Here is a 55545-nt window from a genome sequence, read left to right as displayed (position 1 = left end):
TCGTCCATCTTCACGATCAGCGCGACCACGCCGTAGACGCCGGCGGTGATCGCCACCGCCACCAAGGCTAGCGCGATCGCCTCGTTGACCAGCGTCTGATCGGCGATCTCGCCGAGCGCGATCGCCATGATCTCGCCCGAGAGGATGAGGTCGGTGCGCACCGCGCCCGAGACCTGCCGATCCTCCAGCTCCTTGGGGTCGGTGACCGCGGCGGCTTCCTCGCCGCCATGGCTGCCGGTGAGAGCGCCGAGGATCTTCTCCGCCGCCTCGAAGCAGAGATAGCTGCCGCCGAGCATCAGGATCGGGGTGATCGCCCAGGGCGCGAGCGCGCTCAGCGCCAGCGCGGCGGGGAGCAGGAACACCAGCTTGTTGCGCAGCGATCCCTTGGCGATCTTCCAGATGATCGGCAGCTCGCGCGCCGGGCTGAGCCCGATCATGTAGCGCGGGGTGACCGCGGTATCGTCGATCACCACGCCGGCCGCCTTGGTGCCGGCCTTGCCCGCGGCGCCGGCGACATCGTCGAGGCTGGCGGCGGCGAGCTTGGCGATCGCGGCGATGTCGTCGAGCAGGGCGACCAATCCGCCTGGCATGTGTGTTTCCCCCGGTTGCGTGGCGGAAGTCATGCAGAGCGGGGCAGCGGGGTGCAACCGACGAAACGTTGCTGGAGCAACAGGAACCCTGGCTACCAGCCGTGGATGCTCAACGCCGTCACCCCAGCGCACGCTGGGGTCTCATGCGGCAGGCGGGCCTCTCCTCGGGAAGATACCAGCTCGCCCTGGGATGACGGGATTGGGTGGCGGCGGCAGCGGCCGGGTGACGGTTCGTTGCCGGACGCAACGCCGTGCATGACGGGTCGGCATTGCCTCCCTATATGCGGGGCATGAACGATGCCCTCCCCACGCCGCCCGTTGCCGATACCCGCCCCCATCGCTTCACCACCCACGGCGTCACCATCGACGATCCCTGGGCGTGGCTGAAGGACCCGAACTATCCCGAGATCGGCGACAAGGACGTGCTCGCCTATCTCGAGGCCGAGAACGCCTATTTCGAGACGGTGATGGCACCGCACCAGCCGCTGGTCGACCGGATCTACGAAGAGATGAAGGGGCGCATCAAGGAGGATGAATCCTCGGTGCCGCAGAAGGACGGCGACTGGGTCTACTGGACCGCGTTCGAGACCGGCGGCCAGTATCGCAAATGGTGGCGCAAGCCGGTTGACACCAAAGACGGGGGCGGCGACGACGAGCTGCTGCTCGACGAGCCGGCGCTCGCCGAGGGCAAGGAATATTTCCGGCTCGGTGCGTTCGCGGTCAGCAACAATGCGCGCTACCTCGCCTATGCGATCGACGACAGCGGCGCCGAGCGGTTCGAGGTGCGGATCAAGGACCTCACCACCGGCGAGCATCTGCCCGAGGTGATCCCGGGCATGCTGTCCGACATCGTCTGGACGAGCGACGATGCCGGCTTCCTCTATGGCGTCGCCAACGAGCAATGGCGCACCGACAATGCGCGCTTTCACCGGCTCGGCACCCCGGTCGCCGACGACGTCGAGCTCTACAAGGAGGCCGACGAAGGCTATCGCGTCGCGGTCGCCGAGCTGAGCTCGCGCGAGTGGATCGTGATCGGCACCGGCGACCATGTCACCAGCGAGGTGCGGCTGCTGCCCGCCGACAATCCGCTCGCCGAGCCGATCCTGGTCGCCGCCCGCAAGGAGGGCCGCGAATATGACGTCGACGAGCATGACGGCACCTTGTTCATCCACACCAACGACGTCGATCCGCAATTCCGGCTGTGCACCGCGAGCCTCGATGCGCCCGACGAGTGGCATGAGCTGATCGCTCCCTCGGCGGATTTCTACATGACCGGGGTGGAGTGTTTTCGCGACTTCTTCATCGTCGAAGGCCGGGAAGACGGGCTCGATCAGATCGCGATCCACCGCTATGACGCGCCGACCGTGCCGCAGCGGATCAGCTTCCCCGAAGCGAGCTATGCCGCGGGCATGGGCGACAACCCCGAATATGCGATGGACGTGCTGCGCGTCGGCTATGAATCGATGGTCACGCCGGGGACGGTCTATGACTATGACGTCGCCAGCGGTGCGCTGACGACGCTCAAGGTGCAGGAGATCCCGTCGGGCTATGACGCGGACAAGTATCGCACCGAGCGGATCAAGATCGCCGCGCGCGACGGCACGCAGGTGCCGGTGTCGATCGTCTATCCGGCGGGGTTCAAGAAGGACGGCTCGCAGCCGTTGTTTCTCTATGCCTATGGCGCCTACGGCTATGCAATCCCGCCGGGCTTCTCGACCGGGCGCTTGAGCCTGCTCGACCGCGGCTTTGCCTATGCGATCGCACATATCCGCGGCGGCGACGATCTCGGCCAGCAATGGTATCTCGATGGCAAGCTCGACAAGCGCGAGAACACCTTCAACGACTTCGTCGATGTCGCGCGCGGGCTGATCGCCGACGGCTGGACCAGCGCCGGGCGGATCGCCACCGCCGGGCGTTCGGCCGGCGGCGAGCTGATGGGCGCGATCGTCAATTCCGACCCCGATTTGTGGGGCGCGGTGATCGCCGACGTGCCGTTCGTCGACGTGCTCAACACCATGCTCGACGCCGCGCTGCCGCTGACGCCGGGCGAATGGCCCGAATGGGGCAATCCGATCGAGGACGAGAAGGCGTTTGCGCTGATCCGTTCGTACAGTCCATACGACAACGTCACGGCGCAGGACTACCCACCGCTGTTCATCTCGGGCGGGCTCAACGACCCGCGCGTGACCTATTGGGAGCCCGCCAAATGGGCCGCCAAGCTGCGCGCGACCAAGACCGACGGCAACGTGCTGCTGCTCAAGACCAACATGGGCGCCGGCCATGGCGGCAAGTCCGGCCGGTTCGAATCGCTGCGCGAGGCGGCGGAGGAACATGCCTTCGTGCTGTGGCAACTGGGCGTGGAGGGGTGAGCGGACGCGACGCGCTCGTCATCACCGGCGTTCCAGGTCGGGCCCGGCATGACACCGTAGACCCGACATGAGCATCGAAGGCCTGATCGCGCATTACGGGCTCGCCGCGCTGTTCGTCGGCGCCGGGCTCGAGGGCGAGGCGGTGGTGATCGCCGGGGGCGTGCTCGCGCACCAGGGGCTGGTGTCGCTGCCGGGCGCGATCATTGCCGGGATCGCGGGATCGTTCACCGCCGACCAATTGTGGTTTGCCGCCGGCCGCCGATTTCGCGACACCCGGTTCGTCCAGCGCATCACCCGCAAGGCGGCGTTCGCGCGCGCGCTCGGCATCCTCGAGCGCCACCCGACCGGGTTCATCATCGCGTTCCGTTTCATCTACGGGATCCGCACGGTGAGCCCGATCGCGATCGGTACCAGCAAGGTGCCGGCGCGTACCTTCCTGCCGCTCAACGCCTTTGCCGCGGCCGTCTGGGGTAGCGCCTTCACCACGCTCGGCTATCTGTTCGGCAGCGGCATCGAGCGGTTCCTGGGCAAATACAAGCCGCATGGCCATACCTTGATACTGATCCTGATCGGCGTGGTCGCGCTCGGCGCGGTGATCGGCGGGATCCACTGGTGGCGGCAGCGCGAGGCGGCGCCCGAGGAAGAGATGGGGGAGCACCCGGGGGAGACAACGAAATGACGCCGTTTGTGGTTCGCATCACCGCCGGGCCCGACGACATCGACGAGCTCGGCCATGTCAACAATGCCGTCTGGGTGCGCTGGATCCAGGACATTGCGGTGGCGCATTGGCAGGCGATCGCGCCGCCCGCGCACATCGAGGCCTATGTGTGGGTCGTGACCCGGCACGAAATCGACTATCGCGGCAATGTCGCCGCCGGCGAGACGGTGACCGGCGAGACCTGGATCCCCGAGCCGCCACGCGGTGCGCGGTTCGATCGCCATGTCCGCTTCACCGGTGCCGACGGGCGGGTCAAGGTGGAGGCGGTCACCACCTGGGCGCTGCTCGATCGCAGCAACGGCCGGCTGCTGCGGGTGACGCCCGAGATCGCCGCGCCGTTCCTGTGACGTGACGGTGCCGGTACCGGTACCGGTTTGACCGGGGCCTGCGCGCGCGGCACCATCGCGGCGATGATCCTCCGTCTCCTTGCCGCGCTGCTGCTCGCCCTGCTTGGGCTGCCGCTCGCCACCCTCCCCGCCGCCGCCTCCCCGCGCTGCATCCTCCCCGCCGCGGTGCATGCGCCGCCGGGCTGGGCGGGGGAGCGGCCGCTGCCGCTGGTGCTGCTGCTCCATGGCAGCGGCGGCACCGGCGCGGCGATGCTGCGCGATGCCGGGCTCGCCGCAACCGCCGACGCGCATGGCTTCCTCGTCGCCTATCCCGATGCCGGCATCGCGCTCAAGACCGGCGGCTTTGCCTGGAACATTCCGGGCGTCCCCACCGTCGCCGGCACCATCCCCGGCCCCGGCGAGCGCGACGACGTGGCTTATCTGACCGCGCTGGTCGACCGCCTTGTCGCCGGCGGCTGCGCCGATCCGGCGCGGGTCTATGTCACCGGCCTGTCGGGTGGCGGGCGGATGACCTCGCTGCTCGGCTGCGTCGCGCCGGGCCGGTTCGCGGCGATCGCGCCGGTGGTGGGGCTGCGCGCCGGCATCCCGCTCGCCGTCGATCCCACCCGCCCCGATCCGGCGAGCTGCCGTCCGGCGCAGCCGATCGCGGTGATCGCCTTCGCCGGCGACCGCGACACCACCAACCCCATCCAGGGCGGCGGCGCGCCTTATTGGCGCTACCCGATGCACGCCGCCGAGCAGCGCTGGGCCGCGCTCGACGGCTGCACCGCCGCGCCGGCGACGCGCTGGGTGAGCGCCGGCGTCTATGAGGAGCGCTATGGCGACTGCCGCGCCGGCACCGAAATGGTGGCGCGGGTCACGGTCGGCGCCGGGCACCGCTGGGTGGTCGACAATGAGGCGCTATGGACGCTGCTCAGCCGCCACCGGCGCGGCGGCTAGGCCCGTTCGCCCCCGGCCGCCAGGTCAGCCGCTGTTGCGCAGCGCGGTGGCGATGGCGTTGATCGAGAGCAGGATGCCCTCGCCGATGCGGGCGTCGCCTTCCCCGCTGCGATGGCGCTTCATCAGCTCGATCTGGAGCAGGTTGAGCGGCTCGATATACGGCAGGCGAAGCCGGATCGAGGCGTCGAGCGCGGGGTGCTTTTCGAGCAGGCGCGACTGGCGGGTGACCTCGAGCAGGCCATCGCGGGTCTGGTGCCAGCCGTCGCGGATGCGGCCGAAGATGTCCGCGCGCATCACCGGATCCTCGACCAGCTCGGCATAATAAGCGGCGATGCCGATATCGGATTTGGCGAGCACCATCTCCATGTTGGCGAGCGTCGAGGCGAACAGCGGCCAGCCCTCCGCCATCTCGGCGAGCAGGCCCTTGTCGGCAAAGCCGGCGATCGCCTGGCCGACGCCATACCAGCCCGGCAGCATCACCCGCGCCTGCGCCCAGCTGAACACCCAGGGGATGGCGCGCAGATCCTCGATCGCGTCCGATTTCTTGCGGCTCGCCGGGCGGCTGCCGATGTTGAGCCCGGCGATCTCGCCGATCGGGGTCATCTGGCGGAAGAAGGTGCGAAAGCCCTCCGTGTCATAGACCAGCCCGCGATAGGCGCGGAACGCGTCGGCCGAGAGCCGGTCCATCGCGCCGGCGAACTCGGCATTCTCGGCGTTGGAGAGGCGCTCGGGCTCGAGGCTGGCGAGCAGGGTCGCCGAGGCGATCGCCTCGAGGTTGGTCATGGCGCTGTCGCGGGTGCCATATTTGGCGGCGATCACCTCGCCCTGCTCGGTAATGCGGATCCGGCCCTGGACGGTGCCCGGCGGCTGGGCGCGGATTGCCGCAAACGCCGAGCCACCACCGCGCCCGACCGCGCCGCCGCGGCCATGGAACAGCTGCATGCCGACGCCCGCCGCCTCGAACACTGGCTTCAACGCGGTGGAGGCTTTCGACAATTGCCAGGTGGAGGTGAGATAGCCGCCGTCCTTGTTCGAATCGGAATAGCCGATCATCACTTCCTGGTGACCGCGCGCGGCAGCGATGTGCGCCACTTCCGGCAGCGCGAACCAGTCGGTCATGATCCCCGGCGCCGCCTCGAGATCGGCGACCGTCTCGAACAGGGGCACCGCCATGATCGCCGCGCTCGGGGTGTCGCCGGGCCGGTAGAGCCCGACCTCCTTGAGCAGGATGTTGATCTCGAGCAGATCGGACACCGACTGCGCCATCGAGACGATGTAGTTGGTGATGCAGGCCGGCCCGTAGCGGCCATGCGCCTCGGCCGCGGCGGCGACGATCGCGAGCTCGGAGGCGGTTTCCTCGGAATAGGCGGTGTAGCGGCTGGCGAGCGGGCGCGCGTTGGCGAGCTCGGCGCGCAGCAATGCGACCCGCGCCGCCTCGTCGAGCGCGAGATAATCCGCCTCGACGCCGGCGACGCTGAGCAGTTCGGCGACAACCCGCTCATGAACCGCGCTGTTCTGGCGCAGGTCGAGCGTCGCCAGATGGAAGCCGAAGGTCTCGACCGCGCGGATCAGCCGACCTAGCGCGCCGCTGCTCTTGAGCGCGCTGCCGCCCGACAGCGCGCGGGCCAGCGCGACGAGGTCGTGGCGCAGCGCCTGCGGATCGGGATAGGCCTCGCCGCCGAGCCGGCCGGGGCGCGGCGCCGGCTTGCCGACCAGCACCTGATGGGTGGCGGCGAGCCGCGCGTAAATGCCGGACAGCGCGCGGCGATAGGGCTCGTCGACGCGGCTCGGGGCGGTGTCGCCGCTCGCCTCGGCGAGCGCGGCGACCGCGGCATCGACCTCGGCATGTTCGGTGGAGATCGACAGTTCGGCGCCGAGCGCGTGGATCGCATCGAGATAGAAGACCAGCACCGCCTCGCTGGCGCGGCCGAGCGCGGTGCGCAGCGAGGCGGCGGTGACAAACGGATTGCCGTCGCGATCGCCGCCGATCCAGCTGCCGGGCCGGAGGAAGCTCGGCACCCGCTCGCCGAACGCGCGGTCCCAGCGCTGGTAGAGCGCGGGCAGCGCCGGCAGGAACACGTCGCGCAGGTAAGACAGCGCGGTCTCCACCTCGTCTGTGACGTAGAGCCGCTCGCGGCGCAGCACCCGCGTCTGCCACAACAAGGCGATCTGGCGGGTGATCGCATCCTCGACGCGGTCGCCGTCCGGCGTCTCGTCACGGCCGAGGTCCTTCAGCGCCATCAGCTCGGCGATCGCGTTGCGATGATCGATCATGCTCTTGCGCCGCACCTCGGTGGGGTGGGCGGTGAGCACGGGAGCGATCAGCGCGGATCCGAGCAGCGCGCGGACCGCGTCGTGATCGACGCCTTCGTCGGCGAGGATCTTGAGCGCCGAGGCGAGATCGGCGCCTTGCTCGGCGGCGATGCCCTGACGATCCTCGGCAAGGTTGGCGAGCATCGAGAACAGCATGAAGCCGCGGACGAAATCGAGCGTCTCATCGAGCCCGAGATCCTGCAGCTGGCCATGCACCGCGTCGACGTCGCCCTGCCCGCGATGCCGCTCCACCGACGCCTTGCGGATCGCCTCGGTGGCGGCGAACAGCGCCTCGCCGCCATAGCCGCGGATCACCTCGCCAAGCTTGGCGCCGAGAAAGCGGACATCGGGATTGTTGGCGATCGGGGGGAGGCTGGCCATGGCCGCAATGCTGCGACGCGGCGAGGCCCGGGTCAACCTGTGCGTTGGTCGCCGGGCATGGTTGGGGTGGGTTTAGCGCGAATGCCGGGCTGGGCCGACAACCGCTGACCCGTCACCCCAACGGAAGCTGGGGTCTCCCGGAGGCGCGTAGGACAGGAGCCGCAGGAGATGCCAGCTTTCGCTGGGATGACGGACATAGGGGCTGGTCGGATCCCTGCGCCCCCATTGCCGCCCCGGTTCGGCTATTTGGCGGCCGTGCCGCCGTTGGCGAGCGCCTCGCCGACCAGCGACGGCGTTGCCTGGCCGCCGTTGCTGGCGCCATGCTCGCGGCGCCATTCGCTTTCCTCCTCGGAGGTGACGGTGCCGTCGTGGTTGAGGTCCATCTGGTCAAAGCGGCGCAAGGTGCCCTCGCTCCATTCGATTGCGCTGATCGCGCCATCCTTGTTGCGATCGAATTCGAGCAGGCGGCTGTTGCGGCGCGGCAGCTCGGTGGAATCGATCCGATCGTCGCCGTTGCGATCGAGGGTGCGGAAGCGGCGCTCCATCGAGCTCGAGAAATCGACGCGGCTGGTCACCGCGGGCGGGACGAAGCCGGCGGCATGGGCATCCGCAGCCTGCTGTTTCTTCTCGTTGCTCGCGCCGCAGCCGGCGAGCGCCGTCGCCAGCGCCGCGACCAGCGCCGCCTTTGTCACCACCTGCCGCATGCCCGTTCCCTCGTTACGCTTCCAGCTCGACGTCCCAATAGAGCCAGTCATGCCATGTGTCGTGGAGATAGTTGGGCGGAAACGCGCGGCCATGTTCCTGGAGATGCCAGTTGGTCGGACGGATCGGCTCAATATGGAGCGGCATCGCCGCCTGGCGGGGGGTACGACCGCCCTTGCGCAGGTTGCACGGCGAACAGGCGGTGACGACATTTTCCCAGGTGGTGCGGCCGCCTTGGGCCCGCGGCACGACGTGATCGAAGGTGAGATCGCGGCCGACGCCGCAATATTGGCAGGCGAAGCGATCGCGCAGGAACAGGTTGAAGCGGGTGAAGGCGGGGAAGGCCGAGGGCCGGACATATTGCTTAAGCGCGATCACCGAGGGCAGCTTGATCGCCGCGGTGGGGCTGCGCACCTCGCGCTCGTAATGGGCGACGATATCCACCCGGTCGAGGAACACCGCCTTGATCGCGGTCTGCCAGGGCCAGACGCTCAACGGATAGTAAGAGAGCGGCGTATAATCGGCATTCAGAACCAGCGCGGGACATGAGTCCGGATGGCGCATCAGATCGGGATGAAACACGGCTCCTCCCACGGATTGCCCGCGAGCCCTGTCGCCCACGAGGATGACGCAGGCATGACAGCACGATCAATGATTCGCGGTCAAGCCTTCCGCGGCCAACGGATGGCGGTTTGCAGGTCTGGATCGGCCGGAGCCTTCGACGGGCACGGAACGCGCTGCTATGCATCGCCATGCCGATGGACGCCATGATCACCCGCTTCGCGCCGAGCCCGACCGGTCGGCTCCACCTCGGCCACGCCTTTTCCGCGATCCAGGCGCACGACGCGGCGCGCGCCGCCGGTGGCCGCTTCCTGCTGCGGATCGAGGATATCGACGGCACCCGCAGCCGTGCCGAGTTCATCGCGGGGATCGAGGAGGATCTCGCCTGGCTGGGACTGGCGTGGGACGGGCCGGTGGTGCGCCAGTCCGAACGGCTCGATCTCTATGCGGCGGCGCTGGCGCGGCTGCGCGACGATGGCCTGCTCTATCCGTGCTTCTGCACCCGCGCCGACATCGCCCGCGAGATCGCCGACAGCGCCGCCGCGCCACACCACGGGCCCGATGGCGCCCTCTATCCCGGGACCTGCCGGCACCTGCCTGGGGCCGAGGCCGAACGCCGGATCGCATCGGGCGAACCGCACGCCTGGCGGCTGGCGATGGATGCGGCAACAGCGCAGGCTGGGCCGCTCCGCTGGACTGACCTCGATGCCGGCGAACAGCGCGCGGACCCGCAGGCGTTCGGTGACGTCGTGCTGGCACGCAAGGATGCGCCGGCGAGCTATCATCTCGCGGTCACGGTGGACGATGCCGCACAGGGCGTGACGATGGTGATACGCGGCGTCGACCTGATGCACGCGACCGACATCCACCGCCTGCTCCAGGCGCTGCTCGGGCTGCCGACGCCGCTGTACCGGCACCACCGGCTGCTCACCGGGCGTGACGGCGAGCGGCTCGCCAAGCGCCATGGCGCGCCATCGCTGGCCGGGTTGCGCGCCGCGGGGCAGGACGGCGCGGCACTGGCGGCGCTGCTGCGCGCGGGGCGATTGCCGACGAGCGGCGACGCGACGTGACGCCGCTCGTCGGGCGGTGACGGCGCCCCAGGGCGAGCGGCAAATATGTCGCTGGGACATCATGGCTCAATGACAGCCGTGCCGGCGCGGTCTACCTGAAGCGGGTGACCGCCCTTCGGCACCTCCTGGCTCGACGCCATCTTGCGCTGCTGATCTGCGCCGCGGCGTTGCTGCTGAAGCTGCTGGTGCCGGCAGGCTATATGATCACCGCCGAGGGCGGCCGCATTGGCCTGACGGTGTGCACCGGGCTCGCGCCGGCAACGGCCGTGACCGCGATGCCGGGCATGCACCACGACATGCCGGCCAACGACCATGGCAAGCCCGAGCAGCCCTGCGCCTTTGCGGGCCTCGCGGCGCAGATGCTCGGTGCGGTCGATCCGACGCTGTTGGTCGCGGCCCTCGCCTTCATCATCGCCGCGGCGCTGGTGCGGGTGCTGCCGGCCGCGCCGACACGCGCCGCCTTCCTGCGGCCACCGTTGCGCGCGCCACCTGCCTACCGCTGATCGACGCGCCGCCCGCCCTCGCGCGGGTCCCAGCCTCTCATCTGTCAGGTAGATTCCCGTGCCCCGTCCTCCGCTCCTGCTCGGCGCCGCCGCGCCGTGCCTCCTGCTGGCCGCGCCCGTCGCGGCCCAGACGTCCTCCACCGCCACCGCCCGCAGCGACATCGTCGTCACCGGCCAGCTCGACCAGCCGAGTCTCGACGACCCCAGCGCCACCGCCAGCCGGCTCGGCCTCACCATCCGCGAGACCCCGGCCACCGTCGAGACGCTGACCCAGGCCGATCTCCAGGTGCAGGGCCTGCGCACCGCGCGCGAGGCATACAACCAGGTGGTCGGCGCGATCGCCGGCAACGTGCCCGGCAACCCCGCGGTGGTGACGCTGCGCGGCTTTTCCGGCAGCGCGGTCTCGGTGCTGCAGGATGGCGTGCGCGTCTCGACCTCGACGGTGGTCGGGCGCGACACCAACACCTGGCATTTCGACCGGATCGAGGTGATCAAGGGCCCTGCCTCGGTGCTCTATGGCGAGGGCGCGCTGGCGGGCGTGATCAACAAGGTGACGCGCAAGCCGACGCTCGACGGCGACCATATGGACAGCCTGCTGAGCTATGGCAGCTTCAACACGATGGAGGCCGCGGGCGGGGTCAACCTCACGCTGTCCGACACCGTCGCATTGCGCGCCGACGTCAGCTACCTCCATTCGGACAGCCTCTACGATGTCGACGACAACGCCACGCGCTCGGCGGGGCTGACCGCGAGCCTGCTCGCCAAGCCGTCCGACGCCCTGTCGATCCTGGTCGCGGTGGATCATTATGCCGATCGCTACGACAGCAGCTACCAGGGGCTGCCGTTCGTCTCGGCGGCGGTGGCGCGCGACCCCAGCGACGCGCTGCGCAGCGCCAACGGCATGGTGCTCGACAAGGCGTTGCGCCGCGCCAACTACAATCCCGCCGGCGCCTATTCGGGTGCGCGCGACACCACCGTGCGGGCGCGGATCGACTATCGGCTGGGCGGCGGCTGGAGCCTCGCCGACGATCTCAGCTGGTATCATGCCAAGCGGGATTTCGTGCTGAGCGGCGACCAGAATTTCGTCGCCCCCACCGCTGCCTTCCCCGATGGCAGCTTCGCGCGCTCGGTGCAGCGCATCCATCACGACCACCGTTTCTGGAACGAGCGGCTGGTGCTCGCCAACGACGGCCATGTCGCCGGGCTGCACAACCGCTTCAGCCTCGGCGGCGAATATAACCGGACCACCTTCATCAACCCGCGCCAGCAGAGCCCGGTCGGCGGCAATGCCGCGGTGCCGATCACGGCGGTCGATCCCTACGACCCGGTAGTCGGCGTGTTCCCGACCGCGATCGCGGCCTATTCGACCACGAACGTGGTCTATGATTCACGGCTCGAAACGTCCTCTGTGTTCGCCGAGGATGCGCTCAACCTCACGGCCAAATGGCTGCTCGTGGGCGGCGCGCGCTATGATCACATCGCGCTGACGCGGTTCATCACCAACCTCAACGCCAATGGCGCGGTGACGCGCGCCGATCCGCGCTACGATCCCTTCTCGTGGCGGGTGGGTACCACCTATGAGGTGACGCCGGGGATCACCCTCTACGGCCAATATACCACGGCGGTGGTGCCGGTGTCGTCGATCCTGCTCCAGTCAATCGCCAACACCGCCTACAAGCTGACCACCGGGCGCTCCTATGAGGCAGGATTCAAGGCGAGCCTGTTCGGCAGGGTGCTGACCGTGACGGGCGCAGCCTATCGGATCGAGCAGGAGAACATCCTCACCCGCGATCCCAACAACGCCCAGCTGGCGGTGCAGGGCGGGCGGCAGTCGTCGCAGGGGCTGGAGCTCTCCGCCACTGCCGCGGTGACGCCGCATCTGTCGCTGCAGGGCGGTGCCTCCTACACCGATGCGCGCTACGATGAATTGAGCGAGCTGGTCGGCACCACCCGGGTGGATCGATCGGGCAACCGGCCGATCAACACGCCCTCCACCACCGTCAACGGCGCGGCCTTGTACAGGCTGGCGGCGCTGCCGGTGACGCTCGGCGCGTTCGTCCGCCACGCGTCGGGGTTCTACACCGACACCGCCAATAGCTATTTCGTCCGCGGCCACACCACGCTGGATGCCTCGATCAGCTACCCGGTCGCGGCGAATGCGACGCTGACGCTGCGCGGCCGCAACCTGACCAACGCCTTCTACGGCGAATATTCGGGCTATCCGGTGACCAACGTCTACATCGGCGCGCAGCGCAGCGTCGATGTCGCCCTCACCACCCACTTTTGAGCCGGAGCGCATCGATGGCGACCACCAGCCCTGCCGCCGCCAAGGCCTATCGCGCGATCTGGCGCTGGCATTTCTACGCCGGGCTGATCGTCGCGCCCTTTCTGCTGATCCTCGCGGTGACCGGCTCGATCTATCTGTTCAACGACGAGATCGACGATGCGCTGAGCCCGGGGCTGCGCTTCGTCGCACCGCGGGTGGAACAGGTGCCGGTGTCAGCGATGATCGGCGCGGCGCTCGCGGCCCATCCGGGCGCGGCGACGCGGATCGACCTGCCCGCCACCGCGGACCGTGCCGCCGTCGTGTTCGTGACGCCATCCCGCGGCGACCCGCTGCGCGTGGCGGTCAATCCGCACGACGCCCGCGTGCTCGGCGCGTTCGTCTATACCCACACCCTGGTGGGGTTCGCCGACACGATGCACGGTTCGCTGACGCTCGGCACGGTCGGCGACCGGATCGTCGAGCTCGCCGCCTGCTGGGCGTTGGTGCTGATCGCGACCGGGCTTTACCTGTGGTGGCCGCGCGGGCGGCGTGGGTTGGGCGGGATCCTCTATCCCCGGCTCGGCGCCAGGGGCCGGTTGTGGTGGCGCGACCTGCATGCGGTGACCGGCAGCTGGGCGGTCGCCTTCATCGCCTTCATGCTGTTTACCGGGCTGCCCTGGGCGGGGATCGAGGGCGATCTCATCCAGCGCGGCACTGCGGCGCTCGGCATCGGCTACCCCGCGTCGCACGGCACCCACCATCCCCCGGCGAGCCTTCCCATGAAGCAGGCGCTCGGCGAGGCGCCCTGGACAATGGCGATGGCGCCGATGCCGATGTCCGAGCACGCCGGCCATGCCGGGCACGAGATGGGCGCGGCGGTGCGCGACGATGCCGCGGTCGCCGGCGCCGATCGCATCGCCGCGATGCTGGCGCGCGACCATGGCCTGCGTAGTGGCTATCGGCTGTTCCTGCCCGCCGGCCCGACCGGGGTCTATACCGCCTACACCTATCCCGACCGGCCGCAGGGGCAGCGCACCCTATATGTCGACCGCTGGAGCGCGCGACTGATCCGCGAGGTGGATTTCGCCGATTATGGCTGGGCCGCCAAGGGCATCGAGATGGGCGTGCAGCTCCACATGGGCAATTACTTCGGGCTCGCCAACCAGCTGGTGATGCTCGCGACGTGCCTCGCTATCGTCGTGCTGGTGATCAGCGGCATCGCGATGTGGTGGAAGCGACGGCCGCGCGGCCAAGTGGCGGCGCCGGCGCGGGTGGCCCAGGCGCCGATCGCCGGGGCAGTGGCGATCCTCGCAGCGGCATCGCTGCTGTTCCCGTTGCTCGGCGCCTCCGTGATACTGATCGTGCTGCTCGACCGGCTGATCCTGCTCGCGCGGCGGCGCACGACGAGGATGGACGCTGCCGACCGGTAAGGGGTAGCTGTCAGGCGATGCCGACAGCCGGCCGCGCCGAGGAACCATGACCGACAAGCCCCGCCCCGATCCCGCGTTCGAAGCGCTGCTCCATCATATCCAGGAAAGCCGCGGGCTCGATTTCCGCGGTTACAAGCGCACCAGCCTGCAGCGCCGCATCACGCTGCGGATGGAGGCGGTCGGCGCCGCCGACTTCGCGGCCTATCAGGCGCAGCTCGAGGCCGACCCAGGCGAGTTCGAAAGCCTGCTCAATACGGTGCTGATCAACGTCACCTCCTTCTTCCGCGACGAGGAAGCCTGGGAGCGGCTGAAGACGCAGGTGATACCCTCGATCATCGCTCGCGCCGAACCGACCCGGCCGATCCGGGTCTGGAGCGTCGGCTGCGCTTCTGGCGAGGAGCCCTTTTCAATCGCGATGCTGTTCGCCGAATACCTCGGCATCACCGAATTCTGCCAGCGGGTGAAGATCTACGCCACCGACCTCGACGAGGAGGCGCTGAAGACCGCACGGCTGGCGATCTACAGCTCGCGCGACGTGGAAAGCGTGCCAGCCGAGCTGCTCAACAAATATTTCGAGCGAACCAACAACCATTACGTATTCGACCGGACGTTGCGCAAATGCGTGATCTTCGGCCGCCACAACGTCGTCCATGACGCGCCGATCTCGCGGATCGACCTGCTGGTGTGCCGCAACCTGCTGATCTACCTCGAAGGGGAGACGCAGGCGGTTGTGCTGCCGCGGCTGCATTATGCGCTCAACCAGGAAGGTTTCCTGTTCCTCGGCAAGGCCGAGACGCAGCTGGCGCGCTCGCCCTTGTTCCGCCCGGTTGAGATGCGCCACCGCATCTTCAGCAAGGTCGCGCAGGAATGGCGGCGGCCGATGGCAGGCAGCCCGGTCGGCACCCGTCCGGCAGGCGACCTGCCGCCGTCCACCGCGCTGTTGCTCGAGGCGGTGATCAACGAGACCGGATCGGCGCTGCTGGTGGTCGACGAGACCGGCATGGTCGCGCTCGCCAACACCGCGGCGCGCGAGCTGCTCGGGATCGGCGAGGCCGATATCGGCCGCCCGTTCCAGGACCTGCCCGTGTCCTACCGGCCAATGGAGCTGCGCGGCCCGATCGACGACGTGTTCCGCCACGGCCGCAGCGTCAAACTGGAAGATCAGGAATATCGCCTCACCCAGATCGCGGTGATGCGGCTGACGATCGACATCCGCCCTCTCACCCGGCCCGACGGCAGCACCTATGCGGCGCTGCTGCTGTTCACCGATACTACCCGCCTCCATTCGCTCGAGCGCGAGCTGGAAACAGCGCAGGAGAGCCTGGAGAATTCAATCGAGGAACTGCAATCGGCCAATGAGGAGCTGGAGACCACCAACGAGGAACTGCAGTCCACCAACGAGGAGCTCGAGACCACCAACGAAGAGCTGCAATCCACCAACGAGGAACTCGAGACGCTGAACGAGGAGGCGCGATCGAGCAACGAGGAGATGGAGGCGGTCAACGAGGAGCTGCGAATCCAGGCCGAGCAGGCGGCCAGCTCGCGATTGCACCTGGAGTCAGTGCTGCGCAGCATGAACGGCGGGATCATCGTCATCAACCGGCGACGCCAGATCGAGGTGTGGAACCGCTGGAACGAGAACACCTGGGGGCTACGCGCCGAGGAAGTGATCGGCACCGATTTCACCGCGCTCGAGATCGGCGTGCCGCTCCACGCGCTGGAGGAGAGCTTCGCCGCGGTGCAGATCGGCCATGTCGCCTTCATGGACAACGAACTTGCCGGCGTCGACCGGCGCGGCCGGCGCATCCTGTGCCGGGTACGCAGCTCGGCCCTGGTTGACGAGAATGACGAGCATCATGGGCTGGTGATGGTGTTCCAGGACATCACCGAGGAGCGTCGCCGCGACGATTACACCCGCTATCTCGGCGGCATCATGGAACGCGCGCTCAACGAGATCTATCTGGTCGACCCCGTCTCGCTACGCTTCGTGCTTGCCAATGCCGGCGCCCAGCGCAAGCTAGGCTATGCCGAGGAAGAGCTGCTGCGCCTCACGTTCACCGACGTGCTCCCCCCCGCCTCCGCCGGCGATGTGCGCGAATTGCTGGCGCCGCTGATAGCGGGCGCCAAGGCGGAAGTGCTGTTCGAGACCACGATCAAGCCCGCCGACGGGGCGAGCTACCCTGCGGAAATCTCGCTGCGCTACCTGCGCGACGAGCAGCCGCCGATCCTGGTCGCGATCGTCCACGACACCCGCGAGCGGCACAGACTGGACGGGTGATTGCGCCGGGCGGCGCATCGCTCCGCCCCTCTCGGGCACCTCACGACCGTCAGGCCTCGCCGTTCATCGACGGCTTGCGCAGCGAGGCGATGGCGTCCTCCAGCACCTCGATCATCCGAGTCGATTCCTTGGCCGCCTGTTTCCACCGGCTTTCGGCATGGCCGAGCCCGCGCGCCTGGGCGCTGTCGCCCATCTGGCGGAACAGGCGGATGCGATCGCGATGGGTGCGCGCCGCGATCGACAGCGCGCGCTCGAGTTCGTCGCTTTGCGCCGCGGCCAGCCCCGACGGGGTGAAGGCATGGCCGACATGGCACCGGAAGCGGACCTCGTCGTCACTCTCGATGGCGTTGAGCACGCCGCCGCAATCCGGGCAGGAGATGTGGCTCGGCGAGCCGGGGGTGACGATGTCGCTTTCCATCACGGCAAATTCCTGTGCAGCCATCCTGTCTTCAATCACATAGGCATCGGGCAGCGCCTTGGTCGGCCCCGCCTCCTCGGTGACAAGCCGCGTCAGCAGTGCCGCCAGATCAGCGAGCGGCACGACGTGGCTGACATGATCGCGCTTGAGCGCGTTGCGCGGCATCGACGGCCATTGCGCATCCTCCGGGTCCTGGATCACCGACAGGCCGCCTGCCGCGGTGATCGCGATCAGCCCGTCGGTGCCGTCATCGAGCAGTCCGGTCAGCACCACGCCGATGACGCGGCCGCCATGCGCCAGCGCCGCCGAACGGAACAGCGCGTTCACCGCCGGGCGGGTGCGGTTCTCGTTGGGGCCGCGGCGCATCAACACGATCTCGTCGCGCACCAGCATGTGGTGATCGGGTGCCGCAACATAGATGGTGCCGCGCTTGAACGCCTCGCCATCCTCGGGCGCGCGGGCGGGCAGCGGTCCGCAGCGATCGAGCAGCAGCGGCAACATGCTGCGCCCCGCCGGCGACAAATGCTGGGCGATGAAGATGGTCGCCGGCAGATCGGCGGGCAGCGCGGCGCACAATCGTTGCAGCGCCTCGACGCCGCCGGCCGACGCGCCGATCACGACGATATCACGGGTTGGCATAGGATGCTCCTGACCTTCGCCCAATGAAATGCTTGCCCCCCAAGCTGCAACCCGTCAGCACCGATGGTGCGCACCAGCAAGGACGGCACCGTTGGCGGCGCGTTGGGCAGCTAATAACCTTCCCGACGTCGAAGGGATATACCATGACGACAGAAGACGGCGATCGGCTGCGCGACGAGATCGAGCAACTTCATACCGCGCTTGAATCGTCGCTGGAAGAAAATAGCCGGCTGGCAGAAGATCGCGATCGGCTGCGATTGCGGGTGACGGTGCTGGCGCGCGAGCTGCACGCGGCCGGTGCGGCCTATACCCCCCCACCCGCGCCGCCGGCCGACATGATCGATATCGAGCGCGACCTTCGCCACAGCCAGACCGAGGAGGAACTGCGGGTTGCGTTTGAAGAACTGCAGGTCGTCACCGAAGAACTTGAGGTCGCCAATGCCAGCCTGCAGCAGACCAACGTGGCGCTGGAGGCGCGTGTGGCGGAGCGCACGCAGGAACTGTGGCGGACAAGCGATGCGCTACGGATCAGCGAACTAGCGTTCCGCACCTTGGTGGAAGGCATGCCGCAGCTAGCCTGGCGCTGTCATGGGGAAGGCCAATGGACGTGGTCCAGCCCGCAATGGGCAGCCTATACCGGCCAGCCGGCGGAAGAGGCGCTGGGCCGCGGATGGCTCGCGGTGTTCCACCCCGACGATCGTGACGCGGTGATCGCCGCGTGGCGCGCCGCCGAAGGCCGCGAGCTGTTCCAGTGCGAGGGGCGCATCTTCCACCTCGCCGAGCAGCGCTATCGGCACTTTCAGTCGCGCGGCACCCCGGTCCGCGACGCCGATGGCAGCGTCATCGAGTGGCTCGGCACCTCGACCGATGTCGATGCGATGCTCCAGCTCCAGCAGCGCCAGGAGGTGCTGGTAGCAGAGCTGCAGCACCGCACCCGCAACCTGATGGCGGTGGTGCAGACGGTGGTGGCGCGCACCATCAAGAGCAGCGACTCGCTGGCGCACTACGAGGAGCGGGTGTCGCGGCGGCTGGAGGCGCTAGCGCGCACCCAGGGCATGCTGTCGCGCCGCGGCGAGGGCAAGGTGATGTTCGGCGACCTGCTGCGCGAGGAGCTCGCCGCGCATGTCGAACTGGATGGCGAGGGCAATGGCACCCAGGTGACGACCAGCGGCCCGCGCGAGGTGCCGATGCCCTCGTCCACGGTGCAGACGCTGGCGCTGGGGCTGCACGAACTGGCGACCAACGCGACCAAATATGGCGCGCTGGCGAGCCCCGGGGGGCGGCTCGCGGTCCGCTGGCAGATGGTGAAGGGCGGCGATGGCAGCCGGTTGCAGATCGACTGGCGCGAGAGCGGTGTCGCCGACATGCCCGCGCCTGGCGATCCGCCACGCGGCGGCGGCTATGGCCGCGAGCTGATCGAGCGGGCGCTGCCCTATCAACTGGGCGCGCGCACCTCCTACGCCTTCACCGCCGATGGCGTGCATTGCACGATCGAGATCGCGACCTCGCCCAGGGCCGGCCGCGGCAGCTGACGGCGCGGCCGACCGTGGCGCGGCCGACGCCTTCCCCGGCGAAAGGAGAAGGCGTCGGCCCGGGGTTCAGGGCTTGATCGTCGCCGCGGCGAGCGTCGCGGTGGCGGTCATCGTCCGGTCCGCGGCATCATGCGCGAGCGCGACGGTGTAGGCGCCGGGCCTGATCCGCCAGCCGGGCAGACCCGTGTCATAGTCGGCGATCACCCGCGGCTCGGCGGCGAGCGTGACGTGGCGGACCTCGCCGGGCTGGAGCGTCACCCGGCGAAAGCCCGCGAGCCGCATGGGCGCGTCGCCGCCGTTACGACGGACATAGACCTGCGGCACGTCGGCGCCGGCGCGCTGGCCGATGTTGGCGACATCGAACGCGACGGTGAGCGTCTTGCCGCCGGTGACGGTGAGGTTGGAATAAGCGAAGCGGGTGTAGCTCAGCCCATGGCCGAAGGCGAACAGCGGCTGCTGCGCCTTGCGCTCATACCAGCGATAGCCGACGTCGGCGCCCTCGACATAGTCGATCGGGAAGCTCGGCAGATCGACACGGACGCCGGCGCCGGCGCCGGGATCGGCCGCGGCCTGCGCCTCGGCGGCTGACATCCGGTCGAGCCCGACCGGGCGCGGCCGCGGCGCCTGCGCCTCGCGCGCGGGGAAGGTGATCGGCAGCCGGCCGGAGGGATTGACCTTGCCGGTGAGGATGTTGGCGATCGCCTCGCCGCCGCGCTGGCCGGGGTACCAGGCCTGGACCACCGCGGGCACATGGTCGAGCCAGGGCATCAGCACCGGCCCGCCGGTCTCGAGCACCGCCACGGTGCGCGGTTGCGCCGCGGCGACGGCGGCGATCAGCGCATCCTGCTGGTTAGGCAGGCGCAGATCGGGCACGTCGTCGGCCTCGGTGGTCCATTGCGTCGCGAACACGATCGCAAGATCGGCGCGGCGCGCGGCATCGAGCGTCGCATTGAGGTTGCGGCCGTCGACGAAGCTCACCTCGACATCGGGCAGCGCCGCACGCAGCGCCTTCAGCGGCGATGAGGCATGATAGGTGATCCGCGCGAACGAGGCCGAGCCGCCGGTCGCCAACGGGATCTCGATCGGCGCGCCGCCTACCGAACGGACCTGGCTCGACCCGCCACCCGAGAGCACGCCGAGATCCGCGGCGCCGCCGATCACCACGATTCGCCGTGCGGTGCGCGCCAGCGGGAGCAGATCGCCGTCGTTCTTGAGCAGCACGATCCCCGCCTCGGCGGCGCGCTGCGCGACCAGCGCATGCACCGCATAATCGGGCGTCTCCGCCTTGGCGGGCATCGCCCGGTCGAACGCGCCGGTCTCGATCAGCCCGGTGAGGTAGCGCGCGACCATGTCGTCGAGTCGCCGTGGCAACACCTTGCCGCTCTCCACCGCCGCCTTGAGCGGCGCCGAAAAATAAGGCGCACGATCGAGCTCCTGGCCCGATTGCTGGTCGAAGCCGGCGTTGGCGGCCTTGACGGTGGAATGAACCGCGCCCCAGTCGCTCATCACCCAGCCGGGGTAATGCCAGTCGCGCTTGAGCACCTGGTTGAGCAGGAAGTCGTTCTCGCACGCCCAGTCGCCGTTGATCTTGTTATAGGCGCACATCACCGCGCCGGGGCGGCCCTGCTCGATCGCCAGTTCGAAGGCGAGCAGATCGCTCATCCGGAACGCCGCCTCGCCGATCCGCGCATCGGCGACGGTCCGCCCGGTCTCCTGCGCATTGAGCGCGAAATGCTTGATCGTGGAGACGATGCCGTTCGACTGTACGCCGGCGATATGCGCACCCGCGAGCGTGCCCGCGAGCAACGGATCCTCGCCGAGATACTCGAAATTGCGCCCGTTCCATGGATCACGGGTAAGGTTGACGCCGCCGGCAAGCAGCACGTTGAAGCGCTTCGATCGCGCCTCGGCGCCGATCATCGCGCCGCCGGCGCGGGCGATCTCGGGATCGAAGCTCGCCGCGGTGGCGAGGCTGGACGGCAGCGCGGTGGCGACATCGCCCTTGCGCTGCTCGACCTGGTTGGCGACGCCGAGCGAGGCATCGCTTTCGCGCACCAGCGGCACGCCGAGCCGGGCATTGCCATCGATATGCCCGGCCGAGGGAATCAGTTCGTTCGCAGTCTTGCCCGCCGCCATCGGCGGGAACAGCCCGTGGACCAGCGCGATCTTCTCGTCGAGCGTCATTCGCGCGACGAGCGCATCGGCGCGCGCGCGGGCAGCCGCGGCCGTCGGCGGTGATCGCTGCGCCAGCACCGCCGTGGCACTCCCGGCGGTCGCGATGATCGACGCCCCGATCAGGAGCCTGTTGAATCGTCCGGCCATCTCTCTCCCCTATTCGCCGCGCGTTGCTCGCGCTGGTGCCTCGCTCCCGACTCTCCCGGCCGGAAGGGACGTGGTGATATTGAGCGCAGATTGCCGGTTCGGACAAGGGCTGGCGATCGGTCGTGGTGCATCTCCCCCGCAGCGCAACAATCGCGGCGGCGCCTCGTTGGGTCGACAGCTATCCAGCATGCAGCACCGGAGACGACGATGTTCGGACATACCAAGAAGATCCGCTATGCCGTGGTGGCAGGCGGCCAGATTTCGCAACAGGCGTTCATGCCCGGCATCGCGCGCACCGACAATTCCGAGCTGGTCGCGCTGGTCACCGGCGACCCGGTCAAGGCCGACAAGCTCGCCGGCAATTACGGCGTCAAGGCCTGGTCCTATGACGATTATGATCAGTTGCTCGCCTCGGGCGAGATAGACGCGGTCTATGTCGCAACCCCCAATTTCCTCCACACGCCCTATGCCGTGAAGGCGCTGGAGGCGGGCATCCACGTGCTGCTCGAAAAGCCGATGGCCTCCAGCGTCGCCGAGGCCGAACAGATCATCGCCGCCCAGCGCAAGGGCGGCGCCAAGCTAATGGTCGCCTATCGCCTGCACCACGAGCCGGGCAACGTCGAGATGTTCACCCGCGCGCAAGGGGGCGAGTTCGGCGAGTTGCTCGCATTCACCGGCGTGTTCACGCAAAATGTCGCCGAGGCCAATTCGCGCGGCCACAACGGTTATTGGGGCGGCCCGGTACCCGACATGGGCACCTATCCGCTCAACGCGGTGCGCAACCTGTTTGCCGCCGAGCCGATCGCAGTCCACGCGATCGGCACTAAGACTCCCGGCCGCGGCTTCAACTTCCACGACACGGTCGCGGTGACGCTACGCTTTCCGGGCGAGCGGGTGGCACAGTTCACCGTTAGCTATGCCAGCGCCTCGGCCGAGAATTTCACCCTGGTCGGCACCAAGGCCACCATCCACGCCGATCCCTGCTTCATGTTCGGCCCCAAGGTGGGCATCGCTTATACCGAAACCACCGAGGAGGGCAGCAAGAAGCACCGCTTCGACCCCGTCGAGCAGTTCGGCAACGAGACGCAGTACTTCTCTGCCTGTATTCTCGAGGATCGTGCCCCGCAGGCCGATGGCGAGGAAGGCTGGTGCGACATGCGCGTGCTCGCCGCGGTGGAGCAATCGCTCGACCGCGGCGAGACGGTGTCGCTCGAGCCGTTCCAGCGCAGCCGTTATGTGCAGCCGGACCAGGCGCTTACGCTCAAGCCCGCCAAGGAGCCGAGCGAGGACGAACTGATCAGCGTCATTCCCCAATCGGCCTGAGCGATGAAGGGCAGCGGCGACCGCGTCGCTGCCCTTCACACCATCACAGGTTGGCGCCGCCGCTGACCTCGAGCGAGCGGCCGGCTACCCAGCGTGACTGATCCGAGGCGAGGAACAGCACGGCATCGGCGATGTCGTCGGGCTGGCCGATTCGCTTCAGCGCCTGCAGCGACTTAATATACTCGCGGCCTTCCTCGGTGCCGAGGAACACCTGCGCCATGTCGGTGTCGATCGCGCCGGGCGCGATCGCGTTGACGCGGATCCCGCGGGGGCCGAGTTCCTTGGCGAGATTGCGGGTAAGCACCTCGACCGCGCCCTTGGTCGCCGAGTAGATCGTGGTACCGTCGAACGCCACCCGCGCCACCACCGACGACAGGAAGATCACGCTGCTGCCCTCACCGAGGATCGGCAGCAATTGCTGGACCAGGAAGAAGGGGGCGCGGACGTTGATCGCGAAGTGGCGGTCGAATGAGTCGACGGTCTGATCCTCGATCGACGCCAGATCGGCGATACCGGCATTGGCGACGAGCACATGGAGCCGCGCGATCCCGCGTGCGCGGACCGCATCGGCAAGCCGATGCGCGCCATCCGCCGCGCCGAGATCGGCGCCGATCGCCTCGGCTTCGCCGCCGTCGGCGCGGATCTGGGCGACCACCGCCTCGGCCGCGTCGGCGCTCGCCCCATAATGGACGAGCACCCTTGCACCACGGGCCGCCAGCCCGATCGCAGTGGCGCGGCCCAGCCCGCGCGAGGCGCCGGTCACCAGCGCGATTTTTCCATTCAGATCGGTCATCGTGTATCTCCACAAGCAGTGCGTGGAGATAACCCTTGCCGACAGCGACTCAATTCAGGCTTTCTATACCGTTCAGTACGAAAGCTTTGGCGCGCCTGCTCAACCGGCGCTTGGTGGTGGCAGCCCCGGCGGGTTGGCGGCCGGCGCCGTCGACCCCTGGACCTCGATCGACGAGAGCAACAGTCCGGTATCGTCGAGCAGGTCGAGCCGCCAATAACTCTCCTGCCAGAAATCGCCGTCCACCTCCTGCAGCATCGCACCGGTCAGGATCACAGCCTGGGACCGCGCGGTCTTGATATCCGGCAGCTCGAAGTAATCGCCGTCAATGGGCGGCTGGTCGCCGTCGACACGGAAGTGATAGCGGGGCATGGCAATCTCCTGGCGAGCCCAACTCTTTCATTCTCCGCAGTTTCCAACGTTGGCGGGTAAACGTATTGATATAGATTAGTCTGTCGAACGCGCTGTTGTTGTTGTGACAGACAGAGGGGCAGCGAAGCATGATCTGCTTCGCTGCCCCTCCGGCCGCCTTGACGGTGATGCAGGACCGGTACGCCCCGGCCTTGCCGCAATCGAGCGATCAGTTGCGCAGGCTGTCCGGCACAATGCCGCCATTGTCGGCAAGCTTGGCCATCACCGCCTTGTGCAGCGCGATATTTTCCTCGGCGCTGCCATCCGCGCCCGCGTGGACGTTGAGCTCGTTGGCCAGTTCCTTGCGCGCGGCGAGGCTGGAATCGAGGTCGAGCAGCTTGAGCAGATCGACGATAGAGCTTTGGTAATTGCCGCCGCCGTCCTTCATCGATGCCATTTCCGCGAGCACGGCGCCGACGTCGACCGACTGCGGGGCGGCAGCAGCGGCGGGCGGCGCAGCGGCGGGCGTTGCGGCGGTTGCGGGCGCGGCCGGGGTGGTCGCCTGGGCAGGAGCCGACGCCGTTGCAGCGGCGGCGCTCGGATGGTGGAAGATCTTGTTCATGATGCTGCCGAAAATGCTCATCTGTCAGGTCCCTGCGCTGATCCCGCGGAGCCACCCCGCGAGTTATCGACTAGAACGAGGACCGTCGGACAAAGGTCCTATCCGCCAACGTGACACCCGGCCGGAACGCCGCCGCGGCATGGACGTTCGTGCTGCGACGAAACAGTCGGGGATGATGACAATGATCAAGGGCGTGATGCTGCTGACCGCGGCGAGCCTGGGCCTCGCGGCCTGTGGCCACAAGGAAGAGGCAGCGACCACAAGCAACACCGTCGTTGCCAACGACACGATGGCGATCGACAACAACACAGCGGCGATGCCGGTCGCGTCGGGCGGCCAGTCCTTCGCCAACATGGCAGCGGCCAGCGATGCGTTCGAGATCGCCACCTCCAAGGCGGCGCTCGCCACCTCGTCGTCGGCAGCGATCAAGAAGTATGCGCAGAAGATGATCGACGCGCACACCGCCTCGACCGCCAAGCTCAAGGCAACCGCCGCCGGCCTCACCCCGGCGATCACGCCGAACCCGGCGCTCAACGCCGAGCAGGAGCAGAAGCTCGCCGCGCTCACCGCCAAGACCGGTGCGGACTTCGATCAGGACTACATCGCCGAGCAGACCGCGGCGCATCAGCAGACGCTGGACACGCTCAAGGGCTATGCCGCGACCGGCGACGTGCCCGCGCTCAAGACGTTCGCGACCGGCCTCGTGCCGACCGTCGCGGCACACCTCAACATGGCCAAGGCGCTCAAATCCTGATCTGATTGATCCCGACGGCATGGGAGTGGCCGGGCGATGCCCGGTCGCTCCCTTTTGCCATCAGGTCAGGGCAGGTCCCGGGCGATACGGTAGCAGTCCTCGATATGGGCGTTGCCGACCAGCTTCATCGCGCCGAAGCTGATCCCCGCAGCGATCCCTGACCCCACCACTGGCACATATTTGGCGACCGAAGCTGCGGCGACGCGGGTCGCCACCCGGCGCAGCAGCGCCGTCACCAGCCGCTTGGTGACCATGCGGCCGATCATGGTGTTGCCCATGCTCGACGCGATCACGAACACCCGCTCGGCGACATGCGGTTCGAGCCTCGCCACCTGCTTGGCGTCGAGGCCGAAGCGCCGGCTGATATCGGGCAGCAGGCTGGCCAGCAGGCCGACGTCGGCGACCATGTCGACGCCGGGCACCGGCACCACCGCGGCGCCGGCTGCCATCAGCGATCGCTTGGTCACCAGCCGCCGGCAGTCGGCGCGGATTGCATCGAGTTGGTCGATGGGGATGGGCATGGCGTGTCTCCTCAGGCGTTCGGCGGCATGATCGGGCCGGCGACCTCGACCGCGCGGCGGAAGCCTGGATGATCCTGTAACCGCTGCCAATAAGCGGCGGCGCGCGGATGATCGGCCAGCACGCCGGCCCGCTCGGCGATCGCGAACAGATAGATCATCTGGATATCGGCGAGCATCGGCACGTCGCCCATCAGGAACGGCTTGGTGCCGACGCCATCGGCAATGTAGTCCAGCGACCGCGGGATCGCGGCATCGGCCATGCCGGTCATCGTCGCGCCGACCCCGCCGCGCAGCCGGTCCATCAGCGCGATGATCATCGGCTGCATCGCCGAACTCTCGACGTAATCGAGCCATTCCTCGTGGAGCGCGTGGGCATTGCTGCCCTTGGCGGGCGCGAAGCGGCCATCGCCGTAGGCATCGTGGAGATAGCGCAGGATCGTCGCGGATTCGGCGAGGGTGAGGTCGCCATCGACGATCACCGGCGACTTGCCGAGCGGATGGATCGCCTTCAGCGCGGGCGGCGCGTGCATCTCGGCGTCGCGCTGGTAGGTGACGACCTCATAGGGCGTGCCGAGCGCCTCGAGCAGCCAGACGATGCGCAGGCCGCGGGAATATTCGAGCATGTGGAGCGTGAGCATGGAAATGTCCTCAAACTGAAGTGCGTGCCCGGATCAGCCGCCGGCGGGGCTGCCTTCGTCCTGATCATCCGGGATCGGCGCGTGAACGGTGTGGCAGATCTCGCGCAGCCCGGCCTTGAGGCCCTCTTCAAGCGTCGGGTGGTAGAAGGGCAGATCGAGCAGGCTGGTCGCCGTTTCGCCGCGACCGATCGCCCAGGCGAGCAGATGACCGATATGATCCATGCCCGGCCCCACCATCGCCGCACCGGTCAGCCGACCGTCGGGCCGTGACGCATAGAGGCGCACCAGCCCCTCGGCCTGCGCCATGATCTTGGCGCGGCCCTGGTCGTCATAGGGCGACACGCCGATCACGCTGTCGTCCTCGCTCGGCTTGCCGACCACCGCGACCGGCGGGTCGGTGAAGGTAATGGAAAAGGGGACGCTGCGCTCCGACTGGTGGACATCGGGAAAGCTGGCGGCATTGCGGCCGGCAATCGCGCCTTCCGACGATGCCTCGTGCAGCACCGGCGCATCCGCATCGGCGTCGCCGGCGAGGAAGATCGCCGATTGGCCGCATTGCATGGTCGTGCGGTCGAACAGCGGCACGCCGTGGTCGTCGAGGTCGAGCCCGGTTTTATCGAGGCTCAGGCCATCGAGCGAGGGCGGCCGCCCGGCGGCGACCAGCACCTTGTCGAACGCCCGCATGCCCTCGCTGGCGCCGGTCCAACGCAGCACCGCCTGCTCGCCCTCGCGGGTCGGCGCGGTGTCGACGCCGAGGTGCACATCCATGTCCCGCGCCAAGATCGTGTGCAGCGCATCGGCGACCATCGCGTCCTTGAGCCCCGCCAGCGTATCGCCCTTGTCGAACACCGCGACCTCGACGCCCAGGCGCGCCATCGCCTGGGCAAGTTCGATCCCCAGCGCGCCGGCGCCGATCACGGCCAGCGACCGGGGAAGATCGGCAAGGTCGAAGATCGTCTCGTTGGTCAGCACCAGATCGCCCAATGCGGCAAACGGCTCGGGCACTTGTGGATGCGAGCCGGTGGCGATGACGATCGCCTTGGCACGGACGGTATCGCCACTGTCGAGCGCCAACGTATCGGTACCGCTGAACGTCGCGCGGGCGTTTACCTTGATTTCCTCGGGCAGCTTCTCGATCGACGTGAGCATGCCCGACACGAAGGCGTCGCGCTGCGTGCGGACCCGTGCGAGCACGGCGACACCGTCCACGCGGGGCGGGGCCACATCAATCCCGAAGGTACCGGCGGTGCGAACGCCATGGGCGGCGGCTGCCGCGGTGATCAGCAGCTTGGAAGGCATGCAGCCGACGGTGGCGCAGGTCGAACCGGTAAAGCCGTCGTCGATCAGCAGGGTCTTGGCGCCGGCGCGGCGCGCGGTCCGTTCGGCGGCAAGGCCGGCGGTGCCGGCGCCGATCACGGCGACGTCGCAGACGAATTCGGTCATTCACATCCTTTGGAAGACCGGCCGCGGGAGGAGTTTACGACCGATAGCAAGGGCATAACGCGCCAAGACCGCGCACGGTCCCTGCCGACTTTCCGGTCTTATCGCACCAGATAGGGTATACGCACCGAGAAGGACGAGCCGGCCGCCATCGTGCCACGCGCGCGAATTCTGACATTGGTCACCGCGCCCTGCGATGCCAGGTCGCCGGCCACGGGGACGTAGCTCCAGCTGGCGCCGCCGTCCGCCGAGAAATCGACATCGTCTCCAGGATCAGATGGATTGGTATAGCGGACGGCGAGCGACGAGGCCGGCGAGCCATCGGCATAGGTGATCGCCGCCGCTTGCGACGTGCCATCGCCGTCGAGCGCGATCGCCGTCCCGCCGGGGGTGCCGACGATGACATCGACAAACGGGCTGTCGAACGGCGCGATGTCCGGGTTGCGGAACGTCACCGACAGCGCACGCCGGCTGCCTGGCAGGTCGCGCGGATTGATGGCCTTGTTGACCGGATCCCAGGTCGTGGCCGAGCTGGTGGTGATCACCGCCGCGACCGGCGTGACGGTCAGCGTGACGTCGATCACCGAGGTGCCGACGCTCTTGTCGGGCGTGCCGACGCATGCGCCGAGCAGGCCGATGCCGGTGCAGATGTTCCAGCTCCAGGCGATGGTGATCGTATCCTTGTACACGCCGACCGGCGGGAACACGGCATCGTCGGGTTTGATGAAGATCGGCAGATCGGCGTTGCTGCTGCCGAGCAGGCCCAACAGGTTGAGCAAATTGTTCTGGGTGTAATCAACCGTCGAGCCCTGAACGGCGGCATAGGCGCCGGCCTCGTCGGCCGACGCCTTATAGCCGATGCTCCCGTCGCCGCCGTCCCGGACCAGCTTGAAGGTGTTGGCGCTGAAGAACGTCGCCCTCACATAGTCGCCGCCGAGGAGGTTGAGCAGCGCGAAGCTGCATTGCAGGCCTGCCCGTGCCCTGGTGACCGGCACGACCTTGGCCTTGAGCGCACTGGGGGAGTAAGTGCCGAGCGCCGCGTTCGTCGTTGATACGGTGCATGCCGAGGCGGGCGCGGCACAGACGATCGCGACCAGCAGCATCGCCGGCGCCAGCCACCGCCGCGTCAACCCGACGCGACAGCGGTTGCCGACAATGATGAATCCGAGAGCGATACGAGCGAGCGGCGTGACGATCCTGTGCATGGCAGTGCCGGCATCTGCCCGCAGGCTTAACGATCGATGGATGAACCAGGCTGGTGATCGTTCCGGGTTGGCCCTTCAGCGTCCGCCGACGATCGTCACATCGGCACGTGGCACGATCCACGCGCATGCTTCAAAGGGCAAGGCGCGTCCCCTCTAACGTGCCGGACCTCCCCGTCCGATCGCCGCTTATTTGCGGATCGTGACCATCGCGACCGGATTGTCCTTGGTGGAGGCATTGGCGGCGATCGTCTTGACCTTTTCCGCCTTGGGCTTGCGAACTTCCTTGTTCGACTTCTGCTGGCTTTTTGCCATGTCGTCTTCCTTTGGAGCGAGACGCCCCGGCTAGGCCACTACACCGTTCGGCGCCGATCACGGCATCGTAAGTTGGCGGCTGCGTGCCGGCCGCGGTCTCAGCGCTGTCGCGTGGTGAATGTCGCGGCAGGAACGATGTCGCATCGCCGCCGGTTGCACCTATTCCTGAAGGAGAGTGCCCATGCGTACCAAGATTGCGACCCTTGCCGCCCTGCTCGCCGTCGGTCTGACCGTGAGCGGCTGCCACTATGGCCGTCCCGGCCACGACAGCGATCGCTCCGGCCACAATGGCCATCATCGCGGCGATCACGACGGCGGCGATCGGCACGACTGACACGTAGCTGTGCGGGGGAGCGGCGGACGACCGCTCCCCCGAAACCCCGCATCAGACGGCGGACAATGATGGGCTCGGCGCCTAGCGTGACTGCGCAGCCACGCCGGCCGCATCAGGTCGTGGAGGCAATGGCGCATCCGGGCCATCGCCGTGGCCGTCGTGCGGTCCATGTGGCCCGTGTTTCGGCCCGGCAAGCGGCCCCAATGCCACCACCTTCCTGTCCGGCCCGATCACAAAGGCCGCGTGCACGAAGCCACGGTCGAAGCGGCCCTGAACGATGAGGGGCTGACCGACGGCGACCAGCTGGCGCCGGTCCCCCTCATGCCCGGTATCGACCAGCGCGCGGCCGCTGTTGTCTTCCATCACGAACTTGCTGCCGTACACCTCGACGACCCGACCGCGGATCGTGACGATGTCGGTGGATGAGAGCGCGCGAATCGCGGTTGGAACGATTGGTGCCATCGTCGCAGACGGGCGGGTCTCAGCTACCACGATCGCGCCGGTGGCGCCGCCCGCCGCCAGCAGCACGGCGCCGACGGCGGCAAGTCTGGCCCGGCGGCCGACATGGAAACGGGGGCGATGTTGTTGATCGGACATGGGATGCTCCTTTTGTTGATGAAGCCTGGTTACACGCCCGCCCCCCCACCCCGCTGAACCGCGCCGTTCAGTTTGAGTTGGGCTTGCTACAATAGGTCGCCGTCGAAAGGATCGGTCTTGCGCATATTGCTGGTTGAGGATGACGCGACGCTGGCCGACGGCATCGCCCGCGCGCTGCGCGCCGAGCGGTTCGCGGTCGATATCGCCACCGACGGCGTGGATGGCGGCCATCTCGGCTCGACCGAACGCTACGATGCGGCGGTGCTCGACCTCGGCCTGCCCCGAAAGGACGGCATCACCGTGCTGCGCGAGTGGCGCGCCGAAGGACGCGATCTGCCGGTGCTGATCCTGACGGCGCGGGACGGCTGGTCGGAAAAAGTCGCCGGGTTCAAGGCCGGCGCCGACGACTATCTCACCAAGCCGTTTCGCGTCGACGAGGTGATCATGCGCCTGCGGGCTTTGGTGCGCCGTGCCGCCGGCCATGCCGGCGCGCTGGTCACCTGTGGCCGGCTGATTTTCGATGCGCAGCTCGGCACCTTCGAACTCGACGGCTTGCCCCTGAAGCTCACCGCGCTTGAGTGGCGGGTGCTGTCCGTCCTGATGCTGCGCAAGGACGTGGTCGTGGACCGCGGCGAGCTGATCGAGCGGGTGTATGAGGGCGATGCCGAGGTCGATTCGAACTCGGTGGAGGTGATCATCGGCCGGCTGCGCAAGAAGATCGGCGCCGCGATGATCGAGACGGTGCGCGGGCGCGGCTATCGCGTCACCGCAGGCCCGACATGAGCCTGCTGCCCCGTTCATTGTCGGGTCGGCTGCTGGCGATCTCGACGCTGACCACGATCCTCGCGCTGGCGTTCGCCGCCGTCGGCATCGGCCATGTGCTCGAGCGGTTCGTCATCCGCGGGCTCGATCAGCAGCTGGACGCCGAAGTCGCCATGTTGCAGCGCGCGGTGCGCAGCGACGGCACGCTCGATTGGACCCGCATCGTCAACCTGCCGGTGTTCGACGACCCTGGCCGGGGCTGGGGCTGGCAGGTCGAGGGGCCGCGCGGGCGATGGACCGGCGGTGATGCGATGACGATTCGCCGGGCGCCCCGCGCCCTGACCGACCGCGGAGGTCATCACGAGGGGCGCACGGCAGCCATGCCCGGCGAAGGCATCACCGCGACCGGGGAACACGTCCACGCTCGCGAATTAACGGTGTCGACCTCCGCCGGCGAGGTAACGGTGGTCGCCGGCGGCCCGCGTCGTCTCGCGACGGCGCCGTTGCGCGCGGCGATGGTGCCGCTGCTCGGCTCGCTCGCGATCCTCGGCCTGGTGCTCGCGCTCGCCAGCATCGTCCAGCTGCGCATCGGGCTGCGCCCGTTACGCACGCTGCAGGCGGCGCTCGGCGAGGTTCGCGCCGGCCGCGCGCGCCACGTCCCCGAAGACCAGCCGGCCGAGCTTGCCCCCCTTGCCGCCGAGCTCAACGCCCTGGTCGATCAGAACCAGGCCCAGCTCGAGCATGCGCGACGCCATGTCGCCAACCTTGCCCATGGGCTGAAGACGCCGCTCGCGGCGCTCGGCATCGAGCTGGCGACACGCGGCCGCGATACCGACGGCGACTTGCGCGCGATGGTCGCCGACATCGACCGCCGCGTTCGCCACCACCTCGGTCGCGCTCGCGCCGCCGCACCGGGCAGCGGCTATCGGGCCCGGACGGTGCTCGCGCCAGCGATCGCCGACCTCACCGCGGTGATGCGCGGCGTCCACAGCGAGCGCACGCTGATGGTGACGATCGAGGTGGCGCCGGATCAGGCCGTCGCCGCAGACCCGCAGGACCTCGACGAGATGCTCGGCAATTTGCTGGACAACGCCTGGCGGTACGCGCGCACAGCGGTCGCCCTCACCGCTGTCGCGAGCGGATCGGCGATTGAGCTGGCGATCGAGGACGATGGGCCCGGCCTCACGGATGAGGCGATCGGCGAGGCGCTGGTACCCGGTCGCAGGCTCGACGAACGCGGCGATGGCCATGGCTTCGGCCTGCCGATTACGCAGGAGCTCGCAGAGTTGAACGGCGGCGCGCTGGAGCTGGTGCGGTCGCCGCTCGGCGGCTTGCGGGCGGCGCTGATCCTGCCGGCGGCTTGAACCGTCCCTCGGCCTGCTCAATCAGGCGAAGGTTCGGCCGCTGGTCAGTTCTTGGCGTCGGTCTATCGGCGCCCGGTGGTCCGCTCGGCGACGATGAACTCGGACGAGCGCAGGTTGATGCGATCGTAGAGCTCGAGCAGGTGATTGATCTCTTCCACGATCGCCTGCTGTTCGCCGCGCCAGCGATCGCTGGCGTCGGCACTCGGCACACCTTCGCGGCCGTCATGGATCGTGTAGCCCTGATCGAGCAGCCATAGCGCATCCTGCGCGCGTGAGCGCTGGCGCCGCAGGTGGAACACCCACTGTTCAATGACCCCCGACGGAACCAGTCTCTCGATCTCACCCATCGGGGGCGGATACGGGCGAATGCCGGCAGATGCCAGCCGGATCGCTCATCCGATCGAACCTGTATGTTATGGCGCCCAACCAGCCTTGATGCTGGAGCCGCTCGACCGACGAGCCTTATCCGCCCCGGCTCGCCAATCGGTCACCCAGCAGCCCATTTTTTTAACGCTTGTCGCATGATCGCGCTTTTAACGCGCCCGGGATGCGCCATGATCTAACTTGGAACGTTCACCCCGCCGGATCCCTAACGAGCAAATATCATGAACAGCAAGATGGCCACCCAGATGTCCGGCAAGGCCGGCTTTATCGCCGCGCTCGACCAGAGCGGCGGCTCTACCCCCGGCGCGCTGCGCGCCTATGGCGTCGACGACAGTGCCTATCACGACGATGCCGAGATGTTCCGGCTTATCCACGACATGCGCGTCCGGATCATGACGGCGCCATCGTTCCGCAGCGATGAGGTGATTGCGGCGATCCTGTTCGAGGCCACGATGGACGGCGCGGTCGACGGCACGCCGGTGCCGACCTTCCTGTGGGAGAATCGCGGGATCGTGCCGTTCCTCAAGGTCGACAAGGGGCTGCAGGAAGAGGCCGACGGGGTCAGCCTGATGAAGCCGATCCCCGGGCTCGATGCGCTGCTCGAACGCGCCGTCGGGCTGGGGATCTTCGGCACCAAGATGCGCTCGACCATCCGTCAGGCCTCGCCGAGCGGCATCGCCGCGATCGTCGCGCAGCAGATCGAGATCGCCGAGACGATCGCCGCGCACGGCCTGCTGCCCATCCTCGAGCCCGAGATCCTGATCACCAGCCCGGACAAGGCGGGCGCCGAGCGCATCCTGCGCGACGAGCTGCTGCGCGCGGCAGACCGCTTGCCCGCCGATCGGCAGATCATGATCAAGCTCACCCTGCCCGAGGAGGCCAATCATTACGCCCCCCTCGTCCACCACGAGCGGGTGATGCGCGTGGTCGCCCTGTCGGGCGGCTATAGCCGCGACGAGGCGTGCGCGCGCCTTGCCGTTAACGACGGCGTGATCGCCAGCTTCTCGCGTGCGCTGATCGGCGATCTGCGCCGCGACATGGACGATGCGACCTTCGATGCCGCGCTGGCCGCCGCGACCGACCAGATCTTTCGCGCCTCCACGGTGAAGGGCGCCGCCGCCTAGCAAGCGACGCGTCCGGCGAGCGGGCGGGCGGCTCGGCGGTGCGGGTCACCCGTGCGGCAGCGGCCCGCCCGCGGCGAAACCGCCATAGCGTTCGCGCCAGGCGGCAACCTCGTCGCGGAGATCGGCGGGCGCGGAATCGCCCGAGACGACCAAGCGGGCGACGTCGTCGGCCGGGTGCATCAACATCTTCTTGGATCCATCGCTGAACCAGACCGGGATCAGCTGGTCGCACAGTTGGTCGAGCACGGCGGCGGCCATGCCATTCTCGATCGCGGCGCTGCCCGCGAGCAGCCGGACGTTGATCGACACGCCTTCCAGGCAATTCTGCGGCTCGCGCACGAAATTGAGCGACACCAGCAGGCCGCTCAGGTCCGGCCGGGCCTCGTCCGGCAGGCCCGCGATGCGTCGCCACGCGCAGAACCACGTCCGGCAGATGCCGGGCCGGATGGCATGGATGCCGCACCCCCGGGGCGTGAGATGGACGCAGGGCGTTCCCGCAGGCTTAACCAGATCGGGCGCATCGACCGTCAGCACGGTGCAGCACACCGTGCAGTCGCCGCAGCCACGATCCTGCAGGACGGGCCCGAGCAGCTTCGTTTCCAGATCACCGTCGACAGCCATGCGGGTTCGACGTGCCTCCACCCGCGTCGGAAAACAAGCGCGCGCGCCCAAGGCAAGAGCAGCCCGCCGGCCGCGGCCCTCGCCGCGCTAGTTACCGATCCGCACCGCGCGCTGGGTCAGCACCATCGACATCGGCCCCTTGGGCGAGGTCCCGGTGATCGAGACGCGGCCCACGAAGCCACTGCCATCGAACGTGCCGGCGCGCACGATGCGGAGCGGTGCGCCCTTCTTCTGCGGGCAGGTCAATGCCTGGCTGTAGCGGCCGTCCTCGATCCGCTGACTGTCGATGTGGCATTGCGCCTTCGGGTCCGGGGCGATCAGCGCCTCGAGGCCCTGCCCTGCCGTCAGTCGCTTGTGCTCCGCCTTGGATTTGCCGCGGATCATGCGGACGATGAAGCCGGGCACGCCGGGCAGCGACATTTCGGTGACGGTCGACGTCACGTCCCACCGCCCGGGCGCAATCGCCGGACTGGCCGTGCTGGCCGGGGCAAGGAGGATGAGCGCGAATGACACCATGAGAATCATGGCCCTTCATAACCAAGCCGACCGGCCTGCGCAGTCCTTGCGTGCCGGCGAAGCGCTCGTCAGGTCGAGATCGTCGCGACCGACCCTGAATCGACCCGCAGTCCCGCGCCGTTGATGAAGCTTGCCTGCTCCGAACACAGGAAGACGATCGCCGCCGCGACCTCCTCGGGGTCGCCGCGGCGCTTGAGCGTCATCCCCGGGCGCTCTTCCGCGAGGAAGCTCTCGATCGCCTGATCGACACTGGTGCCCTGTTCGTCCGCGCGCTTGCGCATCATCGCATCCGTCATCGGCGTCGCGATGAAGGCGGGCGAGACGCTGTTCACCAGCACGTTCTCGGCGCCATAGGCCTTGGACAGGCCCTTGGCGAGGCTGAGGATACCGGCCTTGGACGCGCAATAAGCGAGTTCGTCGACATAAGGCTGCACCGCATCTTCGGACGCGATCAGCACGATCCGTCCCCAGCCGTTGCGCCGCATCGCCGGGATCGCCGCGCGGCACATCCGCACCGCGCCCATCAGGTTCGTCTCCAGCGTGTCGTGCCAGCCGGCGTCGTCGACATCGAGGAAATCGCCGGTCGCGCCAGTGACGCCGGCGGCGTTGACGTAGATGTCGGGCGCGCCGAGCGTGGTGGTAGCCGCGTCGAACAGGCGGTGGACATCGGCCAGATCGGTGACGTCGGCCTCGACCGCGATCACCTCGCCCAGCGCGGCGAGCTCGGCATGGGCAGCCGCGAGATCGCCACCCGGCTTGTCGGTGATCGCGACCCGCACACCCTCGGCGAGCAGCAGCCGTGCGGTTTCCTTGCCGATTCCCGAATCCGCGCCGCTGACCAGCGCAATGCGCCCCTTGATACCCAGATCCATGCCGTCACTCCTGCCGATATCCTTGCTCAATCGGCGGGCCCGGCTGCGGTTCCGGCACCACGCACGCGCCGTGGCGTTCATGCCTCGACAAGGAGAGTTGCATGGACACTCAGGCAGCAGCGGTGCTCAAGCGATTGGCAGCCCTCGTACCCGCGAGCGATCCCGATACCGACGATGACACGTGGCTCGCCACCTTCCGCTACCAGACCGCGCTGCTGCGGGAATTTAGCGGGGCCGCGATGCCGCTCGACAGCACCGCGGTGGTGATGGCCGGCAGCACGCCAATCCGACTGTTCAATCCCGCGGCGCGCTCGGGCGCGGTCCTCTTCCACATCCACGGCGGCGGCGGGATCGCCGGGTCGCTCGACATCCATGATCCGGCGTTGCGGCTCCTCGCCCATCACAGCGGCTGGCAGGTCGCCGCGCCCGACTATCGGCTTGCGCCGGACAGTCGCTTTCCGGCCATGCTGGAGGAATGCTATGCGGCCCTGCTCGCAATCGCCAAGGATGCGCCGCGGATTGTGGTGTCGGGCGACAGCATCGGCGGGACGATCGCCACCGCGCTGGCGATGCTCGCACGCGATCGCGACGGTCCCTCGATCGCGGGACAGCTGCTGCTCTACCCCAACACCGATCTTCGCCGCGACGCGCGATATGGCTCGCGGCGCAGCGAAGACGGCAACGTCATCGCCGGCCATGACTTGGAACGGCAGATCGATCTGTACCTGGGCGACGACGCCGCGCGCACCGACCCGCTTGCCTCACCAATCCTCGCTTACCTCGCCGGCCTGCCGCCCGCATTCGTCGCCACCGCGCAATGCGATCCCTTGCGCGACGAAGGCGCGGGCTATGGCCAGCGGCTCGCTGCGGCAGGCGTGCCGGTGGTTCACCATCGCTACCCCGGCATGATCCATGCCTTTCTGCAGATGGCCGGTGCGATCGACCGGACGCGCGACCTGCTTACCGACATCGCAGCCTGGCTGACGCCCCTCGCCACGGCCAAGGATTGATCGCCTGCGACCCCGTCAGGTCCGGCTCGCCGCCTTGGCTGCGGCGGCGGTGACAAGGCCAAAGACCAGGTGGTTGACGCCGTGCATGCCGATCGTCGCCGGATCGGCGCGCCACTCCGGCTCCTTCACGCCGAGCGCGGGGCCGGCGAGCCAATGCGCCGCGACGTAGAAGGCAAGGCCGAACGCCAGCCCGCTCGGGATCACCGCCGCATCCTCGTCGGTCGCGGCGGCATAAGCGGCGGCGGCCAGCGCGGACAGCGCCAGGTGACCACCCTGGATCACCGCCTGCTCGCGCGCGCTCGGCAGCGCCGCGGCGTCCGGCGTGTCGAGGCCGACCCGACGGGCCGACGCGCGCTCGAGCGTGGCGAGCTCGGATGGCTCGCCGCTCTTGCGCTCGCCGGCGATCAGCATCGCGGTGATGCCGAGGCCGGCGACGAGGCCGCCGGCGATAGCGCCGGCGAACCGGCGGCCGCTCATGCGGCCTCGGCCTTGTCCTGCGCCAGACTGGCGGCATCGATCACGTAGCGGAAGCGCACGTCGCCCGATTTCACCTTCTTATACGCCTCGTTGATCTCCTGGATCGGAATCAGCTGCACATCGGGCGCGATGCCGTGTTCAGCACAGAAGTCGAGCACCTCCTGGGTCTCGGCGATCGAGCCGATCAGCGAGCCGCCGATCGTCTTGCGGCCCATGATCAGTTCCTGATGATTCCAGCCGGGCATCTGCGTGAGCGCGCCGACCGAGACATAGGACGCGCCATGCGCCAGCAGCGGGATGAACGGATCGACCTTGTGCTTCTCAGGAATGGTCGAGAGGATGAAGTCGAACTGCGCCTCCAGCGCCGCAAACGCCTCCTTGTCGCCCTCGACGACGCCCTTGGCGCCCAGCTTCTCGGCTTCGGCGACCTTCTCGCGCGTCGTGGTGAACACCGTCACCTCCGCACCCATCGCCCGGGCCAGCTTGACCGCCATGTCGCCAAGCCCGCCGAAGCCGACCACGCCGACCTTGTGCCCTGCCTTCACGCCCCAATGCTTGAGCGGCGAATAAGTGGTGACGCCGGCGCACAGGATGGGCGCCGCCGCCTCGACCGGCAGCGAGGCGGGGATCTTGAGCACGAAATCCTCGCGCACGACGATCACGTCGGAATAGCCGCCGAACGTATTGTCGCGGCCATACATGTTCTCGCCCGTCTTCGCCTGCGCCGCGGGCTTCATCGGGCCGTTGTACGTGGCGAGCCAGCTGTTCGGCCCCTCGCAATATTGCTCCTCGCCCGCCTTGCACGGCGCGCATTCGTGGCAGCTGTCGATCATGCACCCGACGCCGACCAGATCGCCGACGGCATGCCTGGTGACTGCCGATCCCGTGGCGGCGACCCGCCCGACGACTTCGTGCCCGGGCATGCATGGGTAGACGGTGTTGCCCCAGTCATTCTCGCACTGATGCACGTCCGAATGACAGACGCCGCAGTACAGGACCTCGATCTGCACCTCGTTGGGCTTGGGCTCGTCGCGCTCGATCTCGAGCGGCTTCAGCCGCGAGAAGCTGTGCTTGGCGGCATAGCCGGTGGCCTTGATCATGATCGTCTACCTTGCTGTTCGGGTCTGCACGGCTCAACGCGTCTGTCCTGATCGCTATCCCGCCAATCCGACGGCTCGGCGGAAAGCATTTCGACGCCCAAGCCAGATGCATTCTGCTGTCGAACGCATGGTCGAGCGGGGCTTTGCCTACCTATCCTGCGATGCGGGCCAGCGGTCGCGCCGGTCGAGCCATGACCCGCAGCAAGCCATCGACATGGCGGCGCAAGCCGGGCATCGGTTGATCGGCATGCTCCGCAACGATCCCACCTGGCGGGCCGGACGATGACCCTGTCTGAGCCACCGCGCTGCCGTTGGGCGCAGTCGGACCCCGTGCTGGCGCGCTATCACGACAGCGAATGGGGCGTGCCCGAGCATGATGGCCGCGCGCTGTGGGAAAAGCTGATGCTCGACGGCTTCCAGGCGGGGCTCGCCTGGATCACCATCCTGCGCAAGCGTGACGCCTTCCGCGCCGGGTTCGCCCAGTTCGACCCCGAGGCGGTGGCGCGGTTCGGCGAGAAGGACGTTACCCGGCTGCTCGGCGACGCGGGCATCGTCCGCTCGCGCGCCAAGATCGAGGCGACGATCGGCAACGCGCGCGCTTACCTCGCGATGCAGGCGGCGGGAGAGGACTTCGCGCCGTTCGTGTGGGGGTTCGTCGGCGGCGCGCCGATCGTCGGCGATGGCCACAAGGCGCTCACCCGATCGCCCGAATCCGAGGCGCTGTCGGCGGCGCTCAAGAAGCGCGGGTTCAAGTTCGTCGGGCCGGTCATCGTCTATGCCTGGATGCAGGCGTGCGGGCTGGTCGACGATCATGAGGCGTCGTGCTTCCGGCGACACGCGGCGGCATGACCCCGGCGGCGACGACGGCGCACGAGCGCGACGGTGCGGCGCGGGGCGAGGCCGGCGCGATCGCCCATCCCCGCTGGACGATCGCGGCGACGATGCTCGCCTCCAGCCTCGCCTTTATCGATGGCTCGGTGACGAACGTCGCGCTGCCGGCAATGGGCAAGGACCTCGGCGGCGACGCGGCGACCCTGCCCTGGATCATCAACGCCTATCTGCTGCCGCTGTCCGCGCTGCTGCTGCTCGGCGGCGCGTCCGGCGATCATGTCGGCCGGCGCCGGATGCTGATCGCGGGTATCCTCCTGTTCGCGCTGGCCTCCGTCGGCTGCGCGCTCGCGCCCGATCTGCACGTCCTGCTCGCGTCGCGCACGCTGCAGGGCATCGGGGCTGCGATCCTGATGCCGAACAGCCTTGGGATCCTCGGCAGTTCGTTCGCCGGCGAGGCGCGCGGCCGTGCGGTGGGCACCTGGGCCGCCGCCGGCGCGATCGCCAGTGCGATCGGACCGCCGCTGGGCGGCTGGCTGATCGACGCCGTCGGCTGGCGCTCGATCTTCTATCTGAACCTGCCCGTCGCCGCCGCCGCGATCCTGATCGCGTCGCGCTACGTCGCGGAGAGCGAGCCCGAGGACAGGCCGCTCGACTGGTCCGGCGCGCTCCTCGCGACGGCGGCGCTCGGCAGCCTGACCTGGGCGCTGACGCTATGGTCGTCCCGCCATGGCGCGTCCGCGGCAAGCTGGGCCGGCGTCGGCGCCGGCGTGCTGCTGCTGCTCGGCTTCGTGTGGAACGAGCGGCGGCGGGGCGACCGGGCGATGATGCCGCTCGCGCTGTTCGCGTCGCGCCCGTTCATCGGGCTGACGCTGCTCACGCTGATGCTCTATGGCGCGCTCGGCGGCCTGCTCGTGCTGTTGCCATACCTGCTCATCGTCGGCGGCGCGTTCAGTACGACGCAGGCGGGGCTGGCGCTGCTGCCGTTCGCGATCGTGATCGGCACGACGTCGCGGCTGGCCGGGCGGCTGGCCGAGCGGATCGGCCCGCGCTGGCCGCTCACGATCGGCCCGATCGTCACCGGCGCGGGATTCGCGCTGCTTGTCCGGGCCGATCCCCAGGCGAGTTACTGGACCAGCATCCTGCCGGGGATGGCCGTGATCGCGCTCGGCATGGCGGGTGCCGTCGCTCCGCTGACCACAGCCGTCCTCTCCTCGGTCGACGATCGCCATACCGGCACCGCCTCGGGCTTCAACAGCGCGGTCGCCCGCACCGGCGGCCTAATCGCGACGGCGCTCGCAGGTGCGGTCATCGCGGTCCCGGCGGCTGAGCTAGCGGGTGTGTTCCACATCGCCGCCATCGTTTCGGCGGGCTTCGCCACGGCCGCAGGTTTGATCGCCTTCCTGACGTTACGGACCTGAGCGACTGCTGCCACTCGGCAGGGCGACGGCACGTTATCGGTCGCGAGCCGTTCAGCGCCTTCCACAGGAGCCGACACATGACCGACGATCCGCGCACCAGCCAGCCGACGAGCTTCCCCGACGAGCCGCAGCAGCCCAGCCCCGGTCTGACCGTGAACATGAGGACCAAGCCCGATCACGGCGAGCAAAGCTATGTCGGCAAGGATCTGCTGACGGGCAAGGTGGCGCTGATCACCGGCGGAGATTCGGGCATCGGCCGGGCGGTAGCGATCGCCTATGCACGCGAAGGCGCGGACATCGCCATCGCCTATCTCGCCGAAGAACAACCCGACGCCGAGGAAACGCGCGCCTGGGTGGAGAAGGCGGGGCGCCGCTGCTTGCTGCTGCCCGGCGACATCCGTGACCGGAACCATTGCGAAGCGCTGGTCGAGCGGACGGTCGCAGAGCTCGGCGGCCTCGATGTCCTGGTCAACAACGCCGCCGCGCAGACGATGAACGAGGGTCTGGACAGCATCGACGATGACGAGATGCAGGGCGCGTTCGCGGTCAACGTCTTCGCGATGATCCGCCTCGCCAAGGCGGCCGCGCCGCACATGAAGCCGGGCTCGGCGATCGTGAACACCACCAGCGAGCAGGCCAAGGTCGCCGGCAAGAGCATGATCGTCTACGCCGCGACCAAGGGCGCGATCTCCAGCCTGACGGTCGGCTTGTCGAACCTGCTGGCGGCCGACGGCATCCGCGTCAACGCGGTCGCCCCCGGCCCGATCTGGACGCCGATCCAGCCGATCGCCAAGTCACCCGACGAGCTCGAGACGCTCGGCCACAACACCCCGCTGGCACGCGCCGGTCAACCCGCCGAACTCGCGCCGGCCTATGTGCTGCTCGCATCGGCGGAGGGCAGCTACATGTCGGGCAACGTCATCGCCGTGACCGGCGGCGTGCCGATCTCCTGAGCGGTCGCGAGCGGACGTCCGGCGCCGTCAGTGCGTCGGGCTGTCCGCGGTGAACGGCGAGCAGCAGGGCTTGGTCACCGGCTGGAACTCCATCAATTCCACCCGCGTGCCATCGGGATCGTAGAGGTTCGCCTGCCACTTGCCGTCGAGCCCCATCTGCGGGCCGTCGTGACGCGGGCTGAGCCGGTCCTCGGCGATCAGCCTGGTCACCGCCGCCTCCATGTTGGCGACGCCGAGCGACAGGTGGTTGAGCACGCCAAGCTCGCGGGTGTCGATGCGGGCCTCGTCGGTGGTCGAGCCCGGGCCGACCATCATGTACTCAAGCCAGTCGTGCCCGTCGGGAACCTGCTGCGAGATCCAGTCGGTGGCGCCCTCCTTCATCGCGCCGTGCCAGTAGGGCCGGAAGCCGAGCAGCTCGCGGTAGAAGCCGTCCTCGGCCGCACGGTTGCGCACGGCATAGCCGATGTGGATGATCCGTCCGCTGATCGCCCCGGGCGTCACCTGCGTCGCGCCGCCGACCGGCTGCACGAAGCGGATCTCGTTGCCCTCGGGATCGCGAGTGCCGAACCAGCGCTCGCCGGCGGCGGCGGTCGCCAGCGCCGTCACCGCCTTGACGCCCCGGCCGATCAAATAGCGGCGCAGCGCCGCGGCATCGGCGGTCGTATAGGCGACATGCGCCAGCCGGCTCGGTCCATGTCCCGCCGGCAGCGGCAGCACCTCGACATACTGTTGATCGCTGAACAGATAACGGACGCCGCCCTGATCCTCGGGATCGGCGACCTTGCTCGCCCCGAGCACGCGCCGGTAGAAATCGTCGGACGCGACAGGGTCGGCGGTGTAGACCGCCAGGTGCGACACGCCGGTGATCGCCGGGCGCGACACCGGCTGCGCCGCGGGGGCCGTTCCGGCCAGGGCGGCGACGGCCGCCAGGATCAATGCTCGTCCGATCATGCGAAGCCTCGTTGCTGCAGGTGGGGGGACTCGGCCTATTCGGCCGCGACTTGGGCACGGCCGCCGCGGGTGAGCGTCATCATCGCGCGATCCGCGGCGCTGTAGGGACGCCACGCCGGCGCGCCGCCGCCGTTGGGATCACCGGTCTTGACGAAATTGACCAGATAACCGCTGATCGCGCGCGCCGCGGCGCGATCGGTGGCGGTGGTCGCCGCACCATATTTGATGTCGGCGGTGTCGAAGAAGAAGGGAATATCGGTGGCGTGCGCCGCGCCCTTGGTCGCCGGCGTTTGCGCCGAGCTCGCGACATAGTCGAAGCGGTAGTAATAGACCGGCACCTTCTGCCCGGCGAACAGCCCGGCAAGGTCACGGGCACCGGCGATCATCTGCCCGGTCGCGCCGCCGATGTCGTCGCTGGTGGCGCCGATCATCACCGGCACATGCGCGAACCGTCCCGCCTGATAGGCGGCGAGGCTGTCGACGAAGGTATGGCCATCGGGAACGGGGCCTGCATAGCCCGGGCGGTTCATCGAGGCGAGGTTGAGCCCGCCGATCACTTGCTCGGCGGGCAGGGCGCGCAGCTTCGCGGCCGCCTGCGGATCATCGGCGGCGATGCCGTTGCTCGCGGCAAAGGCGATGCCCGCCGCCTCGGCGGTCGCGAGCGACGCGCCGTTGCTGGACGCGGTGCCGCCGGACTGCACCACCGCGCGGCGGAACAGCCCGGTCGCCGCCGGCGACGTCAGCAGCGCATGGACCGACATGCCGCCGGCGCTCTCGCCGATGATCGTGACATTGGCCGGGTCGCCGCCGAAGCGCGCGATATTGGCCCTTACCCAGCGCAACGCGGCGAGCTGATCGAGCAGCCCGTAGTCGGCATCCGCGGGCGCGAGCTGCGGGTGCGCGAAGCTGCCGAACCGGCCAAGCCGATAGTTGAAGCTCACCACCATGATGCCCGCCCGCGCCAGCGCCGCGCCGCTGTAGGTCGGCGGCGACGACCCGCCGTTGACGAAGCCGCCGCCATAGATCCACACCATCACCGGCAGCGTCTTCGCTGCGCCCGCCGGCCGCCAGACGTTGGCATAGAGGCAGTCTTCCGCCGGCGCGGTGCCGAGCGGCGCCGCGTCGCTCGGGAACGGCAGCTGCATGCAATCGGCGGCATAGGCGCTCGCGTCGCGCACCGCGCTCCAGGGCTTCGCCGGCTGCGGCGCGCGCCAGCGCAGCGGCCCGACCGGCGGCGCGGCGAAGGGAATGCCCTTGAACGAGACCACGTCCGCCTCGGTCACGCCGCGGACCGGCCCGTTGGTGGTGCGCACGACCGGCGCAGTCTGGGCGACCGCCGCCCCCGCCGTCATCATGCCCGCCACGGCCGCCACGCGTAGAATGTTGGACCTCATGCGCCCCTCTCCGGATCATTCTTGTTTGGCAGCCTCGATGACACGTCCGCCGCCTCCTGGGCAACCAGTTCGTCGCCACCGAGGAAACAACTGGCTGCCAGGATCGCGCATTGTAAGCTGCTGCCGGTGGAGGAAAGCGGATGATGGGCAAGGTAGCAGCGTGGGCATCAGCCGGGATATGCGGCGGATTGGCGCTTGTCAGTGTCGTCGCCGACGGGCGCCAGCTCACCCCACCGGCGGTATATAGTGGCTCCGGCCAGCCTCCCGCCCGGGCAGCGGTGCCGAAGGACAGCGCTCTCAACATCGTCCAGATCCCTGAAGCCTCGCTACGGAAGCTGTTCCGCATCGACCCGGCCTATCACCGTGCCGCGGCGGCGAGAATCAACGTCGTCGGCGCCTTTGCCGTCGCGGCGCCAGCCGGCACCCACCTTGCGACAGCCTGGTCGATGGGGTTTATGCCAATCATCCTGCAGTTCAGCGACGGGCGATGTTTCAAACTCGACGCCGACTATATCGGCAATTCGCTTTCCAGCGGCCGGGTTACTACCACGAGCTGTGCGGGACCACGCGGCGGTGACAAGCCGTTGGCGCCGCCGCCATCGAGCCGGCCGCTGCGACCGATCGGCTCTTCCTGGGGCTTTGATGCGTGGACAGGCGATCATGGGCGCACCGCGATCGTGACCGCTCCCCAATTGAAGACCAGTGAACCACTGTTCACGGCGCAAATGACTGTGACGGCCATCATGGCGATGACGAGCATCGACTCCCCCAGCGGCAATGTCACGCTCGTGGGAAATGTCGCGGGCAAGCTGACGGTGGTGACGCTGGACGTGGGCTGGTGACCGATGGCCAAACACCCCGGTCAAAGGCTCCTTTCTGAACGAACAACCTATCGGTCATTACCGCTCACCGCAAACGCATGAACAGCGTGAGCGCGTTGCGGACGCTGTCGGCGAAGCGATCGTAGATCATGCGCGAAACCTCGGCGATGACGGGCTGGCGATCGCGTCCCCCTCGCGCGAACACCGCGACGGCCAAGCGCCGGCCATCGGGCATGGTGATGAACCCGACATCGTTGGTGACCCCGTCGAGCGTGCCGGTCTTGTCCTCCACCGGCGTCCCGGCGGGCAGCAGCGCGCGGATCCGGCGCGTGCCGGTCGCGCATCGGCTCATCAGATCGAGCAGGATCGAACGGCTTTGCGCGGAGAGGACGCTGCCGGTATCGAGCTTGTTCAACAGCGCGACCATCGCGATCGGCGTCGCCACATCCTTGCTATCGGCGAGGTGGCCGCGCTCTCGCAGCAGCTGGGCGATGGTCCGGTCCACCCGGATGCCGGTGATCTTGTGCGACCACAGCCACTGCTGGACCGCGGTGGGGCCACCGACCGCGGCCAGTAGCTGATCGGCCGCCTGATTGTCGCTATGGACGATCATCAGCTCCATCACCTTCGCGGCGGGACGGCCGGCGATCGTGTCGCCGAGGCTGCGTCGCCCCAGATCGACCTCGGTGAGATAGGCGGCGGCGATGGCGACCTTGACCGTGCTCGCCATCGGAAACGGGGTATCGCCGTTGATGGCGACGGCCGAGCCATCGCGCAGGTCAATCGCGGCGATCCCATATTCACCGGGATGGGTCGCGATCAGCGTGCTCAGCGCTTGCTCAAGCCCGATCAGCTCGGGTGAGCTGGCGCTCGCCGGTGACGCGATGAGCAGGCTGGCGGCGATACCGGACAGAAGCAGGCGAGACAGGGGAAGGCGCATCATCATCCTTGGGGACCGTTCCTGGGCGAATGGCGCATGGTAGCAGACCAACCTGAACACATCGTGTTGCACGCCCGGCTGCGTCATCATCAGGGCAGGTCGCGGATCCAGATGTTCCGGAAGCTGATCGGCGCGCTGGGATCGCCGTGATCCTGGAGCTTAATCGGCGCGCGGCCGTGCGGCTTGTAGCTCGGCTGGCCGATATATTGGGTGGGCCCTTTCAACACGCTGTGATCCTGCACCAGCACGCCGTTGAAGAAGACGGTCACGCTCGCCGGGCGGTTGACGCCGCCATCGGCCGCGAAGACCGGCGCGGTCCACACCACGTCGTAGCTCTGCCATTCGCCGGGCGCGCGCGCAGGGTTGCCGAGCGGGATGAGCTGCTTGTAGATGCTGCCCGCCTGCCCGTTGACATAGGTCTTGTTGCGGTAGCTATCCATGATCTGCAGCTCATAGCCGTCGTCGCCCTTGCCGGTGGAGGCGAGGAACAGGCCGCTGTTGCCGCGCGCCTGCCCCGTGCCGGTGATGCCGGCGGGGACGCGCCACTCGAGGTGCAGCTGATAGCTGCCGAAGCGGCGCTTGGTCTCGATGTTGCCCGTCCCCTTGGCGACGGTGACGACGCCACCGGCGACGGTCCAGCGCGCCGGGGACCCATCCTTCACGCTGACCCATTGCGACAGATCGCGCCCGTCGAACAAGCGAATGGCGTCCGCGGGGGGCGGTGCCGACACGAACGCGCCGGGCACCACGACGGGCGGCTCGGGCGTCCACACCTCGGTATCCTCGGGCTTGGCAGACGGCGTCGCCTGGACGGCGAGCAGCGTCGCCACGGTGAACAGCGTTTTCACAGCATCCATCCTTCACGATAATGGCGGTCGAGAAACTGGTTGGCGTCGGCGAGGTTGGTGATGCGGCCGGCTTGGCCGTCATAGCGGATCGGCTGGCCGGCGCGCATCGCGACCATGCCGAGCAGCATGGTCTCGTTCAGCGTCACGGCATCGGCGAACGGCGACGATGCCTTGGCCTCGCCCCGGATCGCCGCAATCCAGTTCAGCTCGTGGCCGTCGCGACCACCGGCAATGCGCGACAGGCTCGGCGGGATCGCCGCCGCGCGCGGCGCCGTGCCCTCGCCGATCAGCACCGGCTTCTCGCCATAGGTTTCGTGCATCAGCATGCCCTTGTCGCCGACATAAAGAACGCCGCCGCCGGGGTTCATCACCACGCCCGCCGGCAAACCGGCCGGGGTCGGCGGCATCAGCCCACCGTCATACCAGGTGAGCCTGATCGCTCCGCCCGGCGCATTGCCGAAGTCGAAAAAGGTGGTGCCGGCCAGCGGATAGCTGCCGAGCTCCGCCGGCGGCTTGTCGTCCCAGAGGTTGTCGTCGCCGCCCCACATCGAGTGGCGGCTTTCCACCGCGGTGGGCAGCCCGAGCGACAGCGCCCACAGAGGAAAGTCGAGCAGGTGTGCGCCCATGTCACCCAGCGCCCCGACCCCGAACGGCACCCAGCCGCGCCAGTTGAAATGAGCATAATCGGGATGATAACCCCAGCCCACCGTCGCCGGGCCGAGCCACAAGTCCCAATCGAGGCTTGCCGGCGCCGGCACCGGGGCAGGGCGGGCAATCCCCTGCGGCCAGACGGGGCGGTTGGTCCAGGCATGGACCTCGCTCACCCGGCCGATCACACCGCCGCGGATCAGCTCCACCACCCGCCGCCCGTCATCGCCCGAATGGCCCTGATTGCCCATCTGCGTCACCAGCTTGGGCCTGGTCGCCGCGAGCGCGTTCAACACCCTGCCCTCGCGGACCGTGTAGGTCAGCGGCTTCTGCACATAGACGTGCAGGCCGCGTTCCATCGCCATCTTGGCGGCGACGGCGTGGTGCTGATCGGGGGTGGCGATCAGCACCGCATCGATATCGCGCTGCTTGTCCAGCATGCGCCGATAGTCGGCGTAGCGCGTGGCGCGATCATAGGCGGCGCGCAGCGGTGCCATCTCCGGCCTGGTCGCGCCCTTGGCATCGACCAACGATTTGGCAACGTGACCGAAATCGACATCGGCCGCCGCGACGATGTTCTGGCCGGTCAACTTGCTCATGTTGCTCGCGCCCATGCCGCCGGCGCCGATCACCGCGATGTTGACGCGGTCGCTCGGCCGGAGGCGCCGGGCACCCGCGACGGCGGGCAAGGCAAGCGAGGCGGCAGCACCCAGCATCGCTCGTCGTGAAATAGTGGTTACCTCCACATCGCTCTCCTCCTTGTCGGACGGCTTATCGCACCGCTCCGGTTGTTCGCCGCACGATCAGTTCGTGCGGCAATGGCTCTGGTACGGCAACCTGCCCGGTTCCGCGCAGCAGGTCGACCAGAAGCTCCACCGTGCGCCGGCCGATCGCTTCGGTCGGCTGCGCGATCGTGGTCAGCGCCGGCTGGAAGAAAGCGGCGAGCGGCAGGTCATCGAACCCGATCACCGACACATCTTCCGGGCAGGACAGGCCCGCGGCCCTGATCGCGCCGATCGCGCCGAGCGCCATAACGTCGCTGAAGCAGAAGATGGCGGTGACGCCGGCGGCGATCAGCCGCGCCGCGCCGTCGAACCCTGATTGCGCCGAATAGTCGCCGCGCGCGATGCCGAGGTCGAGACCGCGCCGCGCGGCCGCGGCGCTTGCCCCGGCGAGCCGGTCGCGGCTGGGCGGACTGACGTCGGGGCCGGTGACCACGCCGATCGCCCGATGCCCGAGGTCGGCAAGATGCACGATCGCATCAGCACCCGCCGCGGCATTGTCGATGTGCACGCTCGGCACGCCGAGATCCGCGCTATATTCGCAGCCATTGACGATCGGCGCCCGTTCGCCCGCGGCGAGCGCCGCCAGATTGTCCGGGAGATGATGGCCGAGGAAGACCAGGCCATCCACCTCGCGCCGCAACAGCATCGCGCCATATTGATCCTCGATGTCGGGATCGTGACGCGTGTCGCCCAGCACCACCCCGTAGCCGGCATCGCGCGCCGCCTCTTCCGCGCCGCGGATGACGCTGGCGAAGAACGGATTGGAGATGTCGGGCACCGTGACCAGGATCTTGGCGGCACGCAGCGTGCGCAGCGAGCGGGCGGCGACGTTCGGGCGGTAGCCCAGCGCGGCCACCGTCTCGAGCACGCGGTCGCGGGTGTGCGGCAGGACCCGCTCGGGGCGGCTCAACACGCGCGAGACGGTCGCGGTGGAGACACCGGCGGCGGTGGCGACATCGATGATCGTCGGCATGTCCCCCCTCTCCCCGGCGCACCGATGTAATCCTTTACATCCGCCTTTGCGCGCCATAGTCAACGGGCAGAGGCGAGCAAATCGCACGGGAGAGGTGAGGAATGGCCACAATGGGCTCGACTGTTCCCCAGGGCATGCCGCGACTGCTGACCGGCCGCCTGAGCGCGCTGATGTTCATGCAGTTCTTCGTCTGGGGCGCGTGGAACGTGACGCTCGGCCTCGTCATGCAGACCGCCGGGCTCGGCACCATGATCGCCAACGCCTTCTCGGTGGGCCCGATCGCCTCGATCGCCGGATCCTTCCTGCTCGGCATGGCCGCGACCCGCTATCTCAGCCCCAAATTGCTGATGGTGCTCCTGCATCTCGTCGGCGGCGCGATCCTGTTCTACCTGCCGGCGCTGGTGACGCCGGAGCATGGCGGCGAGTTCGTCTGGCTGCTGCTCGGCTACATGATCCTCTACATGCCCACCGTCGGCCTCGCGAACACGATCGCGTTGAAGAGCTTCGGCGAGCGCGTCGATCGCTTTCCCTTCGTGCGCGCGTTCGGCACGCTTGGCTGGATCGCGGCGGGGCTGCTCATCGGCTGGGCGCAGCTGTCCGCCAGCCCCGAGATCTTCCGCGTCGCCGCGATCGTCTCGGTCGCGCTCGGTCTTTACAGCTTCACCCTGCCCAACGTCGCGGCCGATGCGCCGCCCGGCGGCAGCCTGGTTCGCCAGGTGCTCTGCGTCGACGCGTTCGCGCTGTTGCGCCAACGCTCGTTCCTGGTCTTCATCGCCTGCGCGACGCTGATCTCGATCCCACTGGCGATGTATTACGCCTATGCCTCGCCCTATGTCGCGGCGGCGGGGATCAGCAATGTCGGCGGCACGCTGGCGATCGGGCAGATGTCCGAGCTATTGTTCATGTTCTCGATGCCGCTGCTCTACCGTCGGTTCGGGGTAAAGCCGCTGCTGCTCGTCGGCATGATCGCCTGGGCGGCCCGCTATGCCCTGTTCGCGATCGGCGACGGCGGGTCATCGCTCTGGGCGGTCTACTCCGGGGTGGCGCTGCATGGCGTATGCTATGACTTCTTCTTCGTCGCCGGCGCCATCTACACCGGCACCATCGCCGAACCGAAGGGCGTCAACGCGCAGGCGCAGGGCATGCTGACGCTGTTCACCTATGGGGTCGGCATGCTGCTCGGCTCGCAGATCGGCGGGCTGCTCTACGCACAGCTGCCGGCGACGCCGTCGATCGCCGACTGGCACGGCATGTGGTGGTATCCCGCGATCGCCGCGGCCGCCATCGCGCTGCTCTTCCAGCTGACGTTCAAGGACAGGTCGCGGATGGAGGCACGGCCATGATCGCAATGAAGGGGCCCGCCATCTTCCTCGCCCAGTTCCTGGGCGACGCAGCGCCGTTCGACACGCTGGACCACCTCGCCGAATGGGCCGCGGGCCTGGGCTATGTCGGGGTGCAGATCCCCTGCGACCCACGACTCATCGACCTGTCGCTCGCCGCCAGCAGCAAAGACTATTGCGACGACCTGCGCGGGCGATTGGCGCGACACGGCATCGAGCCGACCGAACTGTCGACGCACATCCAGGGCCAGCTCGTCGCCGTGCATCCGGCCTATGATGCGCTGTTCGACGGCTTCGCGCCGGCCGAACTGCGCGGGCGACCGGCCGAGCGGCAGCGCTGGGCGGTGGAGCAGGTCACCCTCGCGGCGCGGGCGAGCGCCAACCTCGGCCTGGCCGCCCATGCGACGTTTTCGGGCGCGCTCGCCTGGCCCTATGTCTATCCCTGGCCGCAGCGCCCCGCCGGCCTGGTCGAAGAGGCGTTCGCCGAGCTGGCGCGGCGCTGGACGCCGATCCTCGATGCGTTCGATGACGCCGGCGTCGATTGCGCCTTCGAGATCCATCCGGGCGAGGATCTGTTCGACGGCGCGACCTGGGAACGGTTCCTCGCCGCCGTCAACCAGCATCCGCGCGCGCGGATGCTCTTCGACCCATCGCACTTCGTGCTGCAGCAGCTCGACTATCTCGATTTCCTCGATCGATATTACAACCGCATCGCCTGCTTCCACGTCAAGGATGCGGAATTCAACCCGAACGGGCGCACCGGCGTCTACGGCGGCTATGAAAGCTGGGTGGACCGCGCCGGTCGCTTCAGGTCGCTCGGCGACGGCCAGGTCGATTTCGGCGCCGTGTTCAGCAAGCTTGCCCAATATGATTATGCCGGCTGGGCCGTGCTCGAATGGGAATGCGCCTTGAAGCATCCTGAGGACGGTGCGCGCGAAGGCGCACCGTTCATCCGCGACCACATCATCCGGCGCACCGAGCATGCGTTTGACGACTTTGCCGCGAGCGGCGCGGATGCGGGCGCGATCCGCACGCTCCTCGGCCTGGCGACGGACCGCTGATGCCGCGGCAGCCGCTTCGCCTGGGCATGGCCGGTGGCGGCGAAGGCGCGTTCATCGGCGCCGTGCATCGCCGCGCTGCGGCGCTGGATGGCGAATGGCGGCTGGTTGCCGGTTCGTTCAGCTCCGATGCGGGGCGCAACACCCGCACCGGCGACGCTCTGGGGCTGGACGCCCGGCGCGTCTACGCCACGCTGGACGCGATGATCGCCGGCGAGCACGCCCTGCCGGCGGCCGAGCGCATCGACGCGATCGCGATCGTCACCCCCAATTATCTCCACGCGCCGATGGCGATCGCCGCGCTCGCGGCCGGGTTTCACGTGATGTGCGAGAAGCCGATGGCGATGAGCGTCGCGGAGGCGGAGGCGATTGCTGCAGCGGTGTCGGCCAGCGGGCAGCAGTTCGCGCTGGCCTTCACCTATGCCGCCTATCCGCTGATCGAGGAGGCGCGGCTGCGCGTCAGCCGGGGCGACCTCGGACCGATCCGCCTCGTCCAGGTGGAGTATCTTCAGGGCTGGTTGAGCCAGGCGATCGATCGCGAGGGCAACCGCCAGGCCGAATGGCGCACCGATCCGGCACGGGCAGGCGCCGGCGGCTGCCTCGGCGATATCGGCACCCATGCCTTCCAGCTGGCCGAGCATGTCTCCGGCTTGCGGGCAGACACGCTGTGCGCGGATCTTGCCACCCATGTTGCGGGGCGCCGGCTCGACGACGATGTCAGCGCGCTGCTCCGCTTCGAGGGTGGTGCGCGCGGCGTGCTCAAGGTGACGCAGGTCGCGGCCGGCGAGGAAAACGGGCTGCGGCTGCGCATCCACGGCACCCAGGGCGGGCTGGAATGGTCGCAGATGGAGCCGAACACGCTCACCCTGCGCTGGCTTGACCGGCCGACCGAGCAGGTCCGCGCCGGTGGACCGTCTCTGGACCCGAGCGTCGCCGCGCAGTTCCGCACGCCATCCGGTCACCCCGAGGGCTATATCGAGGCGTTCGCGAACATTTACCGCGGCCTGGCTGCGGCCATTCGCGGCGAGGAGCACCCGCGCTTTCCCGATATCGCCGATGGCCTGCGCACGATGCGCTTCGTCGAGGCGGTCGTGGCGAACGCCGCGTCTGACAGCAAGTGGCATGCGATCGATCGTGATAAAGAACACAGGAGAGACTGAATGAAGCTGCTGTTGGCGTTCACCGGAGCGGCAATCGGGATCGGGGTGTTCGGCCTCGTGACCGCGCCGTCAATCGCGCAGGCTCCCGCATCCAGCGCACAGGTGTTCGGGCAATGTCGCGCGTGCCACACGGTCGAGAAGGGCGGGCGCAACGGCATCGGGCCGAACCTCAACGGCGTCTTCACCCGCCCGGCAGCCTCGGCGCCCGGTTACACTTACTCGCCGGCGCTGAAGAAGGCGGGGCTCAAATGGGACGACAAGACCCTGTCGACCTTCCTGGCGGGCCCGCAGAAATTGGTTCCGGGCACACGCATGCCGATCGGCGTCGCCGACCCGGCCAAGCGGGCGGCGATCATCGCCTATCTGAAGGCCGAAACGGCAAAATAACGAATGGCCGCCGCCCCTTGCCTACCGTCATAGCGGCGGCGGTGGACGGCAGAGACACGGAAGCCGGGAGAGAGAAGCATGATCATTGATCGCAGAAGTGCGTTGATCGGCGTCGCCGCGATGTTCGGCAGCACCCTGTTCGCGCCGATCGCGCGCGCCGCCGGGCGCGACGCGCGGCCCGTCATCGATATCGGTGCCCCGAGCGTGAGGGTATTCACGCCGGCCCAGCATGCCACCATGACCGCGCTCAGCGACCGTGTCATCCCGACCACCGACACGCCGGGCGCGATCGCCGCGGGCGTGCCCGACTATATCGACAAGCTGCTCGCCGATTGGTCGCTGCCGACAGAGCGTCTGCCCATTATCGCCGGGCTCGATGCCATCGAGGCGCGCAGCATGGCCGAGCACAAGCTGTCGGCCGCCCGGGCGACGCCGGCGCAGCAGGACGCGCTGCTGACCGCGGCAATGGACAATCGCTTCGCCGGTGGCGCCGACTTCTTCGACAAGTTCCGCCAGCTCGTCATCACCGGCTATTACACGTCGGAGATCGGCATGACGCAGGAGCGCGAATATTTGCCGGTGCCAGCCGAATATAATGGCGCCTTCCTCTATTCCAACGTCAACAAGGTGTATTCGGCATGATCATGGATCGGCGTCATGTTCTCATGGGCTTAGGCGGCACCGCGGCCTTGGCGATGCTCGGTATGTCATCAGGCGCCACGGCCAAACAGATCGGCGCGGTGGGCCTGCAACTCTACACCGTGCGTGACGTATTCGAGAAGGACCCGGTCGGCACCTTGGAGAAAATCGCCCGCATCGGCTATCGCGAGGTCGAGTTCGGCGGTGGTGGCTATGACACCATGGATCATGCCATGTTGCGCCGCACGCTCAATCGGCTGGGGCTGAAGGCACCGTCGGTGCACATCCCCTATCCGATGCTGACGGACCGGTTCGACGCCGCGGTGACGATGGCCAAGACCTTGGGAGCGGAAACGGTGATCCTGCCGTGGCTGCCCGACGAGCAGCGCACGGAGGCAGGGTTCGAGCCGGTCCTGCGCAATCTCGATCCCCTCGCCAAGCGGTTACGCGCGGCAGGGCTCGGCTTTGCCTATCACAACCATGACTTCGAGTTCACGGGCCGGTCCAAGGGTGTGCGCCTGTACGACCGGCTGATCGCGGAGACCGATCCGGCGCTCGTCAAGTTCGAGCTCGATCTTTATTGGGCCGCGCACGCCGGCGCTGATCTGCCAGGCCTGGTGAAGAAGCTGGGCGGGCGGCTCTACTCGTTCCACGTCAAAGACATGCGCGCCGATCGATCGATGGCGGCGGTGGGCACCGGCACGATCAACTTCGCCGCCCTGTTCCGCCTGCCAAGCGCGGCCGGCGTGCGGCATTTCTTTGTCGAGAACGACCAGGCACCGGCTCCCTATTTCCCCGACATCACGACCAGCTACCGCAACCTCGCCGCGCTGCGGTTTTGATCCTGCAAGGAAGGTACCCATCATGGCATCGACCGATCGGTTTGACGCGATTGTCATCGGTTCAGGGGTCAGCGGCGGCTTTGCGGCCAAGGAACTGACCGAGAAGGGCTTGCGCGTCCTGATGCTCGATCGCGGCCACATGGTCGAGCACCAGGAGGGCTATACGTATGACGGCAAGCCCGCCTTCGAGCTTCCCGCGCGCGGCACCGTTCCGCCGCAGGTCGTCGCCAGCGATTATTTCATCGCCAAATACGGCTATGTGTCGACCAGCAACCTGCAATTCTACAATGACGACCGGCTGAACCCTTATGCGTTCGATGAGGGCAAGGAGTTTCGCTGGATTCGGCCGGCGGCGGTGGGCGGCAAGTCGCTGATCTGGGGGCGGTGGAGCTTTCGCTGGAGCCCCGATGATTTCGAGGCCAACAAGCGCGAGGGCGTCGGCGGCGACTGGCCGATCCGCTACCAGGATCTCGAGCCCTGGTATGCCTATGTCGAAAAGTACATCGGCGTGTCAGGCTCGCGCGAAAATTTGCCGTATCTGCCCGACAGCGAATTCATGCCGCCGATGCCCATGAACGTCGCCGAGAAGTGGGTGAAAGGCGGCCTCGAGACGAACTTCCCTGGCCGCAAGCTGATCCACGCGCGCTTGTCGAACATCACCGAAGACAAGCCCGAGCAAAACCGGACCAAGTGCCAGTTCCGCAATCAGTGCAGCAACGGCTGTTCGTTCGGCGCCTATTTCTCGACGCAGGCGGTCACCCTGCCCGCGGCGCGGGCGACGGGGCGGCTGACGCTCCAGTCCGATGCCGTGGTGACGAATCTGGAATATGATGCCGCCGCCAAGCGCGTCACCGGCGTGCGGTACATCGATGCGACGACCGGCCAGGCGCAGACGGTACGCGCCAATCTGGTGTTCCTCTGCGCGTCGACGATCGGATCGGTGCAGATCCTGATGAACTCGCGCGCGCCGGGCAGCGAGCGCAGCCACTTCGATGCCAGCGGCACGCTCGGCCGCTATGTCATGGACCATATCTTCCGCGTCAACGTCAGCGGCGATATCCC

General features: G+C 68.2%; 56 protein-coding genes (2 of these 56 only partly in view). 29 read left to right on the top strand and 27 right to left on the bottom strand.

Features of this window, described 5'->3' with window-relative positions; genetic code table 11:
• Positions 1-590 carry the 5' portion of a DUF808 family protein gene (locus AC07M8_RS06150; RefSeq protein ID WP_495173492.1) on the bottom strand. It extends 340 nt beyond the left edge of the window, so the window shows 590 of its 930 coding nt (coding positions 1-590); the start codon lies at positions 588-590; the stop codon falls past the left edge of the window.
• Between the two features lie 290 nt (positions 591-880).
• Here AC07M8_RS06150 and AC07M8_RS06145 point away from each other — a divergent pair, with 290 nt between their 5' ends.
• The 4 genes from AC07M8_RS06145 to AC07M8_RS06130 all read left to right on the top strand — a co-directional run bounded on the left by AC07M8_RS06145 (position 881) and on the right by AC07M8_RS06130 (position 4963).
• Positions 881-2959, top strand: a complete 2079-nt coding sequence (locus AC07M8_RS06145; RefSeq protein ID WP_495173491.1) for a S9 family peptidase — start codon at positions 881-883, stop codon at positions 2957-2959.
• A 67-nt stretch (positions 2960-3026) separates the two neighbouring features.
• Positions 3027-3638: a DedA family protein gene (locus AC07M8_RS06140; RefSeq protein WP_495173490.1), complete on the top strand. Its 612-nt coding sequence runs from the start codon at positions 3027-3029 to the stop codon at positions 3636-3638.
• Positions 3635-4024 carry an acyl-CoA thioesterase gene (locus AC07M8_RS06135; RefSeq protein WP_495173489.1) on the top strand — a complete coding sequence of 130 codons (390 nt, stop codon included), beginning with the start codon at positions 3635-3637 and terminating at the stop codon, positions 4022-4024. Before AC07M8_RS06140 ends, AC07M8_RS06135 begins: the two co-directional genes overlap by 4 nt.
• A 63-nt stretch (positions 4025-4087) precedes the next feature.
• Complete coding sequence (locus AC07M8_RS06130) at positions 4088-4963, top strand: CE1 family esterase (protein ID WP_495173488.1); 876 nt, start codon at positions 4088-4090, stop codon at positions 4961-4963.
• A 24-nt stretch (positions 4964-4987) separates the two neighbouring features.
• On the opposite strand, the gene ppc is transcribed toward AC07M8_RS06130, so the two are convergent.
• From ppc to AC07M8_RS06115, 3 genes are all read right to left on the bottom strand, one after another.
• On the bottom strand, positions 4988-7657 hold the full coding sequence (gene ppc / locus AC07M8_RS06125; protein ID WP_495173487.1) for a phosphoenolpyruvate carboxylase: 2670 nt from the start codon (positions 7655-7657) through the stop codon (positions 4988-4990).
• Between the two features lie 242 nt (positions 7658-7899).
• Entirely contained in the window at positions 7900-8361 is a 462-nt protein-coding gene (locus tag AC07M8_RS06120; RefSeq protein WP_495173486.1) for an EF-hand domain-containing protein, read from the bottom strand.
• 13 nt (positions 8362-8374) lie between these two features.
• The gene (locus AC07M8_RS06115; protein WP_267396636.1) at positions 8375-8941 is read right to left on the bottom strand and encodes an HNH endonuclease; all 567 of its coding nucleotides are present in this window, start codon (positions 8939-8941) and stop codon (positions 8375-8377) included.
• A 176-nt stretch (positions 8942-9117) separates the two neighbouring features.
• On the opposite strand from AC07M8_RS06115, the gene gluQRS reads away from it, so the two are divergent.
• The 5 genes from gluQRS to AC07M8_RS06090 all read left to right on the top strand — a co-directional run bounded on the left by gluQRS (position 9118) and on the right by AC07M8_RS06090 (position 16467).
• The gene (gluQRS, locus tag AC07M8_RS06110) at positions 9118-9990 is read left to right on the top strand and encodes a tRNA glutamyl-Q(34) synthetase GluQRS (RefSeq protein ID WP_495173485.1); all 873 of its coding nucleotides are present in this window, start codon (positions 9118-9120) and stop codon (positions 9988-9990) included.
• 104 nt (positions 9991-10094) lie between these two features.
• Positions 10095-10493 carry a DUF2946 family protein gene (locus tag AC07M8_RS06105; RefSeq protein WP_495173484.1) on the top strand — a complete coding sequence of 133 codons (399 nt, stop codon included), beginning with the start codon at positions 10095-10097 and terminating at the stop codon, positions 10491-10493.
• Between the two features lie 58 nt (positions 10494-10551).
• Positions 10552-12780: a TonB-dependent receptor gene (locus AC07M8_RS06100; protein ID WP_495173483.1), complete on the top strand. Its 2229-nt coding sequence runs from the start codon at positions 10552-10554 to the stop codon at positions 12778-12780.
• Positions 12781-12794: 14 nt separating this feature from the next.
• Positions 12795-14189 (top strand): PepSY-associated TM helix domain-containing protein, encoded by a 1395-nt coding sequence (locus AC07M8_RS06095; RefSeq protein WP_495173482.1) that lies wholly within the window; start codon positions 12795-12797, stop codon positions 14187-14189.
• Positions 14190-14235: 46 nt separating this feature from the next.
• Complete coding sequence (locus tag AC07M8_RS06090; protein WP_495173481.1) at positions 14236-16467, top strand: CheR family methyltransferase; 2232 nt, start codon at positions 14236-14238, stop codon at positions 16465-16467.
• Positions 16468-16516: 49 nt separating this feature from the next.
• Here AC07M8_RS06090 and AC07M8_RS06085 read toward each other — a convergent pair whose 3' ends face one another.
• Positions 16517-17524: a chemotaxis protein CheB gene (locus AC07M8_RS06085; RefSeq protein WP_495173480.1), complete on the bottom strand. Its 1008-nt coding sequence runs from the start codon at positions 17522-17524 to the stop codon at positions 16517-16519.
• Between the two features lie 143 nt (positions 17525-17667).
• On the opposite strand from AC07M8_RS06085, the gene AC07M8_RS06080 reads away from it, so the two are divergent.
• A complete protein-coding gene (locus AC07M8_RS06080) occupies positions 17668-19056 on the top strand; it encodes a sensor histidine kinase (RefSeq protein ID WP_495173479.1) in 1389 nt (462 codons plus the stop codon).
• 66 nt (positions 19057-19122) lie between these two features.
• Here the strand turns inward: AC07M8_RS06080 and AC07M8_RS06075 are convergent, their stop codons facing one another.
• Positions 19123-21378, bottom strand: coding sequence for a beta-glucosidase (locus tag AC07M8_RS06075; RefSeq protein WP_495173478.1), 2256 nt, complete (start codon positions 21376-21378; stop codon positions 19123-19125).
• A 207-nt stretch (positions 21379-21585) separates the two neighbouring features.
• Between AC07M8_RS06075 and AC07M8_RS06070 the strand changes: the two genes are divergently transcribed.
• Complete coding sequence (locus tag AC07M8_RS06070) at positions 21586-22701, top strand: Gfo/Idh/MocA family protein (RefSeq protein ID WP_495173477.1); 1116 nt, start codon at positions 21586-21588, stop codon at positions 22699-22701.
• A 43-nt stretch (positions 22702-22744) separates the two neighbouring features.
• On the opposite strand, the gene AC07M8_RS06065 is transcribed toward AC07M8_RS06070, so the two are convergent.
• The 3 genes from AC07M8_RS06065 to AC07M8_RS06055 form a co-directional block, all read right to left on the bottom strand.
• Positions 22745-23494, bottom strand: a complete 750-nt coding sequence (locus AC07M8_RS06065; protein WP_495173476.1) for an SDR family NAD(P)-dependent oxidoreductase — start codon at positions 23492-23494, stop codon at positions 22745-22747.
• A 99-nt stretch (positions 23495-23593) separates the two neighbouring features.
• Positions 23594-23863 (bottom strand): DUF6894 family protein, encoded by a 270-nt coding sequence (locus AC07M8_RS06060; protein WP_495173475.1) that lies wholly within the window; start codon positions 23861-23863, stop codon positions 23594-23596.
• Between the two features lie 208 nt (positions 23864-24071).
• Entirely contained in the window at positions 24072-24485 is a 414-nt protein-coding gene (locus AC07M8_RS06055; protein ID WP_495173474.1) for a DUF3597 family protein, read from the bottom strand.
• Between the two features lie 154 nt (positions 24486-24639).
• On the opposite strand from AC07M8_RS06055, the gene AC07M8_RS06050 reads away from it, so the two are divergent.
• Positions 24640-25218 (top strand): DUF4142 domain-containing protein, encoded by a 579-nt coding sequence (locus AC07M8_RS06050; protein ID WP_495173473.1) that lies wholly within the window; start codon positions 24640-24642, stop codon positions 25216-25218.
• A 65-nt stretch (positions 25219-25283) separates the two neighbouring features.
• On the opposite strand, the gene AC07M8_RS06045 is transcribed toward AC07M8_RS06050, so the two are convergent.
• The 5 genes from AC07M8_RS06045 to AC07M8_RS06025 all read right to left on the bottom strand — a co-directional run bounded on the left by AC07M8_RS06045 (position 25284) and on the right by AC07M8_RS06025 (position 29334).
• On the bottom strand, positions 25284-25739 hold the full coding sequence (locus AC07M8_RS06045; RefSeq protein WP_495173472.1) for a hypothetical protein: 456 nt from the start codon (positions 25737-25739) through the stop codon (positions 25284-25286).
• Positions 25740-25750: 11 nt separating this feature from the next.
• A complete protein-coding gene (locus tag AC07M8_RS06040) occupies positions 25751-26377 on the bottom strand; it encodes a glutathione S-transferase family protein (protein ID WP_495173471.1) in 627 nt (208 codons plus the stop codon).
• A 33-nt stretch (positions 26378-26410) separates the two neighbouring features.
• Entirely contained in the window at positions 26411-27820 is a 1410-nt protein-coding gene (locus tag AC07M8_RS06035) for a dihydrolipoyl dehydrogenase (RefSeq protein ID WP_495173470.1), read from the bottom strand.
• A gap of 98 nt (positions 27821-27918) precedes the next feature.
• On the bottom strand, positions 27919-29022 hold the full coding sequence (locus AC07M8_RS06030; RefSeq protein WP_495173469.1) for a spore coat protein U domain-containing protein: 1104 nt from the start codon (positions 29020-29022) through the stop codon (positions 27919-27921).
• Positions 29023-29208: 186 nt separating this feature from the next.
• Positions 29209-29334, bottom strand: a complete 126-nt coding sequence (locus AC07M8_RS06025) for a hypothetical protein (RefSeq protein WP_267396616.1) — start codon at positions 29332-29334, stop codon at positions 29209-29211.
• Positions 29335-29515: 181 nt separating this feature from the next.
• On the opposite strand from AC07M8_RS06025, the gene AC07M8_RS06020 reads away from it, so the two are divergent.
• Positions 29516-29668, top strand: coding sequence for a hypothetical protein (locus AC07M8_RS06020; protein WP_495173468.1), 153 nt, complete (start codon positions 29516-29518; stop codon positions 29666-29668).
• An 81-nt stretch (positions 29669-29749) separates the two neighbouring features.
• On the opposite strand, the gene AC07M8_RS06015 is transcribed toward AC07M8_RS06020, so the two are convergent.
• Entirely contained in the window at positions 29750-30265 is a 516-nt protein-coding gene (locus AC07M8_RS06015) for a hypothetical protein (protein WP_495173467.1), read from the bottom strand.
• 117 nt (positions 30266-30382) lie between these two features.
• Between AC07M8_RS06015 and AC07M8_RS06010 the strand changes: the two genes are divergently transcribed.
• Both AC07M8_RS06010 and AC07M8_RS06005 read left to right on the top strand, forming a co-directional pair.
• Positions 30383-31048 (top strand): response regulator transcription factor, encoded by a 666-nt coding sequence (locus AC07M8_RS06010; RefSeq protein ID WP_495173466.1) that lies wholly within the window; start codon positions 30383-30385, stop codon positions 31046-31048.
• The gene (locus AC07M8_RS06005; protein ID WP_495173465.1) at positions 31045-32391 is read left to right on the top strand and encodes a sensor histidine kinase; all 1347 of its coding nucleotides are present in this window, start codon (positions 31045-31047) and stop codon (positions 32389-32391) included. The genes AC07M8_RS06010 and AC07M8_RS06005 overlap by 4 nt, the downstream gene beginning before the upstream one ends.
• A 62-nt stretch (positions 32392-32453) precedes the next feature.
• On the opposite strand, the gene AC07M8_RS06000 is transcribed toward AC07M8_RS06005, so the two are convergent.
• Positions 32454-32738 carry a hypothetical protein gene (locus tag AC07M8_RS06000; protein WP_495173464.1) on the bottom strand — a complete coding sequence of 95 codons (285 nt, stop codon included), beginning with the start codon at positions 32736-32738 and terminating at the stop codon, positions 32454-32456.
• A gap of 255 nt (positions 32739-32993) precedes the next feature.
• On the opposite strand from AC07M8_RS06000, the gene AC07M8_RS05995 reads away from it, so the two are divergent.
• Entirely contained in the window at positions 32994-33899 is a 906-nt protein-coding gene (locus tag AC07M8_RS05995) for a fructose bisphosphate aldolase (protein WP_495173778.1), read from the top strand.
• 45 nt (positions 33900-33944) lie between these two features.
• Here AC07M8_RS05995 and AC07M8_RS05990 read toward each other — a convergent pair whose 3' ends face one another.
• From AC07M8_RS05990 to AC07M8_RS05980, 3 genes are all read right to left on the bottom strand, one after another.
• On the bottom strand, positions 33945-34520 hold the full coding sequence (locus AC07M8_RS05990; RefSeq protein ID WP_495173463.1) for a YkgJ family cysteine cluster protein: 576 nt from the start codon (positions 34518-34520) through the stop codon (positions 33945-33947).
• Between the two features lie 87 nt (positions 34521-34607).
• The gene (locus AC07M8_RS05985; protein ID WP_495173777.1) at positions 34608-35036 is read right to left on the bottom strand and encodes a DUF3617 domain-containing protein; all 429 of its coding nucleotides are present in this window, start codon (positions 35034-35036) and stop codon (positions 34608-34610) included.
• A gap of 68 nt (positions 35037-35104) precedes the next feature.
• The gene (locus AC07M8_RS05980; RefSeq protein WP_495173462.1) at positions 35105-35908 is read right to left on the bottom strand and encodes an SDR family NAD(P)-dependent oxidoreductase; all 804 of its coding nucleotides are present in this window, start codon (positions 35906-35908) and stop codon (positions 35105-35107) included.
• Between the two features lie 101 nt (positions 35909-36009).
• Between AC07M8_RS05980 and AC07M8_RS05975 the strand changes: the two genes are divergently transcribed.
• Positions 36010-36918 (top strand): alpha/beta hydrolase, encoded by a 909-nt coding sequence (locus tag AC07M8_RS05975; RefSeq protein WP_495173461.1) that lies wholly within the window; start codon positions 36010-36012, stop codon positions 36916-36918.
• Between the two features lie 15 nt (positions 36919-36933).
• Here the strand turns inward: AC07M8_RS05975 and AC07M8_RS05970 are convergent, their stop codons facing one another.
• Both AC07M8_RS05970 and AC07M8_RS05965 read right to left on the bottom strand, forming a co-directional pair.
• Positions 36934-37395, bottom strand: a complete 462-nt coding sequence (locus AC07M8_RS05970; protein ID WP_495173460.1) for a hypothetical protein — start codon at positions 37393-37395, stop codon at positions 36934-36936.
• Positions 37392-38495, bottom strand: coding sequence for an NAD(P)-dependent alcohol dehydrogenase (locus AC07M8_RS05965; RefSeq protein ID WP_495173459.1), 1104 nt, complete (start codon positions 38493-38495; stop codon positions 37392-37394). Before AC07M8_RS05965 ends, AC07M8_RS05970 begins: the two co-directional genes overlap by 4 nt.
• On the opposite strand from AC07M8_RS05965, the gene AC07M8_RS05960 reads away from it, so the two are divergent.
• The 4 genes from AC07M8_RS05960 to AC07M8_RS05945 all read left to right on the top strand — a co-directional run bounded on the left by AC07M8_RS05960 (position 38494) and on the right by AC07M8_RS05945 (position 41697).
• Complete coding sequence (locus tag AC07M8_RS05960) at positions 38494-38781, top strand: hypothetical protein (RefSeq protein WP_495173458.1); 288 nt, start codon at positions 38494-38496, stop codon at positions 38779-38781. The two genes, AC07M8_RS05965 and AC07M8_RS05960, sit on opposite strands and share 2 nt — an antisense overlap.
• The gene (locus tag AC07M8_RS05955) at positions 38778-39344 is read left to right on the top strand and encodes a DNA-3-methyladenine glycosylase I (protein WP_495173457.1); all 567 of its coding nucleotides are present in this window, start codon (positions 38778-38780) and stop codon (positions 39342-39344) included. The genes AC07M8_RS05960 and AC07M8_RS05955 overlap by 4 nt, the downstream gene beginning before the upstream one ends.
• Positions 39317-40744 (top strand): MFS transporter, encoded by a 1428-nt coding sequence (locus tag AC07M8_RS05950; RefSeq protein WP_495173456.1) that lies wholly within the window; start codon positions 39317-39319, stop codon positions 40742-40744. Before AC07M8_RS05955 ends, AC07M8_RS05950 begins: the two co-directional genes overlap by 28 nt.
• A 77-nt stretch (positions 40745-40821) precedes the next feature.
• Positions 40822-41697 carry an SDR family oxidoreductase gene (locus tag AC07M8_RS05945; protein WP_495173455.1) on the top strand — a complete coding sequence of 292 codons (876 nt, stop codon included), beginning with the start codon at positions 40822-40824 and terminating at the stop codon, positions 41695-41697.
• Between the two features lie 27 nt (positions 41698-41724).
• Here AC07M8_RS05945 and AC07M8_RS05940 read toward each other — a convergent pair whose 3' ends face one another.
• Together AC07M8_RS05940 and AC07M8_RS05935 are read right to left on the bottom strand one after the other, a co-directional pair.
• Positions 41725-42648 carry a VOC family protein gene (locus AC07M8_RS05940; protein ID WP_495173454.1) on the bottom strand — a complete coding sequence of 308 codons (924 nt, stop codon included), beginning with the start codon at positions 42646-42648 and terminating at the stop codon, positions 41725-41727.
• A gap of 35 nt (positions 42649-42683) precedes the next feature.
• On the bottom strand, positions 42684-44042 hold the full coding sequence (locus tag AC07M8_RS05935; protein WP_495173453.1) for a carboxylesterase/lipase family protein: 1359 nt from the start codon (positions 44040-44042) through the stop codon (positions 42684-42686).
• Positions 44043-44182: 140 nt separating this feature from the next.
• On the opposite strand from AC07M8_RS05935, the gene AC07M8_RS05930 reads away from it, so the two are divergent.
• Positions 44183-44884, top strand: coding sequence for a hypothetical protein (locus tag AC07M8_RS05930; RefSeq protein ID WP_495173452.1), 702 nt, complete (start codon positions 44183-44185; stop codon positions 44882-44884).
• Between the two features lie 64 nt (positions 44885-44948).
• On the opposite strand, the gene AC07M8_RS05925 is transcribed toward AC07M8_RS05930, so the two are convergent.
• The 4 genes from AC07M8_RS05925 to AC07M8_RS05910 all read right to left on the bottom strand — a co-directional run bounded on the left by AC07M8_RS05925 (position 44949) and on the right by AC07M8_RS05910 (position 49057).
• The gene (locus AC07M8_RS05925; protein ID WP_495173451.1) at positions 44949-45806 is read right to left on the bottom strand and encodes a serine hydrolase; all 858 of its coding nucleotides are present in this window, start codon (positions 45804-45806) and stop codon (positions 44949-44951) included.
• A gap of 86 nt (positions 45807-45892) precedes the next feature.
• Positions 45893-46651: a 3-keto-disaccharide hydrolase gene (locus AC07M8_RS05920; RefSeq protein ID WP_495173450.1), complete on the bottom strand. Its 759-nt coding sequence runs from the start codon at positions 46649-46651 to the stop codon at positions 45893-45895.
• Positions 46648-48015 (bottom strand): Gfo/Idh/MocA family protein, encoded by a 1368-nt coding sequence (locus AC07M8_RS05915; protein ID WP_495173449.1) that lies wholly within the window; start codon positions 48013-48015, stop codon positions 46648-46650. The genes AC07M8_RS05920 and AC07M8_RS05915 overlap by 4 nt, the downstream gene beginning before the upstream one ends.
• Before the next feature lie 55 nt (positions 48016-48070).
• Positions 48071-49057 (bottom strand): LacI family DNA-binding transcriptional regulator, encoded by a 987-nt coding sequence (locus tag AC07M8_RS05910; protein WP_495173448.1) that lies wholly within the window; start codon positions 49055-49057, stop codon positions 48071-48073.
• A gap of 110 nt (positions 49058-49167) precedes the next feature.
• Here AC07M8_RS05910 and AC07M8_RS05905 point away from each other — a divergent pair, with 110 nt between their 5' ends.
• From AC07M8_RS05905 to AC07M8_RS05875, 7 genes are all read left to right on the top strand, one after another.
• Complete coding sequence (locus AC07M8_RS05905; RefSeq protein WP_495173447.1) at positions 49168-50400, top strand: MFS transporter; 1233 nt, start codon at positions 49168-49170, stop codon at positions 50398-50400.
• Positions 50397-51458: a sugar phosphate isomerase/epimerase family protein gene (locus AC07M8_RS05900; protein WP_495173446.1), complete on the top strand. Its 1062-nt coding sequence runs from the start codon at positions 50397-50399 to the stop codon at positions 51456-51458. The genes AC07M8_RS05905 and AC07M8_RS05900 overlap by 4 nt, the downstream gene beginning before the upstream one ends.
• A complete protein-coding gene (locus AC07M8_RS05895) occupies positions 51458-52615 on the top strand; it encodes a Gfo/Idh/MocA family protein (RefSeq protein ID WP_495173445.1) in 1158 nt (385 codons plus the stop codon). Before AC07M8_RS05900 ends, AC07M8_RS05895 begins: the two co-directional genes overlap by 1 nt.
• Positions 52616-53002 (top strand): c-type cytochrome, encoded by a 387-nt coding sequence (locus AC07M8_RS05890; protein WP_267396589.1) that lies wholly within the window; start codon positions 52616-52618, stop codon positions 53000-53002.
• A gap of 78 nt (positions 53003-53080) precedes the next feature.
• A complete protein-coding gene (locus tag AC07M8_RS05885) occupies positions 53081-53644 on the top strand; it encodes a gluconate 2-dehydrogenase subunit 3 family protein (RefSeq protein WP_495173444.1) in 564 nt (187 codons plus the stop codon).
• Positions 53641-54483 carry a sugar phosphate isomerase/epimerase family protein gene (locus AC07M8_RS05880; protein ID WP_495173443.1) on the top strand — a complete coding sequence of 281 codons (843 nt, stop codon included), beginning with the start codon at positions 53641-53643 and terminating at the stop codon, positions 54481-54483. Before AC07M8_RS05885 ends, AC07M8_RS05880 begins: the two co-directional genes overlap by 4 nt.
• A 22-nt stretch (positions 54484-54505) precedes the next feature.
• A protein-coding gene (locus AC07M8_RS05875) for a GMC family oxidoreductase (RefSeq protein ID WP_495173442.1) crosses the window boundary here: on the top strand, positions 54506-55545 show its 5' portion. It continues 646 nt past the right edge of the window; the window shows 1040 of its 1686 coding nt (coding positions 1-1040); it begins with the start codon at positions 54506-54508; the stop codon falls past the right edge of the window.

The sequence above is a fragment of the Sphingomonas sp. GW821-FHT09E03 genome, assembly GCF_059416225.1.
The sequence above is the reverse complement of the archived record's forward strand: the minus strand, read 5'-3'. Positions and strand labels throughout refer to the sequence as shown.

Excerpts from the sequence above, each read along its gene's own strand:
- AC07M8_RS06145 (WP_495173491.1), top strand. The coding sequence starts at position 881 with ATGAACGATGCCCTCCCCACGCCGCCCGTTGCCGATACCCGCCCCCAT.
- AC07M8_RS06140 (WP_495173490.1), top strand. The coding sequence starts at position 3,027 with ATGAGCATCGAAGGCCTGATCGCGCATTACGGGCTCGCCGCGCTGTTC.
- AC07M8_RS06135 (WP_495173489.1), top strand. The coding sequence starts at position 3,635 with ATGACGCCGTTTGTGGTTCGCATCACCGCCGGGCCCGACGACATCGAC.
- AC07M8_RS06130 (WP_495173488.1), top strand. The coding sequence starts at position 4,088 with ATGATCCTCCGTCTCCTTGCCGCGCTGCTGCTCGCCCTGCTTGGGCTG.
- ppc (WP_495173487.1), bottom strand. The coding sequence starts at position 7,657 with ATGGCCAGCCTCCCCCCGATCGCCAACAATCCCGATGTCCGCTTTCTC.
- AC07M8_RS06120 (WP_495173486.1), bottom strand. The coding sequence starts at position 8,361 with ATGCGGCAGGTGGTGACAAAGGCGGCGCTGGTCGCGGCGCTGGCGACG.
- gluQRS (WP_495173485.1), top strand. The coding sequence starts at position 9,118 with ATGGACGCCATGATCACCCGCTTCGCGCCGAGCCCGACCGGTCGGCTC.
- AC07M8_RS06095 (WP_495173482.1), top strand. The coding sequence starts at position 12,795 with ATGGCGACCACCAGCCCTGCCGCCGCCAAGGCCTATCGCGCGATCTGG.
- AC07M8_RS06090 (WP_495173481.1), top strand. The coding sequence starts at position 14,236 with ATGACCGACAAGCCCCGCCCCGATCCCGCGTTCGAAGCGCTGCTCCAT.
- AC07M8_RS06085 (WP_495173480.1), bottom strand. The coding sequence starts at position 17,524 with ATGCCAACCCGTGATATCGTCGTGATCGGCGCGTCGGCCGGCGGCGTC.
- AC07M8_RS06080 (WP_495173479.1), top strand. The coding sequence starts at position 17,668 with ATGACGACAGAAGACGGCGATCGGCTGCGCGACGAGATCGAGCAACTT.
- AC07M8_RS06075 (WP_495173478.1), bottom strand. The coding sequence starts at position 21,378 with ATGGCCGGACGATTCAACAGGCTCCTGATCGGGGCGTCGATCATCGCG.
- AC07M8_RS06070 (WP_495173477.1), top strand. The coding sequence starts at position 21,586 with ATGTTCGGACATACCAAGAAGATCCGCTATGCCGTGGTGGCAGGCGGC.
- AC07M8_RS06065 (WP_495173476.1), bottom strand. The coding sequence starts at position 23,494 with ATGACCGATCTGAATGGAAAAATCGCGCTGGTGACCGGCGCCTCGCGC.
- AC07M8_RS06060 (WP_495173475.1), bottom strand. The coding sequence starts at position 23,863 with ATGCCCCGCTATCACTTCCGTGTCGACGGCGACCAGCCGCCCATTGAC.
- AC07M8_RS06055 (WP_495173474.1), bottom strand. The coding sequence starts at position 24,485 with ATGAGCATTTTCGGCAGCATCATGAACAAGATCTTCCACCATCCGAGC.
- AC07M8_RS06050 (WP_495173473.1), top strand. The coding sequence starts at position 24,640 with ATGACAATGATCAAGGGCGTGATGCTGCTGACCGCGGCGAGCCTGGGC.
- AC07M8_RS06045 (WP_495173472.1), bottom strand. The coding sequence starts at position 25,739 with ATGCCCATCCCCATCGACCAACTCGATGCAATCCGCGCCGACTGCCGG.
- AC07M8_RS06040 (WP_495173471.1), bottom strand. The coding sequence starts at position 26,377 with ATGCTCACGCTCCACATGCTCGAATATTCCCGCGGCCTGCGCATCGTC.
- AC07M8_RS06035 (WP_495173470.1), bottom strand. The coding sequence starts at position 27,820 with ATGACCGAATTCGTCTGCGACGTCGCCGTGATCGGCGCCGGCACCGCC.
- AC07M8_RS06030 (WP_495173469.1), bottom strand. The coding sequence starts at position 29,022 with ATGCACAGGATCGTCACGCCGCTCGCTCGTATCGCTCTCGGATTCATC.
- AC07M8_RS06025 (WP_267396616.1), bottom strand. The coding sequence starts at position 29,334 with ATGGCAAAAAGCCAGCAGAAGTCGAACAAGGAAGTTCGCAAGCCCAAG.
- AC07M8_RS06020 (WP_495173468.1), top strand. The coding sequence starts at position 29,516 with ATGCGTACCAAGATTGCGACCCTTGCCGCCCTGCTCGCCGTCGGTCTG.
- AC07M8_RS06015 (WP_495173467.1), bottom strand. The coding sequence starts at position 30,265 with ATGTCCGATCAACAACATCGCCCCCGTTTCCATGTCGGCCGCCGGGCC.
- AC07M8_RS06005 (WP_495173465.1), top strand. The coding sequence starts at position 31,045 with ATGAGCCTGCTGCCCCGTTCATTGTCGGGTCGGCTGCTGGCGATCTCG.
- AC07M8_RS06000 (WP_495173464.1), bottom strand. The coding sequence starts at position 32,738 with ATGGGTGAGATCGAGAGACTGGTTCCGTCGGGGGTCATTGAACAGTGG.
- AC07M8_RS05990 (WP_495173463.1), bottom strand. The coding sequence starts at position 34,520 with ATGGCTGTCGACGGTGATCTGGAAACGAAGCTGCTCGGGCCCGTCCTG.
- AC07M8_RS05985 (WP_495173777.1), bottom strand. The coding sequence starts at position 35,036 with ATGGTGTCATTCGCGCTCATCCTCCTTGCCCCGGCCAGCACGGCCAGT.
- AC07M8_RS05980 (WP_495173462.1), bottom strand. The coding sequence starts at position 35,908 with ATGGATCTGGGTATCAAGGGGCGCATTGCGCTGGTCAGCGGCGCGGAT.
- AC07M8_RS05975 (WP_495173461.1), top strand. The coding sequence starts at position 36,010 with ATGGACACTCAGGCAGCAGCGGTGCTCAAGCGATTGGCAGCCCTCGTA.
- AC07M8_RS05970 (WP_495173460.1), bottom strand. The coding sequence starts at position 37,395 with ATGAGCGGCCGCCGGTTCGCCGGCGCTATCGCCGGCGGCCTCGTCGCC.
- AC07M8_RS05960 (WP_495173458.1), top strand. The coding sequence starts at position 38,494 with ATGATCGTCTACCTTGCTGTTCGGGTCTGCACGGCTCAACGCGTCTGT.
- AC07M8_RS05965 (WP_495173459.1), bottom strand. The coding sequence starts at position 38,495 with ATGATCAAGGCCACCGGCTATGCCGCCAAGCACAGCTTCTCGCGGCTG.
- AC07M8_RS05955 (WP_495173457.1), top strand. The coding sequence starts at position 38,778 with ATGACCCTGTCTGAGCCACCGCGCTGCCGTTGGGCGCAGTCGGACCCC.
- AC07M8_RS05945 (WP_495173455.1), top strand. The coding sequence starts at position 40,822 with ATGACCGACGATCCGCGCACCAGCCAGCCGACGAGCTTCCCCGACGAG.
- AC07M8_RS05940 (WP_495173454.1), bottom strand. The coding sequence starts at position 42,648 with ATGATCGGACGAGCATTGATCCTGGCGGCCGTCGCCGCCCTGGCCGGA.
- AC07M8_RS05935 (WP_495173453.1), bottom strand. The coding sequence starts at position 44,042 with ATGAGGTCCAACATTCTACGCGTGGCGGCCGTGGCGGGCATGATGACG.
- AC07M8_RS05930 (WP_495173452.1), top strand. The coding sequence starts at position 44,183 with ATGATGGGCAAGGTAGCAGCGTGGGCATCAGCCGGGATATGCGGCGGA.
- AC07M8_RS05925 (WP_495173451.1), bottom strand. The coding sequence starts at position 45,806 with ATGATGCGCCTTCCCCTGTCTCGCCTGCTTCTGTCCGGTATCGCCGCC.
- AC07M8_RS05915 (WP_495173449.1), bottom strand. The coding sequence starts at position 48,015 with ATGCTGGGTGCTGCCGCCTCGCTTGCCTTGCCCGCCGTCGCGGGTGCC.
- AC07M8_RS05910 (WP_495173448.1), bottom strand. The coding sequence starts at position 49,057 with ATGCCGACGATCATCGATGTCGCCACCGCCGCCGGTGTCTCCACCGCG.
- AC07M8_RS05905 (WP_495173447.1), top strand. The coding sequence starts at position 49,168 with ATGGGCTCGACTGTTCCCCAGGGCATGCCGCGACTGCTGACCGGCCGC.
- AC07M8_RS05900 (WP_495173446.1), top strand. The coding sequence starts at position 50,397 with ATGATCGCAATGAAGGGGCCCGCCATCTTCCTCGCCCAGTTCCTGGGC.
- AC07M8_RS05895 (WP_495173445.1), top strand. The coding sequence starts at position 51,458 with ATGCCGCGGCAGCCGCTTCGCCTGGGCATGGCCGGTGGCGGCGAAGGC.
- AC07M8_RS05890 (WP_267396589.1), top strand. The coding sequence starts at position 52,616 with ATGAAGCTGCTGTTGGCGTTCACCGGAGCGGCAATCGGGATCGGGGTG.
- AC07M8_RS05885 (WP_495173444.1), top strand. The coding sequence starts at position 53,081 with ATGATCATTGATCGCAGAAGTGCGTTGATCGGCGTCGCCGCGATGTTC.
- AC07M8_RS05880 (WP_495173443.1), top strand. The coding sequence starts at position 53,641 with ATGATCATGGATCGGCGTCATGTTCTCATGGGCTTAGGCGGCACCGCG.